A 56407-nucleotide genomic window follows, 5' to 3' on the forward strand; every position below is an offset into this window, starting at 1 on the left:
GTAGGGCTGGCTGATGGCTTCCTTGCCGTCGAAGGCGAGGACCTGGAAGTCGTGCTCCAGGCCGTCGATGTGCAGGCTGAAATGGGTCTGGTTTGCGGCGGCAAACATCCTTGTCCCTCATGTACGAAAGCGGTGGCAAAACGACCGTGACCTACGACGAACGCGGTAGCTCACGGCATGAGTCATCTCAGGTTGCGGACGCCGGCTTTCGCCGGCGCCAGCTTGACCAGAACCCCTGCACGGCGAAGGCATCACGCAGTTGCGCGGCGCCAATGCTGCGTTGCTCGGGGTTGAAGGCCAGCGCCGCGCGCAGGGCTGTCCAGGCCTTGCCCGGCATGCCGGGCGGCGCTTTGGCCGGCAACTGCATGCCTTGGTTGCGCGCCTTCAGCGACGGCAGCCGTTCGAACGGGTGGCGCCCGGTGACCAGCTCATACAGCACGCAAGCCACCGCATAGAGGTCGCTTGCACTGCTGGGCGTGCCACCCTCGAACAGCTCGGGCGCAGCGTAGGCCGGGGTCCAGGCCTCGAACCGCCCATGGCTCAGGTGCGGCAGCCCCGCCAGTGGTCCGTCCAGGGCCATGCCCAGACCGAAATCGAACAGGCGCAGGCCATCGTCGCTGAGCATTACGTTGCTGGGCTTGAGGTCACCGTGCACCACCCCCTGGCCATGCACGCAGGCCAGGGCGTCGAGCAGCGGCACGGCAATCTCGCGCACCTGCGCCCAGCCCAGCCCCAGTGGCTGGTCGCACAGCAGACGGTCCAACGACGCGCCCTGCATCAGTTCCATGGTGATGAAACCGCGCTCGCTCTGCGGGTCGACGGCGAAGCCTTGCAGCCGCACCAGGTTAGGGTGGCGCAGGCTGCTGGTCAGGGCGTACTCGTTGAACAACAGGGCATTGGCATCGGGTGCCGTGGCCAGCTGGTCGCTCATCAGCTTCACCGCCAGTAGCGGCTGAGGATCACCGAAACGCTCCTGCAGCAGGTCACGGGCCCGGTACACCAGGCCCATGCCGCCAGCGCCGAGCAGCCGCTCGAGGCGATAGCGCCCGGCCAGCACGCCGGGAATCGGCGGTAACGGCGTAGCCGTTGTCGGCGGCTGCGTGGCAGCTTGCGCGCGCCCTTTGCCACGCCGTTTGCGCCGCGCCTTGCCACTGCGCTCGGGCTCGGGCTCGGGCTCGCTGGCCTGGGTGAAAGCGAAATAGGTCGGCTCGCTGCCCCGCTCAAGGGCATCGAGCACATCGAGTGCGTCGCCGCTGCCAAGGTTCATCGGTGGATCACCACTGCAGTCAGGTTGTCTTTGGCTGCACCGCGCAAGGCGGTGTCGAACAGGCGTTGCAGGGCCTCGCCGGGCGAGGCGAGGTCCAGGGCGTGGCCCAGGCCGCCACTTTCCAGGCCGTCGTAGAGGCCATCGCTGCACAACAGGAATACATCGCGCGGCTGAGCTTCGAACTCCAGTACCTCCAGGGTCAGGCTGGCGCTGGCGCCGACGGCACGGGTCAGGGCCCGGGCCGAAGGGTGCACGCGGGCCTGCTCGGCACTCATCCGCTGCTGGTCGATCAATTGCTGCTGCAGCGAGTGATCGCGGGTCAGCTGGTACAGGCGCTGGCCGCGCCAGAGGTAGCAGCGGCTGTCGCCGGCCCACACGCAGGCGCCGCGGCGGCCTTCGAGCAGCAGGGTGACCACGGTGCTGCCGACAATACGGGCCTTGCCCTCGACACTCACCGTCAGTTCCTGGCCTAGCCGCCGGTTGATCCAATGCAAGCACTGGCGCACGGCGACCACGCGTTCGTCGAAGCTGCTGCCGGCCGGCAGTTCGGCCAGGCTCTCGACGATCATCTGGCTGGCGAGATCGCCGGCCTGATGCCCGCCCATGCCGTCGGCGACCGCCCACAGGCCGTGCTGCGGGCAGTCGAGAAAGGCGTCCTCGTTGCGCGCCCGGACCTTGCCCGGGTCGGTGCGCGCAGCGCTGCGCCAGGGGGTGGCTGGCAGCATCACAGCTCCCCTGGCAGGCGGAAGCCGCGCAGCACACTCAGGTCGAACGGGTTCGGCGCGCGCTGGCTGGTCAGCAGGTAGTTGGCACGCATGCCGCCGACATTGGCCTTGAGCACCATGGTGTCGCGGCCCTTGAGATACTCGGCTTGCATCAGGTCGAGCAGGCGGAACAGCGACCATGGGCCACCATTCTTCTCCAGGGCCATCGGACGGCCGTTGAGCTGCTCCAGGGTCAGGCTGCTGTTACCGTCCTGGGCATCGGTCGGCCACTTCAGGCTGGTGGAAACGATCGGGCCATGGCGGTAGTCGATCACCGAATCGCCGAAGCGGAACTCTGCCCGGCTCACCGACGGGTCAAGGGTGTACGGCTCAAGCTTGAACTGCACCTGTGGCTCGTCGGGGTTCTGCGCGAAGAAGCTCTGGCGGATGACCTGGGCAGCGCTCATCTGGTCGAGGAATGCCTTGGTCATCGGCAGGCTCTGGCCGTCCAGGCTGCGCAGGCGGTAGCTGCCCGGTTCACCGCTGACGAAAGGACGCATGTAGGTGTCGAAGAAGCGGTCCGCCACCCCCTGGGCCTTGAAGAAGTCGCGGAAATCGCTGATCGCCACGTCGCTGGTGCCATGCGCGTTGAACGGGTAGCGCGACTCGATGGCGCGGCCGTAGAAGCTGTACAGCTCGTTCTGGTAGCGCTGGTTCAGGTAGGTGTAGGTGTCGTTGAGCACCATGCGCCAGATGTCGTCGGACAGCAGGTTGAACCAGCCGGCCACCGGACGCGGCAGGCGCACGGTGCCGTTGCGCAGGCTGCTCAAAGCATCACGTTGCCCGGCCATGCGGGCCTTGGCCATCTGGTACGAGGCTTCCTCGGCCTGGTTGGAACGGGCCAGGCTGGCCAGTTGCTGCTGCAGGTCGTTCAGCGCCTGCAGGGTCGGCGTCAGGTCGGGGCCGGGGCCATTGTTGTCGTCGAGCAGCCGGTGCAGGGGTTCGAAGCGCCGCTGCAGGGCCATGCGTGCGGTGTCCGGCAGCGGTTTCCTGGCGAGGGCGTCGCGGGCCTTGTCGGCCACGGCGCCAGCAACCGCCGCACCACCCTTGCCGAGTTTCTTGGTAGCGGCGGCCTCGACGGCCGGGTTGCCCTCGTCTGCGGCCTCGGCCAGTACCGGGAAGCGAGTGTTCTCGCGCACCTCGGTGAGCAACAGCAGCAACGGCGAGTTGGCGGCGGTAAGCGCCGATAGCTGGTCGGCGCCTTCACCGGCATCGCTGAACGGAATAAGCCCGACCTGGTTGATGGCTTCGCCCCAGTAGTTGGCATAGTCACGGAAGTACAACTGCTCCAGTTCGACCATCAGCCGGCGCATATCCATGTCGCTGATGCCGCGGCCCTCGCCCAGCACCCAGTTGTCGCGCAGGATATCGTTGACCAGGTTGGTGCCCTGCACGGAAAAGTACTGCTGGTAGCCCTGCGAGGTGTAGAAGCCGGGGATCGGGTAGTCGATGCCGACGAACTGGCTGGCCTGCGGTCCGAGCTGCTGGCTCAGGCGGTACTCCGGCAAGCTGCGGGCCTGCTCGCGCAGCACACGATAGACCACGCTGGCCAGGGACTCGGCGCGCAGCACCTGGCGCGCCTGGGCTACCAGGGTGTCGTTGAGCGGGTAGCTGAATGACTGGCTCAGCAGGCGCTCGAAGTGCGCGTTCAACCCTTCCTGCGCGGCGGTGTTGCCGTTGTAGCGCTGCGACCAGCCGGCCGCCACCCAGTCCTTGAGCCAGGCCTGGTCGCGGCGCTCGGGCAGGCCCAGCATCAGGTAGGCGCGCAGGCTGTTGAGCAGGCGCTCGCGGTTTTTCAGGTTGCTGCGGATCTGCCCTTCAACCATCTGCGCTACCCGTGGCAGCAGGACGGTTTCCAGTTCACGCTGATAGGCAGGCTGCAGTACTTCATTGGCCGGGGCGCCCTGGTACAGGCCACCGCGCTGCAACCAGGAGACATCGCCACTGGCCGGAAACACCCGCGTGGCCTGCCAGGCGCTATCCAGGGGCTTGAGCGCGGCCAGCGCATCGTCGCGGGCTTCCAGGCCGGTGTGCTGGCGCTGCCACTGGCGGCCCAGGTCGCGCACCTGCTCCAGGCGCTCGTGGTTGCCGGAGAAGCTGCCGGCCCAGAGCACGCCGAACAGCGCCAGTGCACCCAGCGCACCGAGATAGACAGCCCGTTGGCCCCAGTGGATGCGGCGGCGTTCGCGCTGGTCGAGCCCGGCCAGGTCGTACTCGGGGAAAATCACCCGGCTGAACAGCTGCAGGATGAACCGCGAGCGCCCCTGGGGCGCGGCGCGGCCGGCCGTGCCGGGGTGATAGCCGTTGTCGCTGTCGACCCTTGGCGCCTGGTGCGGCGCGCTGGTGAGGTAGAAGCCGCGCAACTGGCTGGCGCGCTGGTAGCGGTTGCCGGTGAAGGCGGCGTCGACGAACAGGCACAGCTGATCGCCGATACGCCCCAGCTGGTGCGGGAAGTCGAGGATCCGCGCGCGGCGCTGAGTGTTGCGCTCGTGGTGCATACGCTGGGTGACCTGGTCACCCAGGCGTTGCAGCAGGCCCTGGAATTCCTTGGCCAACAGCTCGGTGTCGGCGCCGTTCTGGCCCTTGCCGAAGGTAATGCCGAATACCTGCTCGTTCTCTTCACGCGACTGCTGGTCGAAGAAGGCGTCGAAGCCTTGCAGGCGGTCGGTCTTGCTCAGCACCAGGTACACCGGCACCTCGACATGCAGGCGCAGGCGCAGCTCCTGCAGGCGTGAACGGACCTTCTGCGCCAGCTCGTTCACTGCCGCTTCACCACCAAGCAGGGTGTCCAGCGGCACTGTGACCACCACACCGTTGAGCGGGCGGTTACGCCGGCGCAGGCGTAACTGGTCGAGCAGCACGCGCCAGGCATGGCCGTCGACTTCGCTGTCGGCCTGGTTGAGGAAACGCCCGGCGGTATCCACCAGCACGGCCTGTTCGGCGAAATAGAAATCGCAGAAGTCGCCGCTGGAGGGATCACGCGCAAGCTTGCGCTCCAGGGCGTTGATCGGGAATTCCAGGCCCGAGTGGTCGATCAGGCTGGTCTTGCCCGCGCCCTGCGGGCCGAGAACCAGGTACCAGGGCAAGTCGCGGCGCCAGCGCTCGCTGCGCCCGCCGTACAGGCTCGAGTGCTTGAGGGTGGACAAGGCATGCTTGAAACGGGCCTTGATCTCCTTGCCCTCCTCGTCCATGCGCTCTTCACGCTCCAGGCGTTCGCGACCGCCCTCGCTCTCGAGCTGCTCCTGCTTGCGCTGGTTGGCGCGCCAGCTGGCAAACACCATCCACAGGCCCCACACCAGGAACAGTACGCTGATGGTCAGCAGCCGCGCGGCAGCGTCTTCCCAGAACTTGTTGTCGGCCACCGCCAGCAACGGCCCGGCGAACCACACCAGCAGGGCCAGGGCGAGCACCAGCAACAGGCTCCAGACCCAGGTCCGGGCGAGGAAGGCGCCCACTTTCTTGAAAAAAATCTTCATCACAAGTCCTTGTGTCACGACCGCGGCTGGGGCGCTGTCTGCTCGAGCGTCTGGAAGGGTTGCAGGACGGCCGTGCGCTGCTCACCCAGCACCCAGGCAAAACCGGAATACATCACCACCAGGGATACCAGGGTGAACAGCGCCACGCTCCACCACGGCACGATGCGCACCGGGCTGTTGCGCTGCCGGTCCAACCCTTCCCAGCGCGGCGACAGCTCGCGCGGCACGTCGCCACGCAGCTGGCGGATCTGCCGGTACAGCGCGTCGCGGATGCCTTCGAGTTCGGACATGCCGCGATCGATGACCCGGTACTTGCCCTCGAAGCCCAGGGACAGGCACAGGTACATCAGTTCGAGCATCGCCAGGTGCTTGATCGGGTTCTTGGACATGCGGTCGAGCAACGCGAAGAACTTCTCGCCACCGAAGGTCTCGTTGTGGAAGGCGCTGAGCAGGCTCATCTGCGACCACTGGCTCTCGTTGCCCCATGGCGTGGTGACCACCGCCTCGTCGACCACGGTGCACAGCAGGTAGCGGGCCACCGTGACCTGGCCGTTCTCCACGCCCTCGTAGTGGGTCCGTGCCTCGAACGCACGTATGCAGGCGCTCAAGCGTTCCTTGAGGCTGGCCAGGTCTTCCGCGGTGTCGCTGTGCTTGAGCCGCACTACCTCCGAGAGCAGCTCGCCGGCGGCGGCCACCAACGGGTTGAGGCCGACGTTGAAGCTGCCGCTGGCAGGCAGGCGCGCCGAATAGACCATGCGCTGTTCCAGCGGCTCGGCTCGCGCCGTGCTGCCCAGGGCGGTCAGCGCCTGCCCTTCCGGTGCCGAGCCATCCTGGTTGTACAGGACGGTCTTGTCGTCCTGCGGGTGTTCCATGTCCTTGCTCATGCTCAGTTCCTGATGGCCCAGAATTTCAGTTCGAGATCGGAGAACTCACTGGTGACGTGGAACGCGAAGCCACCAGAACCGTCCATCTTGGCGCGGTCCGCAGCGTCGAGTTCGACGATGAAGTAGGTCTTGTTGGCGTGGAACGGGATCTGCCGCGGCGCCACCGGCAGCGGTTTGACCTTGAGCCCCGGCAGGTGCAGGTTGACCAGCTGGCGGATGCGCTCCACCGGGCCGACCTTCAGGTGCGACGGCAGGCGCTGGCGCAGCGCTTCGGACTCGCAGTTGGCGCTGGCGGCCAGCACGAACGAGGCGGTGGTGAGCAGGCCCGGGTCGTGCAACGGCGACACCAGGATGCCGTACTGGCGCTGCTGCAGTTCAAGCTCGATGGCGTGCTGCTCGAGCACCATCGACAGCACCTGGCGGATCGACTCCATCAGCTTGCGGAAGCTCGCCCCCTGGTCGCTGTGCTGGTAGCGCGCATCCAGGCGCGGGCGCTTGGTGTCACTGGAAAAGGTCGCCAGGTCGCCAAGCATGACCAGGAAGGTGCGGTACAGCTCCTCGGGGTGCACCTGTTCCAGGTTCAGGTAATGGCGCAACAGCAGCTCGGTGCGGTTGATCAGTTGCAGCATCATGAAGTCCCCGACCTCGGCGCCGCCGACCTTGCCGTTGGAGCGGATACGCTCGGCCAGGGTGTCGCCGCGCAGTGCCAGCATGCTGATGACTTCCTTCAGGCACGACAGCAGGTATACCGATGAGTGGGTGCGGATGAACGTTGGCACGAATTCCGGATCGAGACTGATGACCCCGTCTGGCGAGGTATCGAGGATCTCGCAGACCTTCAGCTTGACGTAGGCCTGGTCGGTCTGTTGCTCGCCCAGCAGCAGGCGGAAGTCAGGGCGTGCGCAATTGATCTGGCTACTGTTGTCGTCACCGGCGTTGGAGTCGGATACCTCCACCTCGTAGGTGGTGTAGCGGGTCAGCACGTCGGATTGCTCGGGGCGGCGCGCCTCAATGTGGTTGCCAGTGACCAGCGGCAGGGCCATGAAGATCGGCGTCGCGCCGGTGTTGGGCGGCACGTCCAGGGCCAGTGGCTCGCTGCTGCCGTCGAGCTCGAACAGGCTGCCGTCGGGCAGGATGCCGGCGGCGCGGCTGATCACCAGCTTGCCCATGTTGAGGAACTGCAGGTCGATCTCGAGGTTGATGAAGCCCCAGGTATAGGTGCCCAGCAGCTGGGTACGGGTCTTCATCTGGCTGTCGTAGTAGCGGTCGTTGTGCTGGAAGTGCTGAGGACGCAGCAGCATCCCCTCCTGCCAGACTACCTTGTGCACGTTCATGGGCGCTCACCCGCTTGTGCCACGGATGGCACGCCATTATGGATACCCGCCTGGTCCAGGTAGAGGTTGACAACCACGCGCTCACCGGCGCGGATCGCCTGCACCCGGCGCCAGTGCGCCTGGTCGAGGTCGCGGTAGGCGGCCAGGATGCCGACGAAGCGGCTGTCAGGGTCGATGCTCAACTTGAGGGCCAGGGTCTCGCCCGGACGCAGCTCATGCTCCTCGCTGGCCACCATGTCCTGGGACAGGGTTTCCTTGGGGCGCTGGTACAGGCTGAAGAAGTCGCTGCTCTCGAAAGCCACCGGATGCTTGAGTTCGAACAGGCGCACCACCACCGGTGACGGCCGGCCGTTGATGTCGAGGTTGAGCTGGTCGGTGGCAGTGAGCGTCAGATCCAGCTTGGTCAGGTGCGAGTACGGTGACAGGGCACTGCAGCCGGCCAGCCAGGACAGGGCGGCCAGGGCCCAGGTCGCCCTGAACACCATGCGGGTGATGCGAATCATGGAAGTCATCCTTGCGGGTCGTGATGAAGGGAAGCGATCAGGCGCACCTGCTCTTCGTAGGTTCGGGCGAAATCCTTGACCAGCAGGCGCTCGCTCCAGTCCTCGTTGGCCATCAGGGCCTGGTGATAGCGCACGTAGGATTTCCAGCGGCTGCTGAACGGCCCCTTGCGGCCCTGGCGTTCGAACTGCAGGGTCAGTTGCTCCGGGGCAAAATGCTCCAAGGTGCTGCGCAGGGCCTGGCGGCTGGCGCCGAGCATGGCCACCTGGTGCGCCTGCAGGTCACGGAAGGCCTGGGCCACGGCGTGTTCACCGGCCAACTGGCCGCCGCGCCGTGGCTTGAGCAGCTCGTCCAGCGCCTGGTCGGCATCCGGCGAAGCCTTGATCGGGTTGCGGCTGGCGCCCTGCGGCGTAGTCAGCGCCAGGCGCAACTCGTTCTTCAGCTCGCTGCGGGTGCGCAGGCTCTGCTGCAGCCCCGCGACGCTCTGGCGCAGCAGCGCGGCAGCCTGCACCGCCAAGTCCTCGCGGGCCTGCTCGTCGAGCTCGTCGAGGGCCACGCCCAGGGCCGCGCCGAAGCGCCTCCAGAAGGCGTCGCCACGTGCCTCGCGCGGCGCCGGCACGGCCACCGGCTCTGGCGCCGGGGCGGGCACCAGGGTCGGTACGATCAGGTTCTCCTGGTCGATTGGCGCATAGTCGGCGCGCTGACGGGCCGGCGCCTCCGGCATGGCCATGGCCACCAGCTCGTCGATGGGCTGCAGGCGGGTTTCTTCCTTGTCCAGTGCGCTGATCGGGTCGAGTTCGAGGAACGCATCGTCGGGGATGATGTTGGCCCCCGGCATACCCAGGCCGACGTCCAGGCCGGGCTCGGGATCGATCAGGCGCGCGCGCACCTCGACATCGCCCATGCGGTACACCGCGCCCTGCTCGATCCGGTAGGCCTCGCCCTTGCGCAACTGCGCACCGCTGCTGGCCAGGCGAATACCGTTGCTGCTGATATCTGTGAGGAAGAATGTGCCGTTATCGAAGGACACCTGGGCATGGTGGCTGGACAGGTGGCGCTTGTCGTCCTCGATGCACCAGTGGCAATCCCTGGCCCGGCCGATATCGCCACCGGCGCGGCCAAAGGTTTTGCTTGGCGCGTCGGTGCGGCCGTGCTGGCGTTTGTCGAGCAGTTCGAAAACCAGTTCCATGGTCAGGGCTCCTTGTGCTCAGTTGTCACGGTTGAGGGCCTGGGGATCTCCCAGGGGGCGGTAGCTGTCGTCGTCGAACTTGTAGTTGCCAGCACACCCTGCCAGGGTGAAAGCGGTAACCAGGGCCAGCAACGTGGCCCGCCAGTGACGGTGAGGCATTGAAACGACTCCATGTTCGAATGAGGCATGCGCCGCCAGGGGCGAGCCTGGGTTGGAATGGGTAAGTGTCGGGGTCATGCCGGTCAGCCCTCGCATTCGCCGATCTGGATGTTCAGGCGCCCCAGCCGGTACAGCAGGGTTCGCCGTGGCAGGCCGAGTTCGCGGGCCGCCAGGGTCTGGTTGCCGTCGTGCTTGCGCAGGCAGTCGAGCAGCAGGCTGCGCTCGACCTTCTCCAGGCGCTCGCGCAGGTTCAGCTCGCAGTCCTGCGGCGCTGGCTCGGCCAGGCTCAAGGCGAAGTGCCCCACCTCCAGTTGGTCGCCCTCGCACAGCAGCACTGCGCGCTCCACCAAACCCTTGAGCTCACGCACATTGCCTGGGAAGGCATAGTTTTCCAGGTGCTCAAGGGCGGCCTGGGACCAGCCCACCGGGCTGCGCTGGAGGAAGGCACAGGCCTTGTCGCAGAAATGCCGGGCCAATGTGATGACGTCACCACTGCGCTGGCGCAGCGGCGGCAGCTCGATGGGGAACTGCGCCAGGCGGTAGTAGAGGTCTTCGCGGAACAGGCCGTCGCTGACCATCTGCACCAGGTCACGGTGGGTGGCGGCGATGATGCGCACGTCGATCTTGTGGGTGACGTTGGAACCCAGCGGGCGGATCTCGCCCTCCTGCAACACGCGCAGCAGCTTGGCCTGCAGGGCCAGGGGCATGTCGCCGATCTCGTCGAGCAGCAAGGTGCCGCCATCGGCGGCGTCGAACAGCCCGGAGCGGTCGCGGTCGGCACCGGTGAAGGCCCCCTTGCGATAGCCGAACAGTTCGCTTTCCAGCAGGGTTTCTGGGAAGGCCGCGCAGTTCTGCACCACGAACGCGCCGGAGCGGCGCGGGCCGTAATCGTGGATAGCGCGGGCCACGAGCTCCTTGCCGGTGCCTGTCTCGCCGCGCAGCAGCACGGTAAACGGGCTGTGCAGGACCTTGCTGATCATCTGGCAGGTCTGGGCCATGGCCGCGCTCTGACCGATCAGGCCGTAGCGGTTGGCGGCAACCGGTGCACGGCTGGCCGCAGGCGGTGGTGCCAGTGGCTGGCGCAGGCGGCGCAGCAGTTGCAGGTGGCCGATGGCAAAGCCGCCCAACTGGCCGAGGGAGTCGGCGAAGGCTTGCAAACCGCCGCGTTCGCGGTTGACGCACAGCAACACGCCGACCACCTGCTGCTGCGCAGTCAGCAACGGCACCGCCAGCAGTGCCTGCCAGGGGGTCGGCTGGTTCGGCAGGAAACAGGTGTCGAACAGGCTGGCAGAGAGGTCGGCGATGTTCACCACGCGGTTTTGGCACAGGGCGAACTGCAACAGCTGCTCGCCGTTGTAGTCGGCCGGCAGGCTGGCGCAATCAGGTGCCAGCAACTGCCCGTCGAGCCAGGCGGCCTCCAGCCCGAGCCGGGTATGGGTCGAGTCGAGCAGGTACAGCTGCACCAGCGCGCAGCCGCTGAGCCCGGCCACAGCCTGCACCAGTGCCTGCAGCAGACACCGGTCGTCCGCCGCGCGGGCCAGCTCGGTGAAGGTGCCCAGCAGCGATTCGGCGTAGGCCAGCGGGTGGGGCACGTGCGTGAACATCACCCCCACCTCAGGCAAACTCGCAGATCACGCCGGCATCCCCATCGAGGGTGGCGTGCACGCGGCTGATCGCCTCGCCAGTGGCCATGGCGTCGAGCAGGTGGTCGGCCACTTTGGGTAGCACATGAGTGTCGATCAGGTGGTCGATCAGGCGCGCGCCACTTTCGCTCTGGCGGCAACGCTCGGCGAGGTGGTCCACCAGCGCCTGGCAGTGGCTGAACGCCAGTTGCCGACGCTGCAGGCGCTCGCCCAGGCGCCCCAGCTTGATCTCGATCAGCTCGCGCAGCACCGGGCCACCCACCGGGTAGTAGGGCACCACGCGCATGCGCGCCAGCAGCGCCGGCTTGAAGTGACGGCTAAGCACCGGCCGGATGTGCTGTTCGAGCAAATCGGCATCAGGCCGCTCGCCGTTTTCACACAGCGCGCTGATCTGCTCGCTGGCCAGGTTCGAGGTCATCAGGATCAGGGTATTGCGAAAATCGATCTGGCGCCCTTCGCCATCATTGGCCACGCCCTTGTCGAAGATCTGGTAGAACAGGTTGAGCACGTCCGGATCGGCCTTCTCCACCTCGTCCAGCAATACCACCGAGTAGGGCTTCTGGCGCACCGCCTCGGTGAGCATGCCGCCCTCGCCATAACCGACGTAGCCGGGCGGCGCGCCGATCAGGCGCGAGACAGTGTGCTTCTCCTGGAACTCGGACATGTTGATGGTGGTAATGAAGCGGTCGCCGCCGTACAGGAGGTCGGCCAGCGCCAGCGCGGTTTCGGTCTTGCCGACGCCACTGGGGCCGACCAACAGGAATACGCCGACCGGCGCATCGGGCTTGTTCAGGCCGGCTGCCGTGGCGCGCATGGCGCGGTTCAGCGCGTGCACGGCCTGTTCCTGGCCGCGGATGCGGGCGCGCAGGTCGTCGGCGAAGCTGATCACCTTGGCATTGTGTTCACGTGCCAGCTGGCTCAGGGGGACACCCGTCCAGGCGCTGATTACCTCAGCCACCAGGCGCGGGCACACTTCGGCACTGACCAGGCGCTCTGCGGCTTGCGCATCGAGCAAGGCTTGATGGGTTTCGGCCAGGCGCTGCTGGAGCTGCTCGCGGCTCTCGCCGACCACGGCTTCCTCGACCTCCTCCGCATCGCCTTGCGCTGGCGCCTCGATGGGAGCATTGGCGACCTGCTGGCGCAGCTCCAGCACCTGTTCGGCCAGCTCGCGCTGACGGGCCCAGCGCGCGGCCAGTTGGGCCTCCTGTTGCCGGGCTTCGGCCAGGCGTTGCTCCAGGCGCTCGAAGGCTTCCTGATCGATTGGCAGCCCCGCCACAGCATCGCGCTGCAGGGCATTGCGCTGGCGTTCCCCCTCGGCCAGTTCGGCACGCAAGCGCTCGAGGGCATCCGGCGCTGCAGCCAGGCTGATGCGCACGCGGGCGCAGGCAGTGTCGAGCACGTCGACGGCCTTGTCGGGCAATTGCCGGCCGGTCAGATAGCGCGCCGACAGCTCGGCCGCGGCGACCACCGCGTCGTCGCGCAGGTAGATGCCGTGGCTCTTCTCATAGAGCTGGGCTAGGCCACGCAGGATGGTCACTGCCTCCGCTACGGTCGGTTCATGCAGTTGCACCGGCTGGAAGCGACGGGCAAGGGCCGGGTCCTTCTCGAAGTATTTCTTGTATTCGGCCCACGTGGTTGCGGCAATGGTGCGCAGTTCGCCTCGCGCCAGCGCCGGCTTGAGCAGGTTGGCAGCATCCGAGCCGCCGGCGGTGCCGCCCGCGCCGATGAGCGTATGGGCTTCGTCGATGAACAGGATGACCGGGCGCGGTGCGGCCTTGACCTCATCGATGACGCCCTTGAGGCGCCGTTCGAACTCGCCCTTGACGCTGGCCCCGGCCTGCAGCAGGCCCATGTCCAGAGCCAGCAGGTCGATGCCTTGCAGGGCCGGCGGCACTTCGCCGGCGACAATGCGTGCAGCCAGGCCTTCGACCACGGCGGTCTTGCCCACGCCCGCCTCGCCGACCACGATCGGGTTGTTCTTGCGGCGCCGGGCCAGGATATCGATCATCTGCCGGATCGACGCATCGCGGCACAGTACCGGGTCGAGTTTGCCGTCGCGGGCCTGCTGCGTGAGGTTGTGGGTGAAGCGCTGCAGCATCGACTCGCCCTGGGGCGCGCCGGCAGCCTTCGGCGCAGCTGGCGATTGCGACAGCGCGTAGCCTTTTAGGCGTTCGATATCCAGGCCGGCCAGCAGCTTGTGGTAGCGGCTGCCAGCATAGCGCAGTGGGTTGCGCAGCAGGCCAAGGATCAATGCGGCCTGGTCGACCTGGCTCTGGCCCAGTTCGAGGTTGGAGACCAGCAACGCATCCTGCAGCCATTGCACCAGCTCTGTCGCAAACACCGGGTTGCGAGTTGCGCTGTGCTCGACATTTGGCTGCAGCGCAGAGCGAAACTCGCCGGCGTCGACCGCGGCATCCTGCAGGGCACGCTGCAACAGGCTGTCGCTGCGTTCGAGCAACCCCAGCAGCAGGTCCTCCACCAGCACCTTGCTGCCACCACGGGCCACGCAGCGCTCGGCGGAGCGCTCCAGGTCACGGCGGCTGTCGGCGTCCAGGGCCTGGACGAGTTGTTGCAGGTCTACGTTGATCATGGCCATTGGTCCTTAATGAATTTTGCTTCCCAGGGTCACCACGCCATCGGCGCGTTCGCGACCCAGCCAACTGGTCCAGCCCAGGTGGCAAACATTCTGTTCACCGATACGCAGCTCGCGGATTTCTTCGCGGCGCAGCTCCAGGCGGATGTCGTAGTCGAGTGGGTCGCGTAGGGTGAAGCGCGTCAGCGCGCACAGCGGTTGGTAGCCGAAGCCGATCGGCAGGAATTCGTGAAAGCGCTGCCAGTCCAGTTCGGTGATGTGGATGCGGAACTTGCCGCTGCGGTCGCGCACGCGCTCGCCGAGCACGGCGTCCTCGCCCAGCAGGCTATTGGCCAGGCCCAGGCGGTTGCACTGTTCCTCGAGGATGTCCACGCGCCGCTCCAGGCATTGCTCGATGACCAGGTCGGCGTGCTTGAAGTAGTAGCGCAGCACGGCCTCGATCAGCGCTGCCGAGTGGGCACGCAGGCTGAGCACACCCAGGTACGGCAGCAGTCGCTTCCAGTTCAGTTCCTTGGCATGGCGTATCTGGTCGCCGCCCAGACCGATCAGGGCGAACAGGTGCGAGGAGAATCCATCCAGGGCGCCGCTCTCGAAACTGGCGCGGTAGCGGTACTTGCGCCAGATCGGTAGCAACAGGCGTTGCAGGCGGTGGTGGAACAGGTCGAGGAACATCCGCGTGGGGTTGCCATCCTCGTTGTCGCCCAGCGCCTGCTCGCCATAGAACGCCGGCAGCGGCGAGCTGGAGCCGACCAGGCCGATCAGGTTGAAGCGCATGCGCGCGCGCAGCCGACCATGCTCGTGGAAGAACTCGATGCGGTCGACGTCGCTGCCGGGAAAACCCAGGCTGGGGTTGGCCTGGAACTCCACCAAGTCATAGAGTTCCTCGTCCTCCAGGTATGGATAGGCCTCGCGCAGCTGCTCCAGCACCAGCAGCACGGCCTGGAACAGCGAGTACTCGCGGATGCTCCGGCTCAGCCGGCTTACAGCAGCGGTTGCAGGCCCATGCGTGGTGTCCATTGGTACACCTCCCCCTGTGTGCTTTTCACCCGCAACTCGTGGTACGAGTTGAGGCTGGCGTAGAGCGCGAAGAACTCATTGAGCACCGAGGCGAAGACGAACAGGTCGCCCTCGCCAATGTAGCCCTCCGGATCAATGGTCAGCTCGGTGCGCAGACCGCGCAGCGGCAAGCCGCGGTGCAGGCGGTCGACATGCTGGTGGCGGATCGACTTGAGCCCGCCAAGCAGGCGTCGGCTGACCTTTTCCGCGTGCTGGTCGTAGTAGCGCGGCAGGTCGTAGGTTTCGAGAATCACCTTGAGCGCGTCGACGTCGGCCAGCGACAGGTAGTTCAGCGACATGTTGCTGATCAGCTTCCACAGGAAGTCGCGGTTCAGCGGCGGCGCGTAGCTGGCGGTGACCGGCGTGATGTTGCGGAAGGAGAGAAACTCGGGCGTCTCCTCGCTGAGCATGCAGATGTCGCCGAGCTTGAGCCGGCGCGGCAGGTTCTGGTTGGTGCAGGTCAGCTCGATCGACAGCGTCTCGTGCGACTCGGCCTGGTGCACGCCAAAGCTCAGGTAGGTGTCCAGGCCGTCGTGCAACAGCGAGGAACGCTGGCGGATGCTGTAGTGCGGGCGATTCTCCGGCACGTCGAAGCTGGCGTCGTGTTCGAACGACTCGAACGGCACGTAATTCTGGTAACCCAGCCCGCCCGGGCTCCAACCGGTCACGCCATCGACCGAGAACACCCCGCAGTGCTCGGGGTCGAGTTCTGCCGGAAGCAGCAGGTACTCGTCCTGCTTACCGTCCAGGCGAATCGGCAGCGCATCATGCTTGAACAGGTTGGTGATCGGCGTGCAGTACAGCTTGACGTTGTCCAGGGTCGGGCGCAGCCGCTGGGCCTCGCCACGGCGGATGTCGAAACGCAGCTCGACGCCGTGCACTTGCTTGAGGGTTTCCTCCGGCAGGCTCTGCAACACCTCCAGGCCACTGACGTCGACAAACAGGAACTTGTCCTGGAAGGCGAAATACTCCTGCAGGAAGCGATAGCCACGGAACGTGTTCAGCGGATAAGGAACCAGCGCCTCTTCCTCGGCGAAACCCACTGGGTGCACCTTGGCCGCCGGCGCACGCAGCAGCAGCGGCTCGCCCTTGACGTTGAGCATCGGCTTGCCGTGGCTGTCCAGCGGCATCAGCTCGACCCCGGCCAGGCTGCGCAGCAGGCTCAGGTAGAGCATCTGGCTGATGTAGCGCTCGCCGGCCAGGTGCAGGCGCAGCCTGGCGAGCTTCACGTCGCCGAGGTTGCCGTCGCAGTTCATCTCAAGGCGCAAGCTCAGCAGCGCGCCCTGGCCATTGAGCGAGTAGTTCAGCGCGCTAAGGCGCAGGGGCAGCACATCGGTCGGATAGCAGGTGCGAAAGCGGCAGCGGACGCCATCGATCGGCTTGCCTTCCACCGGTGTGTCACGCGCCACCCGCAGGGCCGGCCCGGCCTGGCGCAGCGGGTCGAACTGGAGGATGCTGAAGGCCGGTAGCGGGCGCATGTAGTTAGGCCACAGCAGGTGCATCAGCGAGTGGGTGAGCTCGGGCAGCTCGTCATCAAGTTTCTGCCGAAGGCGGCCGGTGAGGAAGGCGAAGCCCTCGAGCAGGCGCTCGACGTCCGGGTCGCGCCCAGCCTGGCCGAGGAATGGCGCCAGCGCCGGGCTGCGCTCGGCAAAGCGCCGCCCTAGCTGGCGCAGCGCTGTCAGCTCGCTTTGGTAGTAGTAGTTGAAGGACATCCGTCGTTCCGCCTGAATTCAGATCTCGAGTACCGCCAGTGACGCAGGGTTCGGGTAATCCAGGGCTATGGGAGGCGCGACATCGTTAGTCTCCTTGACTGACACTGACTTGCCCGCTGCCATCCAGGCGCGCGGCAAAACTGACAGAGCGCCTGATGCCGTCCACCTCAAGCTGGCCTTCGATACTGAAAGCCAGCTTGAGCTGATCGTGACCACGCGGCCTGGAAATCACCCGGACATCGGACAGGCGCGGCTCGTAGGCCTCGATGAAGTGCTCGATGGCCCGACGGGCCTGGCTGAGCGCATCATGAAGACTCAGGCGCATGTCGTTGAGGTCCGGCAACCCGTAGTCGGCAAGCGTTTGCACGCTGCCGGCCCGGGTGCTGAGCATCTTCGCCAGATGAGCAGCCACGGAAGCCATCGCGGCGTCTTCACGCCGCCAGTTGGCACGCTGGTCGGACTCGCCGCTCAAGCGTTCGAACAGGCTTCCGTAGCCACCCATCATCGACGCTTACTCCTTGTCCAGCTTGCCGACCAGCGACAGGGTGAAATCGGCGCCCATGTACTTGAAGTGCGGACGCACGTTCAGGCTGACGCGGTACCAGCCCGGCTCACCTTCCACATCGCTGACGATCACCTGGGCGGCGCGCAGGGGGCGACGGCCACGCACTTCGGCGCTCGGGTTCTCCTGGTCGGCCACGTACTGGCGGATCCACTTGTTCAGTTCCAGCTCCAGGTCGGTGCGTTCCTTCCAGGAACCCAGCTGCTCGCGTTGCAGGACCTTGATGTAGTGGGCCAGGCGGTTGACGATCATCATGTACGGCAGCTGGGTGCCCAGCTTGTAGTTCAGCTCGGCGGTCTTGCCTTCGGCACTGATGCCGAAGAACTTCGGCTTCTGTGCCGAGTTGGCCGAGAAGAACGCCGCGTTGTCGCTGCCCTTGCGCATGGTCAGGGCGATGAAGCCCTCTTCGGCCAGCTCGTATTCGCGACGGTCAGACACCAGCACTTCGGTCGGGATCTTGGTCTCGATCTCGCCCATGCTCTCGAAGTGGTGCAGCGGCAGGTCTTCCACTGCGCCGCCGCTCTGTGGGCCGATGATGTTCGGGCACCAGCGGAACTTGGCGAAGCTGTCGGTCAGTTTGGTACCGAAGGCGTATGCGGTGTTGCCCCACAGGTAGTGCTCGTGACTGTTGGCCACGGTTTCCTTGTAGACGAACGACTTGACCGGGTTTTCTTCCGGATCGTACGGGTTGCGCAGCAGGAAGCGCGGTACGGTCAGGCCGATATAGCGGGCATCTTCGGACTCACGGAAGCTCTGCCACTTGGTGAACTGTGGCCCTTCGAAGTGATCCTTCAGGTCCTTGAGGTCCGGCAGGCCAGTGAAGCTTTCCAGGCCGAAGAATTTCGGGCCGGCGGCCGCAATGAACGGTGCGTGGGCCATGCAGGCGACGCTGGAGACGTACTGCATCAGCTTGACGTCCGGCGAGCTCGGCGACAGGTAGTAGTTGGCAATGACTGCGCCGACCGGCTGGCCACCGAACTGGCCGTACTCGGCGGTGTAGATGTGCTTGTACAGGCCGGCCTGCATCACTTCCGGCGAGTCTTCGAAGTCGTCCAGCAGGTCCTGCTTGGAGACGTTGAGAATCTCGATCTTGATGTTCTCGCGGAAGTTGGTGCGATCGACCAGCAGCTGCAGGCCTCGCCAGGCCGATTCCATGGCTTGGAAGTCCGGGTGGTGGAGGATCTCGTCCATCTGGCGGCTGAGCTTGGCGTCGATCTCGGCGATCATGCGATCGACCAGCGCCTTCTTGACCGGCTCCCCGTCGTTCTGCGGCTTGAGCAACTCTTCGATGAAGGCCGACACGCCGCGCTTGGCAATGTCGTAGGCTTCGTCGTCCGGCGTCAGGCGGGTTTCGGCAATGATACTGTCGAGAATGCTGAATTCGCTGTTCTCGGCGCTCTGTTGTTGTGCGGCGGTGCTCATGGCAATTAGCTTCCTTGACTAGGGGATTCAGGCGTCTGGCTGGGCGTTCAGGCCAAGCTCACCGAGCACACGCTCGCGCGACTCACTGTCAGCCAGCACGCCCTCGATGGCCTTGCGGAACGCCGGGGCGTTGCCCAGCGGGCCCTTGAGGGCGACCAGCGCTTCACGCAGCTCCATCAGCTTCTTGAGCTCCGGCACCTGCTCGACCAGGCTGGCCGGGTTGAAGTCCTTCATGGTGTTGACGCGCAGGCTGACCGCCAGCTCTTCACCTTCAGTGCCTTCCTGCAGGCGGTTGGGCACGGCCAGGGTCATGCTCAGTTCCTGTTTGGCCAGTACCTCGTCGAAGTTCATTTTGTCGATGCTGATCGGCTTGCGGTCTTCGATCTTGCGATCGTCGGCGCGCAGCGTGTAGTCACCGATCGCCAGTAGTTTCAACGGCAGTTCAATCTCTTCCTGAGCCCCACCGGTGGCGGGTTTGAAGGTGACGTTGATGCGTTCCTTGGGTGCTACCGAGCCTTCTTTGGCCATTGGTTTTCTCCTTGAGGGTTATGGCCCTTGGGCCTATTCGAGTACGACTTCGAGATCGAGATGGCACAGTCGGCGGTAGATCTCGTCCTTGCGTTCGCGCACCACATGGTTCTGCGGCAGCAGCTCGCAACAGGTGTGCAGCAGGTGCAGCACCTGCAGCGACAGCTCGGGCTCCCAGGCATCCAGGCCGGACTGGCTCAGTTGCTGGTCGAGGGCTTCGAGCTGGGTCTTGGCCAGCTCGTACTTCTTGGCCGTGTAGCAGAGACGCGCCTGGCTCAATTGCCAGAAAAAACGCTCACGCCCGCCATGCGCGCCCTGCATCTGCTGCTTGAGATTCTGAACCGCACTCTTGAGGCCATCCTTGCGCAGGATTGGCAGCACTGCGTCCAAAGCCTCTTCCCAGGGCGCCTGGCGCATGCCTGGCTCGGCCACGGGCTGGGCCACAGCGGTTTGCAGATGGGGCATGACCTGGGCGGCGATCCAGGCGCGAGTCTCGGGGTCGGCGAAGGGCGTACCGTCGTGGAACTTCAGCTCGATGACGCCGGGCAAGCGTTGCAACAATGAGGCGAAGTTCATCTCCACCTCGCGCATGCCAGCCTCGACGTTCAGGGCCTGGCAGCACTCCCAGACCATACGCTGGCCATCGAACCAGAACGGGGCCTTGGCCACGCTGTTCTCCAGTTCCACCAACAGGTCTGCGTAGTGCCCCTGTTCGAACCGCTCGTTGTAGCTCTTGAGCTTGTCGGCAGGCAGGCCGCGCAACGCGGTGACGTTTTCGGCGTTGCGCTCGGGCATCGCCTCGATGGGTAGCCACAGCAGCGTGCGGTTCAGGCGCAATGCACGCAGGTCGGTGGCTTTCTGCCGCTGCCACCAGATGCACAGCTGGCGGCCTTGCTCCTGTTGGGCGCGCAAGGCCTTGCTAGCGTCCTTTTCGTTCTCCACCGGTTCGCCCGGGGTGAACAGCTGAGTCGCCGCCTGCTTGACCTGGGCAACAATGGCACCCACCGCGCCGGGCTGTGGTTCGTTGCTGGCCGAGCGCTGGACCTGGCCTTTCAATGATCGGCAGATCGGCAACAGCAGCGGCGCATCATCGCCCAGCCTGGCCGACAGCGATGTTTCAAGCTCGCCGAGTTGCTCGACCATCTGCTGGAACAGCGGCAGCTGCTCCTTGATAGCAATGTCGGTGCCCAGCGCTTGTTCGAGGCGCGGCACCAACCACCCAATGGCGGCGGCGCGGGTACGGGGCTTGGCGGGATGGATATCGTCCCAATGGTGCTCGCACAGCTCGCGAAGCAGGCTGATACCTGCCAGGAGGCCGGCATAGGACTCACGCTGAAACAGCGCCCAGGTGAGCCAGGAAGCCACGCGCAGGTCCTTGGACTGGTCGCGCAGCAGCGCTTCACTGTTCTCGAGGATCTTCAGCCAGTCCAACTGGCCGCTGGCATGGATCGACTGGGCGCGGCTGAGCTCGCCTTCGAGGGCTTCGAACTCTGTGGAAAAACGCACGTCCTGGCCGCCGAATGAACCAGGCGAGACGGCACTCTTGCCCAGGTCAAGATAGCGCGCAATCAGTTTCGCAGCGTAAGACATCCATTTCTCTCAGTTTAAACTTGCAGGAAACTGGCAACTCAGATGCCTGAACCTGAAAGTTCTTTCTACTCAGCTCACAATCCGGTGAGCGGCTAATAAAACACATTAATAGCCTAATGCCACCAATAGCCATTTGCAATCAGCCATACAGGTGAAAACCAAGAGATTAATGGATACCTAAGGGTTTCCCCGATGCCGCTAATGTTTACCCTGAGTAATTGAAACAGCACCTTGGACTTTCAATATCTGCTTTAAATTTGGATAGTTCAAAAGTTGAGCGTCCTTAAATGTCGAGCAACTTCAGCTCGACATTTAAGTTGCCTGGGTGCTATCAACAGCGCGGCAGGTTGCGCACCACATTCAGCGCGGCGCTGCTCTGGGCCACGGGCATGATCTCGACGGTATTGATGTTCACATGCCCCGGCTGCTCGGCAATCCAGGCCACCGTGGCGGCAATGTCCTCGGGCAGAATGGCCTGTACATCACGGTACAGGGCCTGCACGGCCTCCAGGTCGCCATTGAGGCGCACCACCGAGAAATCAGTGCCCGAGCACAGCCCCGGCTCGATGTTGCTCACCCGCACCCGGGTACCGGCCAGGTCGGCACGCAGGTTGAGGCTGAACTGGCGGACGAAGGCCTTGCTGGCGCCATAGACGTTACCGCCTGGGTAGGGATAGGTGCCGGCGATGGAACCCATGTTGATGATCATGCCACTGTCGGCCTCGACCATCTGCGGCAGGATCTTGTGCGTGACCATGGCCAGGCCGGTGATGTTGGTGTCGATCATGCGCTGCCAGTTTTCCGCACTGCTGGCCTGGGCACGGTCTACGCCCAGCGCCAGCCCGGCGTTGTTGACCAGTAGGTCGATGTGCAGCGATGCGTCCTGAATCTGCGCCATCGCGGCCGCGATCGAGGCAGGTTCGGTGACGTCAAGCGCCAGCGGGATGAAGTTGACCCCCAGTTCGGCTTCCAGCGACTGCAATTTATCCATGCGCCGGGCACCGCCGATCACGCGATAGCCCTTGCCGACCAGCGTGCGGCAGATGGCACGGCCAAAGCCTGCGGAAGCGCCGGTTACGAATGCGGTTTTCATCAGTTGTCTCCTAATGGGATGGGTCAGGCCAAGTACTTCACGCCGAGGCTGGTGAACAGGCAGAGCATCGAGAACACCAGCGCCTTGCGCACCACTTCGTTCCCCTTGCGCAGGGCCAGTGCGCTGCCCAGGTGATTACCCAGGATGTTGCAGGCCACCAGTGGCAGCGCCAGCAAATAGACGACCTTGCCGGCCATGACAAAGGCCACCAGCGCACCGATGTTGGACGCGAAGTTGAAGGTCTTGGAGTTGGCCGAGCTGGAAACCAGGTCCATGCGCAGCAGGTAATGGAAGGCGATGATGAACATGCTGCCGGTACCAGGGCCGAAGAAGCCGTCATAGAAACCGATGGCCAGGCAGGTCAGCGGGACCACGGTGAACAGCATGCGCGACGACAGCTCGCGCTCCTCGACTGGGCGATCCTTCGGTGTGAGGAAGATGAGGATGCCGAACGGAATCAGCGCCAGGATGATCTTGCCTACGGTCTCCTGGGAGATCGACACGATCAGGTGCGCCCCCAGGTAGGCTCCGAGCAGCGAGAACGGCACGCCGACCAGCGCTACCTGCCAGACCATCCTGCTGTTGGCCAGGAAGTTGCGGATAGCAGCCAATGTGCCGAGGGTACTCACCAGTTTTTCCTGGCCGAGGGCCACTTGCGGTGGCATGCCGACCAGCAGGAAGCCCGGCACCAGGAACAACCCGCCGCCCCCGGCGATGCTGTCGACGAAGCCCGCGACAAAGGCGATTGCGCCGAGCATGAGGATGGCGAGTAACCAGTGTTCCGCCCAGAAAGCGCCTAACAGTTCCATAGCAATACTTCCATCGAGTCAGTAAAAGGGATCAGGAGAGAACTTCGTAGAGATGGTCGGCCCGGGCGAAATGCACGCGGCTCAGGTCGTTGACCGCGAACACGCGCAACAACCAGCGGTCGGCACCGTCGTTCTGCGGCTCGAAGCCATCGCGGGCGTGCAGCACGCGCTGGTTCTTGAACACCATGAAATCGCCTGGCAGCAGCAGGTGCGGCTCATCGAAGCGGCGGCTTTCCAGCACGCTGCGCAGGTTGCCCAAGGCCTGCTCGGCGCGCAGGTTGAGGCCGTGGGTGTTCTCGCTGTCGAAGCGGCACAACCACTCCCCTGTGTGGCCACGCGCCAGCACCGGCAGTTCGGCCGTACGACGACGGTTGCTGGCAAATGAGTCCGGGCGGCGGATTTCGAACTGCGGCAGGCAAAGCTCACGCACCGTCGATGGCGACAGCGCGGCGATCACCGCATCGAGGTTGACCAGGGTGGTGCTGATGCGCGGGTCGCAGCGCATGCCGAAGAAGGACAGGTACTCCGGGCAGCAGGACGCGGTACCGAGAGGTTCGCTGGAGAGCGGCAGGTCCGGGTTGTCCACATGGTAGGAAAAGCGCAGGCGCGAGCCATGTGAACTCTTGTGGCTGGACGAGCTGCGCGATGGAATGACATGGCGAAACAGACGGCCGTCATTCTCTCCCTCGTAGACGACCGGGTGGATCCCCATCAGGCTCTGCATGGTCAGGCTGACCAGGCAGGCGATAGGTGTGCTGCGCGGACTGAGCACCCCCGAATAGGGCGTGGGCGGAATATCACGGTCCCGTGGGCAGTTGCGCACGATCATGCTGGTGAGGTGCGGTGTTTCGACAAAACTGCGGATCTGTTGGCAAAGCGCGCTGCCCAGCACGTCCTCGGCCTGGTCCTTGAGTTGCGGATAGAGTTCCTTGCTCGCCTCGAAATCGAGCGGGGTATTGTTCAGCAGGGTTTGCCAGGCACTGGAGATGACCCAGGGCAGGCGGATCTCGAGGGAGGTCTGAGGCTCGGCCCCTTGTTGCAGGTGTGCGCTTTCCATTTCGAACTGGTATTCCATTGAGCAGGCGCGAAGCCGTTCGGTGTCGTTCCAAGCCGGGCAGAAGCGGCTTCAGACGTGGTTTTGTTAAGCCGTTCACAGCTGTGCGATGGCCAAGCAGGCGAGCCATCATGGTGCCTGCACATTGCATCGACTCAATCATTGTAATTTCAAAAATATCGTCGATTCAATTTATTTCTTTCAGAACCAAATGATCGATTGAATCGATTCAATCAAGCTATTGATTTCAAAAGATTTCTGTTTTGTCCTGTGATGGACCGGCAACGCCTTTGCCTGGGGCGCGCCCTCCCCCTGCAACGTAATCGGTGCAATTTACCTACACAAAAACAGAATTACTCCCATTGAGGCTTTCGTGCTAGGCTTCCGCGCTATCGCATTTTCTGGGTGCCATTTCTATGTGGGTTCCTCACTACAGCGACCTGGCACAGCCGGTCTACCTGATGATCGCCGACGCCTTGGAGCAAGACATCGGCAGCGGCAGGCTTATGCCCGGCGAGCGCCTGCCGACACTCAAGGACTTGGCCGAAACCCTGAATGTCACCCCAGGCACCATCGGCCGAGCCTACGACGAAGCCGCCAAGCGTGGCCTGGTGGTAGGCGAAGTGGGGCGCGGCACCTTCGTGCTGCCGCAGCGGCCGGTGCAAAGCGCTGCCCCGGCACCAAGCGTCGCACCGCCGCCAGCACCCGCGGAGCGTCAAAGTGGCCAGATCGACCTTTCGATCATCAAGCCCAACGATGCCCACATGACCGACTGGCTGCGCGGCGCCATCAACGAACTGGCCGCGTCGCCCGGCCTGGCACAGGTGCTCGACTACGTCACCGAGGGCGGCCACGCCACCCACAAGCAAGCCGGCGCAAGCTGGATCCAGCGCTGGCTGCCAGAGGCACGCTGGCAACAGGTGGTGCTGACTTCAGGAGCCCAGCATGGCCTGCTGGTGGCCATCAGCAGCCTGTCGAAAAGCGACGATGTGGTGCTGTGCGAGTCGTTCTGCTACCCGGGCATTATCTCCCTGGCCCACAGCATGGGCCGTCGCCTGCGCGGCGTGGCCATGGACGAGCACGGCCTGATTCCCGAGGCATTGCGCGCAGCCTGCCTGGAGCACCGCCCGTCGCTGCTGGTGTGCGTGACCACCCACCAGAACCCGACCAACTCGATCATGCCCCATGCCCGGCGCCAGGCCATCGCCGAGATTGCCCGTGAGTTCGACCTTTTCATCGTCGATGACGATATCTATGGTTTCCTCGAGCCTGCTGCGGACTACCAGCCATTGGCTGCGTATGCACCCGAGCGCTCGGTGTATCTCACGAGCCTGTCCAAGAGTGTGCTGCCGGCACTGCGCATCGGTTACCTGTACGCCCCGCCGCAAACCCTTTCGCGGTTATCGTCGATGGTCCGCAGCAGCGTCTGGATGCCATCGCCACTGATGGCGCAACTGGCCAGCAACCTGATCAACAGCGGCATGGCCGACCAACTGGTGCGGGTTCAGCAGGACGAGGCAGCGGCGCGCCAGCAAATGGCCCGGGAGATCCTTGGCAAATACCAGATCCGCAGCCAACCCAACAGCTTCCACATCTGGCTGGAATTGCCCGAGCCATGGACCAGCGACGAATTCGCCAACCTGGCGCGCAACAACGGCGTCACGGTAGTCAGTGGCAGCCAGTTCCTGCCAGAACGCAGCCGTGCCACCTGCGGGGTGCGTATCGCCTTGATGGCCCCCAGCCGACAGGAACTGGGCTTTGCCCTGACCAAGCTGGCAAGCCTGCTGGACTCGCCGGAGCCGCGGTTGTTTTATTGAATTGAACCGGTATGGGCTTGCCGCGTCATTTGCGGGTGCTTTGCGCCCCTTTCGCGACACGAGGCCGCCCCAACAGGCACTGACCGTTACACAACTGTATTTGTCGCCCAAACAAATGCCCAGAACGGTACCCGCCAAAAGAACGGCGGGCAGACCGTCGGGTAAGAGGCATTATTCAAATCAAGATGATTTTAACTAATAAGGTTCGGACATACTCACCGACTACGAGTTGAGAGACACATTGAAGTTGTCTCCTTCCAGGTGTCGTACGGAAACCTGGCCGCTAACATCTCGCCCCTCTTCCGTTACGAACTTGTAACGAGACAGAAGGAAATCCTCTGGATAAATAGTACCTTCATTCCGCTGCTTGCCGCCCCGTGCCATCATCAACCCGCCGGCCATTGCAACGAGACCGGAGTTCGCTTGTATGTATTGGAACAGGGTAGGGCCTGAAAACCGATCATAATAGATGACCTCAGGCCCCCATAACTTGATGCCAATGCCCAGCGCCGACACTGCGAAACCAATGACTATTAGTACCCTGCCGTAAAACACAGGGTCTCCAGCAGGTCCCTCAAGATGATCTGCATACATCTTCGAAAAACCGGAGACAGTATACTCTTGTGCATCTGACCTCAGGTCTACTTGACCTAATAAGCATTCCCCCTCACCGCTTTGCATGACCCACCTCATTACAAATGGTGGATACTAAGCGATCCAGGCAGCGAAAACTGCGCGCCACTAGAACTTCAGAAATCTCTGATACTCAAGGTTAGCTCTTCCTAAAGCCTCGGGTTCGCTCGAAAAAAAAACCCAAGGCAACTGCCTTGGGCTTTTAGTCTTTCCAGCTGTTTAGCGGCTCTGATCAGAACGGAATATCGTCATCGAAGCTGTCGAAGTCAGCTGCCGGTTGCGGCGCTGGCTGCTGCGGCGCTGGGCGCTGCGGAGCCTGTTGCGGGCGCGGGGCCTGCTGGCGTGGGGCCTGGTTGTACTGCTGCTGGCCACCGCCATAGTTGCCGCCAGCTTGATTGTACGGGTCACCGCCCTGCTGCTGGCCCTGCGGACGACCGCCGAGCAGCTGCATGGTGCCGTTGATGTCGACGATGATCTCGGTGGTGTAGCGCTTGATACCGTCTTTTTCCCATTCACGGGTCTGCAGCTTGCCTTCGATGTAGCACTGCGAACCCTTGCGCAGGTACTCGCCGGCGATTTCGGCAACCTTGCCGAACAGCGACACACGGTGCCATTCGGTACGCTCGACCTTCTGGCCCGACTGCTTGTCGGTCCACTGCTCGCTGGTAGCCAGGCTCAGGTTGGTCACGGCGTTACCGTTGGGCAGGTAGCGGACTTCGGGATCCTGGCCACAGGTGCCGACCAGAATGACTTTGTTAACCCCACGGGCCATAACGTTCTCCTAGGCTTCGCACGCCGAAGAGGCCGGGTTCACCAGGCGCTCGAGGGTCGTACGGTCCAAAATTTTCGTATCCAGTTTGATATAGATGGCGGCTTCATCTGCCACCACAACGGCGTCGGTCACACCCGGCACGGCCATCAGGCGCTCGGTCAGGCCGGCTTCCCGGACTGCCTCTGGCGTCAGCGGCATGCGCAGGCTGGTCACATAGGGCGGCTCGTTCATGCGCAAGGCGACGACCAACCAGATGGCACACAGCACCGCACAACCGAGGAACACCATGTTCAGCCCGCCGTGCTGGAACAGCCAGCCGCCGAGGATTCCTCCCAGGGCAGCGCCGAGGAACTGGCTGGTGGAGTAAACCCCCATTGCCGTTCCCTTGCCACCTGCCGGCGACACCTTGCTCACCAGCGAAGGCAGCGATGCCTCCAGCAGGTTGAATGCAGTAAAGAATACCACGGTGCCAACCACCAGTCCGCGCAAACCGTCAGCCCACTCCCAGAAGTATATCTCCGTCAGCAGCAGGACACTCACCGCGCCGGCCAACACGCGTTTCATCTTGCGCTTCTTTTCGCCGTAGATGATGAACGGGACCATTGCAAAAAATGAGATGAACAACGCGGTCAGGTACACCCACCAGTGTTGCTCCTTGGGCAGGCCGCCACGCTCGACAAAGGCCAGTGGCAGCGCGACGAAGCTGGCCATGAGAATGGCATGCAGGATGAAAATGCCCGCATCCAGGCGCAGAAGGTCCGGATGGCGCAGGGTCGGGCCGATAGCCTGGCGCGCCACGCCCGACTCGCGGTGCTGCAGGATGCTGTTGGTATTGGGCACGACAAAGGCAATCAGCAGGATACCCACCAGGGCGAGTCCCGCCGTGGCGAGGAACAATCCTGACAAACCAAAGGCACGTGTCAGTAATGGGCCGACGACCATGGCGACGGCAAACGACAGGCCGATGCTCATGCCGATCATGGCCATGGCCTTGGTCCGGTGTTGCTCGCGGGTAAGGTCGGACAGCAGCGCCATGACCGCAGCGGAAATCGCCCCCGCACCCTGCAGGATACGCCCGGCGATCACCCCCCAGATGGAGTCGGCCTGGGCCGCCAGGACACTGCCCAGGGCAAAGATTATCAAACCCAGGTAAATCACCGGCCGACGGCCGATGCGGTCGGAAATCATCCCGAACGGGATCTGCAATATGGCCTGGGTGAGGCCATAGGCACCAATGGCCAGGCCGATCAGTGCAGGGGTGGCACCGGCCAGGTCCATGCCGTAGGTGGCCAGCACCGGCAAGACCATGAACATGCCCAGCATACGAAAGGCAAAGACCAGGGCCAGGCCGCCAGCGGCGCGGGTTTCGCCGCCACTCATGCGCTCGTTGTGGGTGTCGTGCATGGATTAATCTCGTGTGAACCGGCGGCGATTCTATCAGTCCGACAGCTTGACGGCATCTACGCGACGCTTTGCCGCGTACTGGCAGCGCGCCGTATACTTCCTTGTTTATGCCCGCCGAGCGAGGCCGCAGTGGACAAGATCCTGATTCGTGGGGCACGCACCCACAACCTGAAAAACATCGACCTGACCCTGCCCCGGGACAAGCTGATCGTGATCACCGGCCTGTCCGGTTCGGGCAAGTCATCCCTGGCGTTCGACACCCTCTACGCCGAAGGCCAGCGTCGCTACGTGGAATCGCTCTCGGCCTATGCCCGGCAGTTCCTGTCGATGATGGAAAAGCCCGACGTCGACACCATCGAAGGCCTGTCGCCGGCCATCTCCATCGAGCAGAAGTCGACCTCGCACAACCCCCGCTCCACGGTCGGCACCATCACCGAAATCTACGACTACCTGCGCCTGTTGTATGCCCGCGTCGGTACCCCGCGCTGCCCGGACCACGATATTCCACTGGAGGCGCAAACGATCAGCCAGATGGTCGACCTGGTGCTGGAGCGCCCGGAAGGCAGCAAGCTGATGCTGCTGGCCCCGGTGGTTCGCGAGCGCAAGGGCGAACACCTGGCAGTATTCGACGAGCTGCGTGCGCAAGGCTTTGTCCGCGCACGCGTCAACGGCAAGCTCTACGAACTCGATGAGCTACCCAAGCTGGACAAGCAGAAAAAGCACAGCATCGATGTGGTAGTCGACCGCTTCAAGGTACGTGCCGACCTGCAACAGCGCCTGGCCGAGTCGTTCGAAACCGCGCTGAAACTGGCCGACGGCATCGCCCTGGTGGCGCCGATGGACGATGAACCGGGCGAAGAGACGATCTTCTCCGCACGCTTCGCCTGCCCGGTCTGTGGCCACGCCATCAGCGAGCTGGAGCCGAAGCTGTTCTCCTTCAACAACCCTGCCGGTGCCTGCCCGACTTGCGATGGCCTGGGGGTCAAGCAGTTCTTCGACACCAAGCGCCTGGTCAATGCCGAGCTCACCCTGGCCGAAGGTGCGATCCGCGGCTGGGACCGGCGCAACGTTTACTACTTCCAGATGCTCGGTTCGCTGGCTGCGCATTATGGCTTCAGCCTGGAAGAGCCGTTCGGCGAGCTCTCGGCAGAACACCAGAAGGTGATCCTGCAGGGCAGCGGCAAGCAGAGTGTCGACTTCAAGTACCTCAACGACCGCGGCGACATCGTCAAGCGCTCGCACCCGTTCGAAGGCATCGTGCCGAACCTGGAGCGGCGCTACCGCGAAACCGAGTCGGCCACCGTGCGTGAAGAGCTGGCCAAGTTCCTCGGCACCCAGCCCTGCCCGGATTGCCGCGGTACTCGCCTGCGCCGCGAAGCGCGCCATGTGTGGGTGGGTGAAAAGACCCTGCCGGCGGTGACCAACCTGCCGATCGGTGAAGCCAGCAACTATTTCGGCGCCCTGACCCTGACCGGTCGCCGTGGCGAAATCGCCGCGAAGATCCTCAAGGAAATCTGCGAGCGCCTGCAGTTCCTGGTCAACGTCGGCCTCGACTACCTCACCCTCGACCGCAGCGCCGATACCCTGTCCGGTGGCGAGGCACAGCGTATTCGCCTGGCCAGCCAGATCGGCGCCGGCCTGGTGGGGGTGATGTACATCCTCGACGAGCCGTCCATCGGCCTTCACCAACGCGACAACGACCGTCTGCTGGCCACCCTCAATCACCTGCGCGACCTGGGTAATACAGTGATCGTGGTGGAACACGACGAGGACGCCATCCGCCTGGCCGACTACGTCGTGGACATCGGCCCCGGTGCCGGCGTACATGGCGGCAAGATCGTCGCCGAGGGCACGCCACAGGAAGTCATGGCCCACCCCGACTCGCTGACCGGCAAGTACCTGTCCGGGCGCAAGAAGATCGTCGTGCCGGCCAAGCGCACGCCGCGCAACAAGAAGCTGCAACTCAAGCTCAAGGGCGCGCGCGGCAACAACCTGCAAAACGTCGACCTGGAAATTCCGATCGGCCTGCTGACCTGCGTGACCGGGGTGTCCGGTTCGGGCAAGTCGACGCTCATCAACAACACGCTGTTCCCGCTGGCCGCCACCGCCCTGAATGGCGCAAGCAGCCTGGAGGCTGCGCCCCACAGCAGCATGGATGGCCTGCAGCACCTGGATAAGGTGGTGGATATCGATCAGAGCCCGATCGGCCGCACTCCTCGTTCGAACCCGGCAACCTATACCGGCATCTTCACGCCTATCCGCGAGCTGTTCTCCGGCGTTCCGGAATCGCGCTCGCGCGGTTATGGCCCCGGGCGGTTCTCGTTCAACGTCAAAGGCGGCCGTTGCGAGGCCTGCCAGGGCGATGGCCTGATCAAGGTGGAGATGCACTTCCTGCCGGACATCTACGTGCCGTGCGACGTGTGCAAGAGCAAGCGCTACAACCGCGAAACGCTGGAGATCAAGTATAAGGGCAAGAACATCCACGAAGTGCTGGAAATGACCATCGAGGATGCCCGCGAGTTCTTCGACGCGGTACCAGCGCTCGCGCGCAAGCTACAGACGTTGATGGACGTGGGGCTGTCCTACATCAAGCTGGGGCAATCGGCGACTACGTTGTCGGGTGGCGAGGCACAGCGGGTGAAACTGTCGCGCGAGCTGTCCAAGCGTGATACCGGCAAGACCCTCTACATTCTCGACGAGCCGACCACAGGCCTGCACTTTGCCGATATCCAGCAGTTGCTGGACGTGCTGCATCGCCTGCGCGACCACGGCAATACCGTGGTGGTGATCGAGCACAACCTGGATGTGATCAAGACTGCGGACTGGCTGGTGGACCTTGGGCCGGAGGGTGGCTCGAAAGGTGGACAGATCATTGCCTGTGGCACACCGGAAGAACTCAGCGAGATGAAGCAGTCCTATACCGGGCATTACCTGAAACCGCTTCTGGAGCGGGATCGGGCTTGAGGGAAATGGGGCGCTTTGCCCCTATCGATACAAGGCCGCGCCTAAAGACCGCCGCATTATCCTCGGATAAATGCGGCCGGCTGTAGGAGCGGCCTTGTATCGTGAAGGGCTGCAAAGCAGCCCCCAGCATCTGTTTACATCTGCGACTGCAGGTAGTTCTCGAGGCCAATGGCCTTGATCAGCCCCTGCTGCTTCTCCAGCCAATAGGTGTGGTCTTCTTCGGTATCAGCCAGCTGCGCGCGCAAGATATCTCGGCTGACGTAATCCTTGTGCAGCTCACACAGTTCGATACCTTTGCATAACGCGGCACGCACCTTGTACTCGAGCTTGAGATCAGCTTCGATCATCTCCGGCACGGTGCTGCCCACTTCCAGGTCGTCCGCGCGCATGTCAGGTGTGCCTTCGAGCATGAGGATACGACGCATCAGGGCATCGGCGTGCTGCGTCTCCTCTTCCATCTCGTGGTTGATGCGCTCGTAGAGCTTGGACAGGCCCCAATCTTCATACATACGCGAGTGAATGAAGTACTGGTCGCGCGCAGCCAGTTCGCCCTTCAACAGCGTGACGAGGTAGTTGATTACGTCCGGGTGGCCTTGCATCGCCCTGCTTCTCCATGTGAAAACGTCTATTACCCATAGTGTGAACCAGCTTTTACTTGCGGTCACTGAAAAATGCGCAATAAGAAGCAAAAAAAGCCCTGAACAGTAGTGATATTCATTGAAAAACCGCCCAAATGAGGGCGGTTCTTCTTATCACTTCGACTTAGGCGAGATCGATGCCCAAAGCCTTGGCAACCCCTTCGCCGTAGGCCGGATCGGCCTTGAAGAAGTACTGCAGCTGGCGCTGGACCACGTCTTGGCTTACACCTGCCATGGCTCCCGCGATGTTGTTGATCAACAGGGCTTTCTGCTCATCATTCATCAAGCGGAACAGCGCACCGGCATGGCTGTAGTAATCGCTGTCTTCGCGATGATTGTAACGGTCCGCCGCCCCTTCCAACGCCAGCGCGGGCTCAGCATGACGTGGTGACTGCTTCGGCGCGTCGCCATAGCTGTTGGGCTCATAGTTCGGCGCGCTACCGTACGTGCAGCTGGCCATGGAGCCATCGCGCTGGTAGCTGTTAACCGGGCAACGTGGCGCGTTAACCGGCAACTGCTGGTGGTTGGTACCCACCCGGTAGCGGTGCGCATCAGCGTAGGCGAATACCCGACCTTGCAGCATGCGGTCCGGCGACAGACCGACACCTGGCACCATGTTGCTTGGGCCAAATGCAGCTTGCTCGACCTCAGCGAAGTAGTTCAGCGGGTTGCGGTTGAGTTCAAGCACACCCACCTCGATCAGCGGGTAGTCCTTCTGCGACCAGGTCTTGGTGACGTCGAAGGGGTTCTCGTCGCGGTTGGCTGCCTCGGCTTCACTCATTACCTGAATGCATAGGGTCCAGCGTGGATAGTCGCCGCGCTCGATCGCTTCGAAGAGATCGCGCTGAGCGTAGTCCGGATCGGTACCGGCCAGGCGTGCAGCATCCGCCGGGGCGAGGTTCTTGATGCCTTGCTGAGTCTTGAAGTGCCACTTGACCCAGGTACGTTGCCCCTCGGCATTGATCAGGCTGTAGGTATGGCTGCCGAAGCCGTGCATGTGGCGGTAGCCGTCCGGAATGCCGCGGTCGGAGAACAGGATAGTGACCTGGTGCAGCGCCTCGGGGGAGTGCGACCAGAAGTCCCACATCATTTGCGCATTTTTCAGGTTGGTTTGCGGGTGGCGCTTCTGCGTGTGGATGAAGTCAGGGAACTTCAGCGGGTCGCGGATGAAAAACACCGGCGTGTTGTTGCCCACAATGTCCCAGTTGCCTTCTTCGGTGTAGAACTTCACGGCAAAGCCGCGCGGATCGCGTTCGGTGTCGGCCGAACCACGCTCGCCACCCACGGTGGAAAAGCGCAGGAACGTCTCGGTTTGCTTGCCGATCTGCTCAAACAGCTTGGCACTGGTGTAAGCCGTGATATCGCGCGTGACGGTAAAGGTACCGTAGGCACCCGAGCCCTTGGCGTGGACGCGGCGCTCAGGGATGTTCTCGCGGTTGAAATGGGCAAGCTTCTCGATCAGGTGGAAGTCGTCGAGCAGCAACGGGCCGCGTGGGCCGGCGGAACGGGAATTCTGGTTATCGGCTACAGGGGCACCGCTGGCGGTGGTGAGAATCTTGCTCATGGGCTCTCCTTATCGGTCTACAAGCGCCGGCTGATCGGCTGTGGAGAGTATTGACGAGCAAGGTTACAAGAACAAATTCATTACATGACTTGTATCAATAGAAATAAACAATACATCCAGAAACAAAAAACCGGGCACTAGGCCCGGTTCTTTGTAGCAGACAGAACGTCTTACTCAGCAGCTTCTACAGCACCGCCGACCGGACGATCAACCAGCTCGACGTACGCCATAGGCGCGTTGTCGCCAGCGCGGAAACCGCACTTCAGGATGCGCAGGTAGCCGCCCTGACGGGTGGCGTAACGCTTGCCCAGGTCGTTGAACAGCTTGCCAACAGCGGACTTCGAACGGGTACGGTCGAAGGCCAGACGGCGGTTAGCTACGCTGTCTTCCTTGGCCAGGGTGATCAGCGGCTCGGCAACGCGGCGCAGTTCCTTGGCTTTCGGCAGGGTGGTTTTGATCAGCTCGTGCTCGATCAGCGACACTGCCATGTTCTGGAACATAGCCTTGCGGTGAGAGCTGGTACGGCTCAGGTGACGTCCACTTTTACGATGACGCATGATTCATTCCTTACCAAACACTACGTTCGGTGATTACGACGATCAGGCGGTCGCCTTGTCGTCTTTCTTAAGACTTGCAGGCGGCCAGTTGTCGAGGCGCATGCCGAGAGACAGACCACGAGAGGCCAGCACGTCCTTGATTTCAGTCAGGGACTTCTTGCCCAGGTTAGGAGTCTTCAACAGCTCTACTTCGGTACGCTGAATCAGGTCGCCGATGTAGTAGATGTTCTCCGCCTTGAGGCAGTTGGCCGAACGTACAGTCAGTTCCAGGTCGTCAACCGGACGCAGCAGGATCGGATCGATCTCGTCTTCCTGCTCGACTACGACAGGCTCGCTGTCACCTTTGAGGTCGACGAACGCGGCCAGCTGCTGTTGCAGGATGGTCGCAGCGCGGCGGATAGCCTCTTCAGGGTCCAGGGTGCCGTTGGTTTCCAGATCAATGACCAGCTTGTCCAGGTTGGTACGCTGTTCAACACGGGCGTTCTCGACCACGTAGGCGATACGACGCACCGGGCTGAACGAAGCGTCCAGCTGCAGACGGCCAATGCTACGGCTTTCGTCTTCGTCGGTTTGACGGGAGTCGGCCGGCTCGTAACCACGACCACGAGCTACGGTGAGCTTCATGTTCAGGGCGCCGTTCGACGCCAGGTTCGCGATTACGTGATCGGGGTTGACGATCTCGACATCGTGATCCAGCTGAATATCGGCAGCGGTAACCACCCCCGAACCCTTTTTCGACAAGGTCAGCGTAACTTCGTCACGACCGTGCAGCTTGATAGCCAGGCCCTTCAGGTTCAACAGGATTTCAATGACGTCTTCCTGTACACCTTCGATCGCGGAGTACTCGTGGAGTACGCCATCGATCTCGGCCTCGACTACTGCACAGCCAGGCATGGAGGACAACAGGATGCGGCGCAGCGCGTTGCCCAGGGTATGGCCGAAACCACGCTCGAGAGGCTCGAGCGTGATCTTGGCGCGGGTCGGACTGACTACCTGCACATCAATGTGGCGGGGAGTCAGGAACTCATTTACCGAAATCTGCATGGATGCACCTATTTTCTAGCCCTTACTTGGAGTAGAGCTCGACAATCAGGTTCTCGTTGATGTCGGCAGACAGGTCGCTGCGAGCAGGAACGTTCTTGAAAACGCCCGACTTTTTAGCAGCATCCACATCAACCCACTCAACGCGGCCACGCTGGGCGCACAGTTCAAGGGCTTGAACAATGCGCAGCTGGTTCGACGACTTCTCGCGAACCGCGACCACGTCACCCGGACGAACTTGGTAGGATGGAATGTTCACAGTCTTACCGTTGACGCTGATCGCTTTGTGCGAAACCAGCTGACGGGATTCGGCGCGAGTCGAACCGAAGCCCATACGGTAGACGACGTTATCCAGACGGCACTCGAGCAGTTGCAGCAGGTTCTCACCGGTTGCGCCTTTTTTCGAGGCTGCAGCCTGGTAGTAACCGCGGAACTGACGCTCCAGAACACCGTAGATACGACGAACTTTTTGCTTCTCGCGCAGCTGGGTACCGTAGTCGGACTGACGGCCACGGCGCTGGCCGTGGATACCTGGGGCTGCTTCGATGTTGCACTTCGATTCCAGAGCGCGAACGCCGCTCTTCAGGAACAGGTCAGTGCCTTCACGGCGAGACAGTTTGCATTTTGGACCAATGTAACGTGCCATTTATCTGTCTCCTGATTACACGCGACGCTTCTTCGGCGGACGGCACCCGTTGTGCGGGATTGGCGTCACGTCGGTGATGCTGGCGATCTTGTAGCCGCAGCTGTTCAGTGCACGAACGGCGGACTCACGACCTGGACCTGGACCCTTGACGTTCACGTCGAGGTTCTTCAGACCGTATTCCAGCGCAGCTTGACCAGCACGCTCAGCAGCGATCTGGGCTGCGAACGGGGTGGATTTGCGCGAACCACGGAAACCCGAACCACCGGAGGTCGCCCAGGACAAAGCGTTGCCCTGACGGTCGGTGATGGTCACGATGGTGTTGTTGAAAGAGGCATGGATGTGGGCGATGCCATCAACCACTGTCTTTTTGACTTTCTTACGAGGACGAGCAGCAGGTTTTGCCATGTCTATATTCCTGGGCGATTACTTGCGGATCGGCTTACGCGGGCCCTTACGGGTGCGTGCGTTGGTCTTGGTGCGCTGACCGCGAACCGGCAGACCTTTACGATGACGCAGGCCGCGGTAGCAACCCAGGTCCATCAAGCGCTTGATCTTCATGTTGATGTCACGACGCAGGTCACCTTCGGTGGTGAACTTCGCGACTTCGCCACGCAGGGTTTCGATTTGCTCGTCGCTCAGATCCTTGATCTTAGCGGCTGGGTTTACACCAGCGTCTGCACAGATCTTCTGTGCAGTAGTGCGACCGACACCATAGATGTAGGTCAGCGAGATAACAGCATGCTTGTTATCTGGAATGTTGACGCCTGCAATACGGGCCATTCAGTGGGACTCCAATTGACAGCTACCTACGCCCCGGAAGCCAAGAAATAGGGCGCGAGATAATATCGCTGTAGAAACGAATAATCAACCCAGCAGCACACTAGCTGCTGGGTTTGAAGCGCAGATCACACTCAGCCTTGGCGCTGTTTGTGACGCGGTTCCGCGCTGCAGATCACTCGTACGACGCCTTCGCGACGGATGATCTTGCAGTTACGGCACAGCTTTTTCACCGATGCACGAACTTTCATTACCGACTCCTCGAACCTTAGGGGCGTATCAGCGCAGCAAACCGCTGCCACCGTAGCCTTTCAGGTTGGCTTTCTTCATCAGGGATTCGTACTGGTGCGAAACGAGGTGCGATTGTACTTGGGACATGAAGTCCATCACAACCACTACCACAATCAGCAACGAGGTCCCGCCAAGGTAGAACGGCACATTTGCTGCCACCACCAGGAACTGGGGCAGAAGGCAGACGGCCATCATGTAAAGAGCACCGAACATGGTCAGACGGGTCAGAACGCCATCAATGTAGCGTGCCGACTGCTCACCAGGACGGATACCCGGAATAAAGGCACCGGACTTCTTCAGGTTTTCCGCTACGTCTTTCGGGTTGAACATCAGCGCTGTGTAGAAGAAGCAGAAGAAAATGATCCCTGCACTAAACAGCAGAATGTTCAACGGCTGACCAGGAGCGATCGACTGCGAGATGTCCTGCAGCCAGCCCATACCTTCGGACTGACCGAACCAGGCACCCAGCGAAGCCGGGAACAGCAGAATGCTGCTCGCGAAAATGGCCGGGATAACCCCCGCCATGTTCACCTTCAGCGGCAGGTGGCTGGTCTGCGCAGCGAAGACCTTGCGGCCCTGCTGACGCTTGGCGTAGTGAACGGCGATACGACGCTGACCACGCTCAATGAACACCACGAAGCCGATAATCGCTACTGCCAGCAAACCGATAGCGACCAGGGCGAAAATGTTGATATCGCCTGTGCGTGCAGACTCGAAAGACTGCCCGATTGCTCTCGGAAGACCGGCAACGATACCTGCGAAGATCAACATCGAGATACCGTTGCCCACACCGCGCTCGGTGATCTGCTCGCCCAGCCACATCATGAACATCGCGCCTGCCACGAAGGTGGAGACGGCGACGACATGGAAGCCCAGACCTACAGAAAACGCCACGCCCTGGTTGGCCAGGCCAATGGACATGCCAATGGCTTGGACCAGTGCCAGGATAACGGTGCCGTAGCGGGTGTACTGGCTGATCTTGCGACGGCCAGCTTCACCTTCCTTCTTCAACTGCTCCAGTTGCGGGCTGACCGCCGTCATCAGCTGCATGATGATCGATGCCGAGATGTACGGCATGATCCCCAGTGCAAAGATGCTCATGCGCTCGAGCGCGCCACCGGAAAACATGTTGAACAAGCTAAGAATGGTCCCCTCATTCTGCCGAAACAGATCCGCCAGACGGTCTGGATTGATGCCAGGAACCGGGATATGCGCACCTATCCGATAGACGATGATCGCCATGAACAGAAAGCGCAGACGAGCCCAGAGTTCCGACATCCCGCCCTTACCGAGCGAAGAGAGAGCACCTTGCTTAGCCATTTATTCCTCGAACTTGCCGCCAGCTGCTTCGATAGCCGCACGCGCACCCTTGGTGGCTGCGATACCCTTGATGGTGACTGCGCGAGTGACTTCGCCAGACAGCATGATTTTCACGCGCTGTACGTTCTGGCCGATCACGTTGGCATCCTTCAGGGATTGCACGGAGATCACGTCGCCTTCCACCTTGGCCAGCTCGGACAGACGCACTTCGGCGCGGTCCATGGCTTTCAGGGAAACGAAGCCGAATTTCGGCAGACGACGGTGCAGCGGCTGTTGACCGCCTTCGAAGCCCGGAGCGATGGTGCCACCGGAACGGGAGGTCTGACCTTTGTGACCACGGCCACCAGTCTTGCCCAAACCGCTACCGATACCACGACCCGGACGATGCTTCTCGCGACGGGAACCCGGCGCTGGACTCAGATCATTGAGTTTCATCGATTAACCCTCGACCTTCAGCATGTAGTAAGCCTTGTTGATCATCCCGCGGTTTTCGGGAGTATCCTGGACTTCTACAGTGTGACCGATGCGACGCAGACCCAGGCCTTTAACGCACAGTTTGTGGTTAGGCAGACGGCCGGCAGTGCTCTTGATCAGCGTTACTTTTACGGTTGCCATGATCAGAAGATCTCCTCAACGCTCTTGCCGCGCTTGGCAGCAATGGATTCAGGAGATTGCATGGCTTTCAGGCCCTTGAAGGTGGCGTAAACCACGTTCACAGGGTTGGTCGAACCGTAGCACTTGGCCAGAACGTTCTGAACACCAGCAACTTCCAGGACAGCACGCATTGCGCCACCGGCGATGATACCGGTACCTTCCGAGGCAGGCTGCATGTAAACCTTCGAGGCGCCGTGGGCAGCCTTGGTGGCGTACTGCAGGGTGGTGCCCTTCAGGTCAACCTGGATCATGTTGCGGCGAGCAGCTTCCATAGCCTTCTGGATCGCAGCAGGTACTTCGCGCGACTTGCCACGGCCGAAGCCAACACGACCTTTGCCATCACCTACCACGGTCAGCGCGGTGAAGGTGAAGATACGGCCGCCTTTTACGGTTTTGGCAACGCGGTTAACTTGAACCAGCTTCTCGATGTAGCCTTCGTCGCGCTTTTGATCGTTATTTGCCATAACTTAGAACTCCAGCCCGCCTTCACGAGCAGCATCAGCCAGCGCCTTGACGCGGCCGTGGTACTTGAAGCCGGAACGGTCAAAGGCAACTTGAGATACACCGGCGGCTTTCGCACGCTCAGCTACCAGCTTGCCAACCTTAGTGGCCGCGTCGATGTTGCCAGTGGCGCCATCACGCAGTTCTTTGTCCAAGGTCGAGGCGCTTGCCAGAACCTTGCTGCCGTCGGCCGAAATGACCTGGGCGTAGATGTGCTGCGAGGAGCGGAACACGCACAGGCGCACGACTTCGAGTTCGTGCATCTTGAGGCGTGCTTTGCGAGCGCGACGCAGTCGAGTAACTTTTTTGTCGGTCATTTGCTAGGCCCTACTTCTTCTTGGCTTCTTTACGACGGACTACTTCGTCCGCGTAACGCACACCCTTGCCTTTGTAAGGCTCTGGCGGACGGAAGTCGCGGATTTCAGCGGCCACCTGACCCACCAGCTGCTTGTCGATACCCTTGATCAGGATGTCGGTCTGGCTTGGGGTTTCAGCGGTGATACCGGCTGGCAGTTCGTAGTCCACTGGGTGCGAGAAGCCCAGAGCCAGGTTCAGGACGGTGCCCTTGGCCTGTGCCTTGTAACCAACACCGATCAGCTGGAGCTTGCGCTCGAAGCCTTGGCTTACGCCCTGGACCATGTTGTTCACCAGAGCGCGGGTGGTACCGGCCATGGCGCGAGCTTGCTGGTCACCGTTGCGAGCAGCGAAACGCAGCTCACCAGCTTCTTCGGTAACTTCAACAGACGAGTGAACGTTCAGTTCGAGAGTGCCTTTGGCACCCTTCACCGAAAGCTGCTGGCCGGCGAATTTGACTTCGACGCCTGCTGGCAGCTTAACGGGGTTCTTAGCGACGCGAGACATGCCTATCTCCCCTTAGAACACTGTGCACAGAACTTCGCCGCCGACACCGGCAGCGCGCGCAGCGCGATCAGTCATCACACCTTTGTTGGTGGAGACGATAGACACGCCCAGGCCGCCACGTACTTTCGGCAGCTCTGCGACGGACTTGTACTGGCGCAGGCCTGGACGGCTGGAGCGCTTCAGTTCCTCGATGACCGGACGGCCTTCGAAGTACTTCAGTTCGATCGACAGGGAAGGCTTGGCCTCACCAGTTACCTGGTAGCCAGCGATGTAACCTTCGTCCTTCAGAACTTTGGCAACCGCGACCTTCAGGGTGGAGGAAGGCATGCTTACGACGGACTTTTCAGCCATCTGGGCATTACGGATGCGAGTTAGCATGTCCGCTAACGGGTCCTGCATACTCATGGGCTAGATGCTCCTGATACAAGAATTATTAGCCTTGCGGCTATCACAACCACCCGAGCAGGCAGGGCAAAAAACCCAGGCTCAGGTGAGCCGGTCATTCTAGACACAAGGCAGAAACGAAACAAGCCCCATATAGGGGCTTGTTTGTTGGCGAGGTCACCGGCGGTCGGAAGATTACTCCCCTTCCACCGGGATCACACCGGCAGCGATTACCAGGAGGCCTTGACCAGACCCGGTACGTCACCGCGCATTGCAGCTTGACGCAGCATGTTACGGCCCAGGCCGAACTTACGGTATACACCGTGAGGACGACCGGTCAGGCGGCAACGGTTGCGCAGGCGCGAGGCGCTAGCGTCACGTGGCTGCTTCTGCAGAGCGACAACGGCAGCGAAACGCTCTTCAGGAGAGGCGTTCAGGTTGACGATGGTCGCTTTCAGCTCAGCACGCTTCTTAGCGAACTTGGCTACCGTGAGCTGACGCTTCAGCTCGCGGTTTTTCATGCTCTTCTTGGCCATTTTCCTACTCCAATCAGTTGCGGAACGGGAACTTGAAAGCACGCAGCAGAGCGCGGCCTTCGTCGTCCGAACGAGCAGTGGTGGTCAGGGTGATGTCCAAACCGCGCAGAGCATCGATCTTGTCGTAGTCGATTTCCGGGAAGATGATCTGCTCTTTCACGCCCATGCTGTAGTTGCCACGGCCATCGAAGGACTTGGCATTCAGGCCGCGGAAGTCGCGTACCCGAGGCAGGGAGATCGCCAGCAGGCGGTCCAGGAATTCGTACATCTTGTCGCGACGCAGGGTCACCTTGACGCCGATCGGCCAGCCCTCACGGACTTTGAAGCCCGCGATGGATTTACGAGCGAAAGTCACGACCGGCTTTTGACCGGTGATCTTTTCCAGGTCGGCAACAGCGTGCTCGATGACTTTCTTGTCGCCGATCGCTTCGCCCAGACCCATGTTCAGGGTGATCTTGGTAACGCGCGGAACTTCCATCACGTTCGACAGCTTAAGTTCTTCCTTAAGCTTAGGAGCGATTTCGTTCCGGTAAATCTCTTTCAGTCGTGCCATGGTCTTCTACCTAGCAGTGTTCAAGCATCAACCGCTTTTTGGGTCGACTTGAAGACACGAATTTTTTTACCGTCTTCTACTTTGAAACCAACGCGGTCAGCCTTGTTGGTTTCACCGTTGAAGATGGCAACGTTGGAAGCGTGCAGAGGCGCTTCTTTCTCGACGATACCGCCCTGTACGCCCGCCATCGGGTTAGGCTTGGTATGACGCTTGACCAGGTTCACACCACCAACAACCAGACGGTTGTCAGCCAGAACCTTCAGCACCTTACCGCGCTTACCCTTGTCTTTGCCGGCGATCACGATGATCTCGTCGTCACGACGAATCTTTTGCATGTCGGATCTCCTTACAGCACTTCAGGGGCGAGCGAGACGATCTTCATGAACTTCTCGGAACGAAGCTCACGGGTCACTGGCCCGAAGATGCGAGTGCCGATCGGCTCTTGCTTGTTGTTCAGCAGAACAGCAGCGTTGCCGTCGAAACGAATGATGGAACCGTCGGCGCGACGAACACCGTGACGGGTGCGGACAACAACAGCGGTCATCACCTGGCCTTTCTTGACCTTGCCGCGCGGAATTGCTTCCTTGACGGTTACTTTGATGATGTCACCGATGCCGGCGTAACGGCGGTGCGAACCGCCGAGTACCTTGATGCACATGACGCGACGAGCGCCGCTGTTATCGGCCACATCGAGCATGGATTGAGTCTGAATCATAAAATTTCTCCGACCCTTAGCCCTTAGACTTCAACAGCGCGTTCGAGGACTTCAACCAGTGCCCAGGACTTGGTCTTGGCCAGCGGACGGGTTTCACGGATGGAAACCTTGTCGCCGATTTTGCACTGGTTGGATTCGTCGTGCGCGTGCAGCTTAGTCGAACGCTTAACGTATTTACCGTAGATCGGGTGCTTGACGCGACGCTCGATCAGAACGGTGATGGTCTTGTCCATTTTGTCGCTGACGACACGGCCAGTCAGCGTACGGACGGTTTTTTCAGCTTCAGCCATGATCACTTACCTGCCTGCTGGTTGAGCACAGTTTTCACGCGAGCGATGTCACGCTTAACTTGCGAGAGCAGGTGCGACTGCCCCAACTGGCCAGTTGCTTTCTGCATACGCAGATTGAACTGGTCGCGCAGCAAGCCGAGCAGTTGCTCATTCAGTTGCTGTGCCGATTTTTCACGAAATTCATTCGCTTTCATCACATCACCGTCCGCTTAACAAAGGAGGTGGCGAGAGGCAGCTTTGCAGCAGCCAGGGCGAAAGCTTCGCGCGCCAGCTCTTCAGAAACACCTTCGATTTCATACAGGACTTTGCCTGGCTGAATCTGGGCAACCCAGTATTCCACGGAGCCCTTACCTTTACCCATACGAACCTCGAGAGGCTTCTTGGAGATCGGCTTGTCCGGGAACACACGGATCCAGATCTTGCCGCCACGTTTAACGTGACGGGTCAGCGCACGACGTGCGGACTCGATCTGGCGAGCGGTGAGGCGACCGCGAGCAACAGCTTTCAGGGCGAACTCGCCGAAGCTGACTTTGCTACCGCGCAGTGCCAGACCACGGTTGTGGCCAGTCATCTGCTTGCGGAATTTTGTACGCTTTGGTTGCAACATTTGGCGTACCCCTTACTTAGCAGCTTTTTTACGAGGCGCTGGTGCTTGTGGTTTCAGTTCTTCTTGGCGACCACCAATCACTTCGCCTTTGAAGATCCAAACCTTCACACCGATCACACCGTAAGTGGTGTGAGCTTCGTAGGTGTTGTAGTCGATATCGGCACGCAGGGTGTGCAGAGGCACACGACCTTCGCGATACCACTCGGTACGAGCAATCTCAGCACCGCCGAGACGACCGCTCACCTGGATCTTGATGCCCTTGGCACCAATACGCATGGCGTTCTGTACGGCGCGCTTCATGGCGCGACGGAACATTACGCGGCGTTCCAGCTGCTGAGCTACGCTCTGCGCAACCAGCATGGCGTCGAGTTCCGGCTTGCGGATCTCTTCGATGTTGATGTGCACAGGCACACCCATCTGCTTGGTCAGGTCCTGACGCAGCTTCTCGACATCTTCACCTTTCTTACCGATAACGATACCGGGACGAGCGGTGTGGATGGTGATGCGTGCAGTTTGAGCCGGACGATGAATATCGATACGGCTTACGGACGCGCTTTTTAGTTTGTCCTGGAGGTACTCACGCGTTTTCAGATCCTTCAACAGGTAATCTGCGTAAGTAGCACCGTCTGCGTACCAGACGGAGGTGTGCTCCTTGACGATTCCCAGGCGAATGCCAGTGGGATGTACTTTCTGACCCATCTGATCGACTCCGTTACTTGTCCGCAACCTTGACAGTGATATGGCAAGACCGCTTGACGATGCGATCAGCACGGCCCTTGGCACGTGGCATGATGCGCTTCAGCGAACGCCCTTCGTTGACGAAGACGGTGGAGACCTTCAGGTCATCAACGTCTGCGCCTTCGTTGTGTTCGGCGTTGGCTACGGCCGACTCGAGGACTTTCTTCATGATTTCAGCGGCTTTTTTGCTGCTGAAGGCCAACAGGTTGAGCGCTTCGCCCACCTTCTTCCCGCGGATCTGGTCGGCGACCAAGCGGGCTTTCTGGGCGGAGATGCGAGCGCCCGACAACTTAGCGGCTACTTCCATTTCCTTACCCCTTAACGCTTGGCTTTCTTGTCAGCCACGTGCCCGCGGTAGGTGCGGGTACCGGCGAACTCGCCCAGTTTGTGGCCGACCATGTCTTCGTTCACCAGAACTGGGACATGTTGACGACCGTTGTGTACCGCGATGGTCAGACCGACCATTTGTGGCAGGATCATCGAACGGCGCGACCAGGTTTTAACTGGCTTGCGATCGTTCTTCTCCACCGCCACTTCGACCTTCTTCAGCAGGTGAAGATCGATAAAAGGACCTTTTTTCAGAGAACGTGGCACTGTCGTATCCCTCTAGTTACTTGCGACGACGGACGATCATATTGTCGGTACGCTTATTACCACGGGTCTTCGCACCCTTGGTTGGGAAGCCCCATGGCGATACCGGATGACGACCACCGGAGGTACGACCTTCACCACCACCGTGTGGGTGGTCAACCGGGTTCATGGCAACACCACGAACGGTTGGGCGAACGCCGCGCCAGCGTTTGGCACCAGCTTTACCCAGCGAACGCAGGCTGTGCTCGGAGTTCGAGACTTCGCCCAGGGTCGCACGGCACTCAGCCAGGACTTTACGCATTTCACCAGAGCGCAGACGCAGGGTCACGTAGACACCTTCGCGAGCGATCAGCTGAGCCGAAGCACCAGCGGAACGAGCGATCTGAGCACCTTTGCCCGGCTTCAGTTCGATGCCGTGAACGGTGCTACCTACTGGAATGTTGCGCAGCTGCAGGGAGTTACCGGCCTTGATTGGGGCCAGGGCACCTGCGATCAGCTGGTCGCCAGCGCTCACGCCTTTAGGGGCGATGATGTAGCGACGCTCACCGTCTGCGTAGCACAGCAGGGCGATGTGAGCAGTACGGTTCGGGTCGTATTCGATACGCTCGACAGTGGCTGGAATGCCATCTTTGTCGTTGCGACGGAAGTCGACCAGACGGTAATGCTGCTTATGACCACCACCAACGTGACGAGTGGTGATGCGGCCATTGTTGTTACGACCACCAGACTTCGATTTCTTCTCGATCAGCGGTGCGTGAGGAGCGCCTTTGTGCAGCTCCTGGTTGACCACCTTGACCACGAAACGGCGGCCAGGGGAAGTCGGTTTGCATTTAACGATTGCCATGATGCACCCCTTCCTTACTCAGCACTGCTGCTGAAATCGAGATCTTGGCCTGGCTGAAGGGAGACGATCGCCTTCTTCCAGTCATTACGCTTGCCCAGACCACGTGCGGTACGCTTGGTTTTACCCAGAACGTTAACAGTCGACACGTTTTCAACTTTTACGTTGAACAGGCCTTCGACAGCTTTCTTGATTTCCAGCTTGGTTGCATCGGTAGCAACCTTGAATACGAACTGGCCTTTTTTCTCAGCCAGAACGGTAGCCTTCTCGGAAACGTGCGGGCCAAGGAGGACTTTAAATACGCGTTCCTGGTTCATCCCAGCAGCTCCTCGAATTTCTTCACGGCCGAGACAGTGATCAACACTTTCTCGTATGCGATCAGACTGACCGGGTCGGAACCTTGTACGTCACGTACATCGACGTGCGGCAGGTTGCGAGCAGCCAGGTACAGGTTCTGATCAACAGCGTCGGAAACGATCAGTACGTCGTTCAGACCCATGCCGTTCAGCTTGTTCAGCAGATCTTTGGTTTTCGGTGCTTCGACAGCGAAGTCCTGAACCACGACCAGACGGTCGCTACGCACCAGCTCAGCGAGGATGGAGCGCAGGGCTGCGCGGTACATCTTCTTGTTGAGCTTTTGCGAGTGATCTTGAGGGCGAGCTGCGAAGGTAACACCACCGCCACGCCAGATCGGACCACGAGTGGTACCAGCACGAGCACGGCCAGTACCCTTCTGACGCCATGGGCGCTTACCGCCACCAGCCACGTCGGAACGGGTCTTTTGCTGCTTGGTGCCCTGACGGCCGCCGGCCATGTAGGCCACGACTGCTTGGTGTACCAGCGTCTCGTTGAATTCGCCACCGAAAGTCAGTTCGGAAACTTCGATCGCCTGAGCGTCATTTACATTGAGTTGCATGTCAGTTTCCCCTTAACCGCGAGCCTTGACAGCTGGACGTACAACCACGTCGCCGCCAGTAGCGCCTGGAACGGCACCCTTGACCAGCAGCAGGTTGCGTTCAGCGTCTACGCGAACTACTTCCAGGGACTGAACAGTCACGCGCTCGGCGCCCATGTGACCGGACATTTTCTTGCCCTTGAACACACGACCAGGAGTCTGGCACTGGCCGATGGAACCTGGGACACGGTGCGACACGGAGTTACCGTGGGTGTTGTCCTGGCCACGGAAGTTCCAGCGCTTGATGGTACCGGCGAAGCCTTTACCTTTGGACTGACCAGTAACGTCTACCAGCTGGCCTGCAGTGAAGAGTTCAGCTTTGATCAGATCGCCAGCCTGGAAATCGCCTTCTTCAAGACGGAACTCCCAGACACCGCGACCAGCGGCAACGTTGGCCTTGGCGAAGTGGCCTGCCTGAGCGGCAGTCACACGCGAAGCACGACGCTCGCCGACAGTGACTTGCACTGCACGGTAGCCATCGGTTTCTTCAGTTTTGAACTGGGTGACGCGATTCGGCTCGATCTCGATGACCGTGACCGGAATGGAGACACCTTCTTCGGTGAAAATGCGGGTCATACCGCACTTGCGACCGATTACACCAATAGTCATGTTGTAAACCTCATGAGTGTACGGGGCTTTCACCCGCTATGGCCGCCCATTTCAGAGCGTTACACGACCAGACCGAAGTCTTAGCCGAGGCTGATCTGTACTTCCACACCTGCCGCCAGATCAAGCTTCATCAGCGCGTCAACGGTTTTATCCGTTGGCTGGACGATGTCCAGAACACGCTTATGAGTGCGGATCTCGTACTGGTCACGCGCGTCTTTGTTGACGTGCGGGGAAACCAGAACGGTGAAACGCTCTTTGCGGGTAGGCAGTGGAATTGGACCACGCACTTGTGCACCAGTACGTTTCGCGGTTTCCACGATTTCCTGGGTGGATTGGTCGATCAGGCGATGGTCGAAAGCCTTCAACCTGATACGGATTTGCTGATTTTGCATTGGATTTCAGACTCCAGGCTGTTCCCAACGGGCGCACTACGCCCGCTAAAAGGAGGCGTGATTCTATAGACGCCCCCATTTAGTGTCAACCCAATAAAAAAAACCCCCGCTGAGCGGGGGTTTTTTCAATCGGTCGAGTGATTACTCGATGATTTTGGCTACGACGCCGGCGCCGACGGTACGACCGCCTTCACGGATAGCGAAGCGCAGACCGTCTTCCATTGCGATGGTCTTGATCAGGGTGACAGTCATCTGGATGTTGTCACCTGGCATTACCATTTCAACGCCTTCCGGCAGTTCGCAGTTACCGGTCACGTCAGTGGTACGGAAGTAGAACTGAGGACGGTAGCCTTTGAAGAACGGAGTGTGACGGCCGCCTTCTTCCTTCGACAGAACGTAGACTTCTGCGGTGAACTTGGTGTGCGGCTTGACCGAACCTGGCTTGACCAGAACCTGACCACGCTCAACTTCGTCACGCTTGGTACCACGCAGCAGAACGCCGCAGTTCTCGCCAGCGCGGCCTTCGTCCAGCAGCTTGCGGAACATTTCAACACCGGTGCAGGTGGTGTTGGTGGTCGGGCGCAGGCCAACGATTTCCAGCGGATCCTGAACGCGGACGATACCACGCTCGATACGACCGGTAACAACGGTACCACGACCCGAGATCGAGAATACGTCTTCGATCGGCATCAGGAACGGCTGGTCAACGGCACGGATTGGCTCAGGGATGTAGGCATCCAGAGTTTCTACCAGCTTCTTGACAGCGGTAGTACCCATTTCGTTGTCGTCTTTGCCTTCCAGCGCCATACGAGCCGAACCGATGATGATCGGGGTGTCGTCGCCTGGGAAGTCGTAGGTGGACAGCAGGTCGCGAACTTCCATCTCGACCAGTTCCAGCAGCTCAGCGTCGTCTACCAGGTCAGCCTTGTTCAGGAAGACCACGATGTACGGAACGCCTACCTGGCGGGACAGCAGGATGTGCTCACGGGTTTGTGGCATCGGACCATCGGCGGCCGAGCAAACCAGGATCGCGCCGTCCATCTGGGCAGCACCGGTGATCATGTTCTTCACGTAGTCAGCGTGACCTGGGCAGTCAACGTGAGCGTAGTGACGAATGTTCGAGTTGTACTCGACGTGAGCGGTGTTGATGGTGATACCGCGCGCTTTTTCTTCCGGAGCCGAGTCGATCTTGTCGAACTCAACGACTGCCGAACCGAATACTTCGGAGCAGACGCGAGTCAGAGCTGCGGTCAGAGTGGTCTTACCGTGGTCAACGTGGCCGATGGTGCCGACGTTAACGTGGGGAAGGGAACGATCAAATTTTTCTTTAGCCACGACAGTGAACCTCTTGCCTAAAGGGCTGGATTAGCCTTGTTTTTTAACGAGTGCTTCGACGATGTTCGACGGAGCTTCGGAGTACTTGGAGAATTCCATGGAGTAGCTTGCGCGACCCTGAGACATGGAACGAACGTCGGTCGCATAACCGAACATCTCTCCCAGCGGGACTTCTGCACGGATAACCTTGCCGGAAACCGAGTCATCCATACCCTGGATCAGACCACGACGACGGTTCAGGTCACCCATCACGTCACCCATGTAGTCCTCAGGGGTTACTACCTCAACCTTCATGATCGGCTCAAGCACAACACCGCCGCCCTTCTGGGCCAGCTGCTTGGTCGCCATGGAGGCCGCGATCTTGAACGCCATCTCGTTGGAGTCGACGTCGTGGTACGAACCGTCGAACACGGTAGCCTTCAGACCGATCAGAGGATAGCCGGCAACAACGCCGTTCTTCATCTGCTCTTCGATACCCTTCTGGATCGCCGGGATGTATTCCTTAGGAACCACACCGCCAACGACTTCGTTGGTGAAGACCAGGCCTTCGGTGATGTTGCCTTTTTCGTCCTGATCCGGCTCGGAGAAGCGGATCCAGCAGTGACCGAACTGACCACGACCACCGGACTGACGAACGAACTTACCTTCGATCTCGACACCAGACTTGGTGATCTTCTCGCGGTAGGAAACCTGCGGCTTGCCGATGTTGGCCTCAACGTTGAACTCGCGCTTCATGCGGTCAACGATGATGTCCAGGTGCAGCTCACCCATACCGGAGATGATGGTCTGGCCGGTTTCTTCGTCGGTCTTGACGCGGAACGACGGGTCTTCCTGGGCCAGCTTGCCCAGAGCGATACCCATCTTTTCCTGGTCTTGCTTGGTCTTCGGCTCAACCGACAGGGAAATTACCGGCTCAGGGAAGTCCATACGCTCAAGGATGATTGGCTTGTCGGCGTCGCACAGGGTTTCACCAGTGGTAACGTCCTTCATGCCGATCAGGGCCGCGATGTCGCCAGCGCGTACTTCCTTGATCTCTTCACGCTGGTTGGCGTGCATCTGCACCATACGACCAACGCGCTCTTTCTTGCCTTTTACCGAGTTGATGACCGAGTCACCGGAGCTCAGAACGCCCGAGTAGACGCGAACGAAGGTCAGGGTACCTACGAACGGGTCGGTAGCGATCTTGAACGCCAGAGCCGAGAACGGCTCGTTGTCGTCGGCGTGACGCTCGTCTTGGCGAACAGCCGGGTCGTCCTTGGCCAGGTCGGCGTCGTCCGGGTTGATACCCTTGATTGCAGGGATCTCGGTCGGAGCCGGCAGGTAGTCGATAACGGCGTCGAGAACCAGGGGCACGCCCTTGTTCTTGAACGAGGAGCCGCAGACAGCAGGAACGATCTCGCTCGCCAGAGTACGGGCGCGCAGACCAGCCTTGATGTCTTCGACGGACAGGTCACCTTCTTCAAGGTACTTGTTCATCAGCTCTTCGTTGGCTTCGGCAGCTGCCTCGACCATGTTGCTGCGCCATTCGTTGGCCAGGTCAACCAGCTCGGCAGGAATCTCTTCCTCGCGGTAGGTGGTGCCCTTGTCGTCTTCGTTCCAGTAGATGGCTTTCATCTTGATCAGGTCGACCTGACCCTGGAAGTCGTCTTCTGCACCGATAGCCAGCTGGACCGGAACCGGGGTGTGACCCAGGCGGTTCTTGATCTGGCCGACAACGCGCAGGAAGTTGGCACCGGCACGGTCCATCTTGTTCACGTAGACAACACGTGGAACGCCGTATTTGTTGGCCTGACGCCATACGGTTTCGGACTGCGGCTCAACGCCGGAGGTACCGCAGAACACAACGACCGCGCCGTCGAGTACGCGCAGCGAACGCTCTACTTCAATGGTGAAGTCAACGTGGCCGGGGGTATCGATGACGTTTACGCGGTAGTTGTCGTACTGACCACGGGAACCTTTCCAGAAGGTGGTAACGGCAGCGGAGGTAATGGTGATACCGCGCTCCTGCTCCTGCACCATCCAGTCGGTGGTCGCGGCGCCGTCGTGCACCTCGCCCATCTTGTGGCTCAGACCTGTATAGAACAGGATCCGCTCGGTAGTGGTAGTCTTGCCCGCGTCAACGTGGGCGCAAATACCGATGTTACGGTAGCGGTTAATTGCTGTAGTACGAGCCATAAAGCCCTCGCAAAATGATTGATGCTTGAATTAGAAGCGGTAGTGCGAGAACGCTTTGTTGGCTTCGGCCATACGGTGCACGTCTTCACGCTTCTTGACTGCAGCACCCTTGCCTTCAGCAGCATCCAGCAGTTCGCCGGCCAGGCGCAGGGCCATCGACTTCTCGCCGCGCTTGCGGGCGTAGTCTACGAGCCAGCGCATTGCCAGAGCGTTACGACGGGATGGACGAACTTCAACCGGAACCTGGTAAGTGGCACCGCCGACACGGCGGGACTTAACTTCGACCAGCGGAGCGATGGCGTCGAGAGCTTTCTCGAAGATTTCCAGGGGGTCGCTGTTCTTGCGTGCTTTGACGGTATCCAGGGCACCGTAAACGATGCGCTCGGCTACGGCCTTCTTGCCGCTTTCCATCACGTGGTTCATGAACTTGGCGAGAATCTGGGATCCGTACTTCGGATCGTCAAGGATCTCACGTTTTGCTGCTACACGACGTCTTGGCATGATAAGCCCTCAAACGGTCTTCAGGTTAGCCCGGGACCAGGTCTCTCGACCCCTGCCCGACCTTACTCTTATCGACTCAAATAAATGGATGTCTGCAAACGGCCGATTACTTCGGACGCTTGGTACCGTACTTCGAACGACCCTGGTTACGGCCTTTAACGCCCGAAGTATCCAGAGAGCCGCGAACGGTGTGGTAACGAACACCTGGCAAGTCTTTTACACGGCCGCCACGGATCAGGACGACGCTGTGCTCTTGCAGGTTGTGACCTTCACCACCGATGTACGAGGAAACCTCGAAACCGTTGGTCAGACGCACACGGCATACTTTACGCAGTGCCGAGTTAGGTTTTTTCGGCGTGGTGGTGTACACACGGGTGCACACGCCACGACGCTGCGGGCAGTTCTGCAGCGCAGGTACGTCGGATTTCTCGACGGTACGCTTACGCGGCTGACGTACCAGCTGGTTGATAGTTGCCATCTACTAGCTCCACTGATTGTCTTGCGACGCTATTGTCTTGCAAGAAAGCCAAAAATTGGCGAGACGGAGCCTCACCAAATTTAAGGGTACAAAAGTCTAAAGAGGATCTTGCACCCAGTCAAGACGAGGCCCCGGCCCTCCCCGCCCGGTCATCGGCAACAATTGATGTCACCGATGGCCTTGCGAGATGCGCCGGGGCCCTGCCCTGTACTTAGTTACCGCTGGAGTTCAGCGCTTCGGTCAGTGCGGCTTCCACCTCACTGGCGCTCACACGCAGCGGCTTGTCGGCGTCACGGCGGCGCTTGCGCTCGCTGTGGTAGGCCAGACCAGTACCGGCCGGGATCAGACGACCCACGACCACGTTCTCTTTCAGGCCGCGCAGGTAGTCGCGCTTGCCGGTTACCGCCGCTTCGGTCAGTACGCGGGTGGTTTCCTGGAAGGAAGCCGCGGAGATGAACGACTCGGTCGACAGCGAGGCCTTGGTGATACCCAGCAGCACGCGGGTGAACTTGGAGACGAACTTGTCCTCGGCGGCGAGACGCTCGTTCTCTACCAGCACCTGGGTCAGTTCCATCTGGTCGCCCTTGATGAAGCTGGAATCGCCCGACTCGGTGATCTCGACCTTGCGCAGCATCTGACGCAGGATGGTCTCGATGTGCTTGTCGTTGATCTTCACGCCCTGCAGACGGTAAACGTCCTGGATCTCGTTGACGATGTACTTCGCCAGCGCGCTCACACCCAGCAGGCGCAGGATGTCGTGCGGATCGCTCGGGCCATCGGAGATAACTTCGCCGCGGTTTACCTGTTCGCCTTCGAAGACGTTCAGGTGACGCCACTTCGGAATCAGCTCTTCGTACGGCTCGCTGCCATCGGTCGGGGTAATGACCAGGCGACGCTTGCCCTTGGTCTCTTTACCGAATGCGATGGTGCCGCTGACTTCAGCCAGAATCGAGGCTTCTTTCGGACGGCGCGCTTCGAACAGGTCGGCAACGCGCGGCAAACCACCGGTGATGTCACGGGTCTTCGACGTTTCTTGCGGGATACGCGCGATAACGTCACCAACACCGATCTGCGCACCGTCAGCCACACCGACAAGGGCGTTGGCCGGCAGGAAGTACTGGGCAGGTACGTCGGTACCTGGCAGGTACAGGTCCTTGCCAGAAGCGTCGACCATCTTGATTGCCGGACGGATTTCCTTACCAGCGGCAGGGCGATCCTTGACGTCCAGGACTTCAATGTTGGTCAAACCGGTCAGTTCGTCGGTCTGACGCTTGATGGTGATGCCTTCTTCCATGCCCACGAAGGTCACGGTACCTTTCAGCTCGGTAACGATCGGGTGGGTGTGCGGGTCCCACTTGGCGACGATGGCGCCAGCTTCGACCTTTTCACCTTCCTTGACCGAGATCACCGCACCGTAAGGCAGCTTGTAGCGCTCACGCTCACGGCCGAATTCGTCGGCAATGGCCAGTTCGCCCGAACGCGATACGGCAACCAGGTTGCCATCGGCACGCTCTACCTGCTTGAGGTTGTGCAGACGGACCATACCGCCGTTCTTCACCTGGACGCTGTCGGCAGCCGAGGTACGGCTTGCAGCACCACCGATGTGGAACGTACGCATGGTCAGCTGGGTACCCGGCTCACCGATCGACTGGGCAGCGATAACGCCGACAGCCTCACCGATGTTCACCTGGTGACCGCGAGCCAGGTCACGACCGTAGCACTTGGCGCAGATGCCGTAGCGGGTTTCACAGTTGATCGGCGAACGCACGACCACTTCGTCGATGCTGTTCAGCTCGATGAACTCGACCCACTTCTCGTCGACCAGGGTACCGGCCGGAACGATGACGTCCTCGGTGCCTGGCTTGAACACGTCACGGGCGATGACACGACCCAGTACACGCTCACCCAGCGGCTCTACAACGTCGCCGCCTTCGATGTGCGGGGTCATCAGCAGGCCCTGGTCGGTGCCGCAGTCGATCTCGGTAACCACCAGATCCTGGGCAACGTCTACCAGACGACGAGTCAGGTAACCGGAGTTCGCAGTCTTCAGTGCGGTATCCGCCAGACCCTTACGAGCACCGTGGGTCGAAATGAAGTACTGCAGAACGCTCAGGCCTTCACGGAAGTTCGCCGTGATCGGCGTCTCGATGATCGAGCCGTCCGGCTTGGCCATCAGGCCACGCATACCGGCCAGCTGACGGATCTGGGCCGCGGAACCCCGCGCACCGGAGTCAGCCATCATGTACATCGAGTTGAAGGACTCTTGCTCGACTTCCTTGCCTTCGCGGTCGATGACCTTCTCTTTCGAGAGGTTGGCCATCATCGCCTTGGACACTTCGTCGTTCGCCTTCGACCACAAGTCGATGACCTTGTTGTACTTCTCGCCCTGGGTTACCAGGCCGGAAGCGTACTGGCTCTCGATTTCCTTCACTTCGTCGGTAGCGGTACCGATGATGCGGGCTTTCTCGTCCGGGATAACGAAGTCGTTAACACCGATGGAAACGCCGGAAATGGTCGAGTAAGCGAAACCGGTGTACATCAGCTGGTCAGCGAAGATAACGGTCTCTTTCAGACCAACCACGCGGTAGCACTGGTTGATCAGCTTGGAGATCGCCTTCTTCTTCATCGGCTGGTTGACCACGTCGTACGGCAGGCCTGCCGGTACAACCTGGAACAGCAGCGCACGGCCGACAGTGGTGTCGACGATGCGGGTGTTCTTGACCACGGAACCGTCACGCTCTTTCACGGTTTCGTTGATACGAACCTTGATTTTCGCGTGCAGGGCAGCCTCGCCGGCGCGGAATACGCGGTCGACTTCCTGCAGGTCGGCGAACACGCGACCTTCGCCCTTGGCGTTGATGGCTTCGCGGGTCATGTAGTACAGACCCAGTACAACGTCCTGCGACGGAACGATGATTGGCTCACCGTTGGCTGGCGACAGGATGTTGTTGGTCGACATCATCAGCGCGCGCGCTTCGAGCTGGGCTTCCAGGGTCAGCGGCACGTGAACGGCCATCTGGTCACCGTCGAAGTCGGCGTTGTACGCGGCACAGACCAGCGGGTGCAGCTGGATAGCCTTGCCTTCGATCAGAACCGGCTCAAAGGCCTGGATACCCAGGCGGTGCAGGGTTGGTGCACGGTTGAGCAGTACGGGGTGTTCGCGGATCACCTCGGCGAGCACGTCCCAAACCTCTGGCAGCTCGCGCTCGACCATCTTCTTGGCAGCCTTGATGGTGGTCGCCAGACCACGCATTTCCAGCTTGCCGAAAATGAACGGCTTGAACAGCTCGAGGGCCATCTTCTTCGGCAGACCGCACTGGTGCAGACGCAGGGTCGGGCCTACGGTAATTACCGAACGGCCAGAGTAGTCCACACGCTTACCGAGCAGGTTCTGACGGAAGCGACCTTGCTTACCTTTGATCATGTCGGCCAGGGACTTCAGCGGACGCTTGTTCGAGCCAGTGATGGCGCGACCGCGACGGCCGTTGTCCAGCAGGGCGTCGACCGCTTCCTGCAGCATGCGCTTTTCGTTGCGCACGATGATGTCCGGCGCCGACAGATCGAGCAGGCGCTTCAGACGGTTGTTACGGTTGATCACCCGACGATACAGGTCGTTCAGGTCGGAAGTCGCGAAGCGGCCACCATCCAGCGGCACCAGCGGACGCAGGTCCGGCGGCAGCACTGGCAGGACGGTCAGAACCATCCACTCAGGCAGGTTGCCCGAGCCCTGGAACGCTTCCATCAGCTTCAGGCGCTTGGACAGCTTCTTGATCTTGGTTTCCGAGTTGGTCTGCGGAATCTCTTCACGCAGGCGACCGATCTCGTGCTCCAGGTCGATAGCGTGCAGCAGCTCGCGGACAGCCTCGGCACCCATGCGGGCGTCGAAGTCGTCACCGAACTCTTCCAGCGCTTCGAAATACTGCTCGTCGTTCAGCAGCTGGCCCTTTTCCAGGGTGGTCATGCCCGGGTCGATAACCACGTAGCTCTCGAAGTAGAGCACGCGCTCGATATCGCGCAGGGTCATGTCCATCAGCAGGCCGATACGGGACGGCAGCGACTTCAGGAACCAGATGTGGGCAACCGGCGAGGCCAGTTCGATGTGCGCCATGCGCTCACGACGAACCTTGGCCAGGGCAACTTCAACGCCGCACTTCTCGCAGATCACGCCGCGGTGCTTGAGGCGCTTGTACTTGCCGCACAGGCACTCGTAGTCCTTGACTGGGCCAAAGATCTTGGCGCAGAACAGGCCGTCACGCTCAGGCTTGAACGTACGGTAGTTGATGGTTTCCGGCTTCTTAACTTCACCGAACGACCACGAACGGATCATTTCAGGCGACGCCAGACCGATGCGGATGGCGTCGAACTCTTCGACTTGACCCTGGTTTTTCAGCAAATTCAGTAGGTCTTTCAAGGCCTTTCCTCCTGGCGGAGCAGGGAGCGGGCATTACCTGCCCCACTCCCCTTCGCGTCACGTGTTATTCGGTTTCCAGATCGATATCGATACCGAGCGAACGGATCTCTTTGATCAACACGTTGAAGGACTCGGGCATGCCCGGCTCCATACGGTGATCGCCATCCACGATGTTCTTGTACATCTTGGTACGGCCGTTCACGTCGTCCGACTTCACTGT

General features: G+C 61.1%; 61 protein-coding genes (1 of these 61 cut by a window edge). 2 read left to right on the plus strand and 59 right to left on the minus strand.

Annotated features, from left to right (window positions below):
- The 20 genes from JKP78_RS25095 to JKP78_RS12660 all read right to left on the minus strand — a co-directional run.
- Positions 1–108, minus strand: a 108-nt coding sequence (locus JKP78_RS25095; RefSeq protein ID WP_234454608.1) for a hypothetical protein, incomplete at its 3' end; no start/stop codon positions are given.
- Between the two features lie 79 nt (positions 109–187).
- Positions 188–1267, minus strand: a complete 1080-nt coding sequence (locus JKP78_RS12570; RefSeq protein WP_186690380.1) for a serine/threonine-protein kinase — start codon at positions 1265–1267, stop codon at positions 188–190.
- Entirely contained in the window at positions 1264–1992 is a 729-nt protein-coding gene (locus JKP78_RS12575; protein WP_170028018.1) for a PP2C family protein-serine/threonine phosphatase, read from the minus strand. Before JKP78_RS12575 ends, JKP78_RS12570 begins: the two co-directional genes overlap by 4 nt.
- A complete protein-coding gene (tssM, locus tag JKP78_RS12580) occupies positions 1992–5507 on the minus strand; it encodes a type VI secretion system membrane subunit TssM (protein ID WP_200626774.1) in 3516 nt (1171 codons plus the stop codon). The genes JKP78_RS12575 and tssM overlap by 1 nt, the downstream gene beginning before the upstream one ends.
- Positions 5508–5521: 14 nt before the next feature.
- A complete protein-coding gene (icmH, locus tag JKP78_RS12585) occupies positions 5522–6391 on the minus strand; it encodes a type IVB secretion system protein IcmH/DotU (RefSeq protein WP_186690382.1) in 870 nt (289 codons plus the stop codon).
- 2 nt (positions 6392–6393) lie between these two features.
- Complete coding sequence (gene tssK, locus JKP78_RS12590; RefSeq protein ID WP_170028015.1) at positions 6394–7725, minus strand: type VI secretion system baseplate subunit TssK; 1332 nt, start codon at positions 7723–7725, stop codon at positions 6394–6396.
- Positions 7722–8228 carry a type VI secretion system lipoprotein TssJ gene (gene tssJ, locus JKP78_RS12595; protein WP_186690384.1) on the minus strand — a complete coding sequence of 169 codons (507 nt, stop codon included), beginning with the start codon at positions 8226–8228 and terminating at the stop codon, positions 7722–7724. Before tssJ ends, tssK begins: the two co-directional genes overlap by 4 nt.
- A gap of 5 nt (positions 8229–8233) precedes the next feature.
- Positions 8234–9415 carry a type VI secretion system-associated FHA domain protein TagH gene (tagH, locus tag JKP78_RS12600; protein ID WP_186690385.1) on the minus strand — a complete coding sequence of 394 codons (1182 nt, stop codon included), beginning with the start codon at positions 9413–9415 and terminating at the stop codon, positions 8234–8236.
- An 18-nt stretch (positions 9416–9433) separates the two neighbouring features.
- Positions 9434–9574 carry a type VI secretion protein gene (locus JKP78_RS12605; protein ID WP_170028012.1) on the minus strand — a complete coding sequence of 47 codons (141 nt, stop codon included), beginning with the start codon at positions 9572–9574 and terminating at the stop codon, positions 9434–9436.
- 83 nt (positions 9575–9657) lie between these two features.
- A complete protein-coding gene (locus tag JKP78_RS12610; protein ID WP_186690387.1) occupies positions 9658–11178 on the minus strand; it encodes a sigma 54-interacting transcriptional regulator in 1521 nt (506 codons plus the stop codon).
- A gap of 10 nt (positions 11179–11188) precedes the next feature.
- Entirely contained in the window at positions 11189–13813 is a 2625-nt protein-coding gene (gene tssH / locus JKP78_RS12615) for a type VI secretion system ATPase TssH (protein ID WP_200626775.1), read from the minus strand.
- A gap of 6 nt (positions 13814–13819) precedes the next feature.
- Positions 13820–14827: a type VI secretion system baseplate subunit TssG gene (gene tssG / locus JKP78_RS12620; RefSeq protein WP_170028009.1), complete on the minus strand. Its 1008-nt coding sequence runs from the start codon at positions 14825–14827 to the stop codon at positions 13820–13822.
- Entirely contained in the window at positions 14791–16578 is a 1788-nt protein-coding gene (gene tssF / locus JKP78_RS12625) for a type VI secretion system baseplate subunit TssF (protein ID WP_186690391.1), read from the minus strand. Before tssF ends, tssG begins: the two co-directional genes overlap by 37 nt.
- A gap of 85 nt (positions 16579–16663) precedes the next feature.
- Positions 16664–17080: a type VI secretion system baseplate subunit TssE gene (gene tssE, locus JKP78_RS12630; RefSeq protein WP_170028007.1), complete on the minus strand. Its 417-nt coding sequence runs from the start codon at positions 17078–17080 to the stop codon at positions 16664–16666.
- Between the two features lie 9 nt (positions 17081–17089).
- On the minus strand, positions 17090–18562 hold the full coding sequence (tssC, locus tag JKP78_RS12635; protein ID WP_170028006.1) for a type VI secretion system contractile sheath large subunit: 1473 nt from the start codon (positions 18560–18562) through the stop codon (positions 17090–17092).
- 27 nt (positions 18563–18589) lie between these two features.
- Complete coding sequence (gene tssB / locus JKP78_RS12640) at positions 18590–19090, minus strand: type VI secretion system contractile sheath small subunit (RefSeq protein ID WP_170028005.1); 501 nt, start codon at positions 19088–19090, stop codon at positions 18590–18592.
- A gap of 33 nt (positions 19091–19123) precedes the next feature.
- Positions 19124–20680 (minus strand): type VI secretion system protein TssA, encoded by a 1557-nt coding sequence (tssA, locus tag JKP78_RS12645; protein ID WP_186690393.1) that lies wholly within the window; start codon positions 20678–20680, stop codon positions 19124–19126.
- 331 nt (positions 20681–21011) lie between these two features.
- Positions 21012–21773, minus strand: a complete 762-nt coding sequence (locus JKP78_RS12650; RefSeq protein ID WP_186690395.1) for an SDR family NAD(P)-dependent oxidoreductase — start codon at positions 21771–21773, stop codon at positions 21012–21014.
- A gap of 23 nt (positions 21774–21796) precedes the next feature.
- Complete coding sequence (locus JKP78_RS12655) at positions 21797–22582, minus strand: sulfite exporter TauE/SafE family protein (protein WP_170028002.1); 786 nt, start codon at positions 22580–22582, stop codon at positions 21797–21799.
- 31 nt (positions 22583–22613) lie between these two features.
- Complete coding sequence (locus JKP78_RS12660) at positions 22614–23639, minus strand: TauD/TfdA family dioxygenase (protein WP_170028001.1); 1026 nt, start codon at positions 23637–23639, stop codon at positions 22614–22616.
- A gap of 413 nt (positions 23640–24052) precedes the next feature.
- Here JKP78_RS12660 and JKP78_RS12665 point away from each other — a divergent pair, with 413 nt between their 5' ends.
- On the plus strand, positions 24053–25453 hold the full coding sequence (locus tag JKP78_RS12665) for an aminotransferase-like domain-containing protein (protein WP_186690396.1): 1401 nt from the start codon (positions 24053–24055) through the stop codon (positions 25451–25453).
- 222 nt (positions 25454–25675) lie between these two features.
- Here the strand turns inward: JKP78_RS12665 and JKP78_RS12670 are convergent, their stop codons facing one another.
- The 3 genes from JKP78_RS12670 to JKP78_RS12680 all read right to left on the minus strand — a co-directional run bounded on the left by JKP78_RS12670 (position 25676) and on the right by JKP78_RS12680 (position 28262).
- Positions 25676–26134 (minus strand): hypothetical protein, encoded by a 459-nt coding sequence (locus tag JKP78_RS12670; protein WP_186690397.1) that lies wholly within the window; start codon positions 26132–26134, stop codon positions 25676–25678.
- A gap of 184 nt (positions 26135–26318) precedes the next feature.
- Complete coding sequence (locus tag JKP78_RS12675) at positions 26319–26858, minus strand: single-stranded DNA-binding protein (RefSeq protein WP_170027998.1); 540 nt, start codon at positions 26856–26858, stop codon at positions 26319–26321.
- Between the two features lie 9 nt (positions 26859–26867).
- Positions 26868–28262: an MFS transporter gene (locus tag JKP78_RS12680; protein WP_186690398.1), complete on the minus strand. Its 1395-nt coding sequence runs from the start codon at positions 28260–28262 to the stop codon at positions 26868–26870.
- A 129-nt stretch (positions 28263–28391) separates the two neighbouring features.
- Between JKP78_RS12680 and uvrA the strand changes: the two genes are divergently transcribed.
- Positions 28392–31226 (plus strand): excinuclease ABC subunit UvrA, encoded by a 2835-nt coding sequence (gene uvrA / locus JKP78_RS12685; protein ID WP_170027996.1) that lies wholly within the window; start codon positions 28392–28394, stop codon positions 31224–31226.
- Positions 31227–31360: 134 nt separating this feature from the next.
- Here uvrA and bfr read toward each other — a convergent pair whose 3' ends face one another.
- The 36 genes from bfr to rpoB all read right to left on the minus strand — a co-directional run.
- Positions 31361–31825, minus strand: coding sequence for a bacterioferritin (bfr, locus tag JKP78_RS12690; protein WP_084857331.1), 465 nt, complete (start codon positions 31823–31825; stop codon positions 31361–31363).
- Positions 31826–31988: 163 nt separating this feature from the next.
- Entirely contained in the window at positions 31989–33428 is a 1440-nt protein-coding gene (locus JKP78_RS12695) for a catalase (protein WP_200626776.1), read from the minus strand.
- 170 nt (positions 33429–33598) lie between these two features.
- Complete coding sequence (gene rplQ / locus JKP78_RS12700; RefSeq protein ID WP_003255451.1) at positions 33599–33985, minus strand: 50S ribosomal protein L17; 387 nt, start codon at positions 33983–33985, stop codon at positions 33599–33601.
- 42 nt (positions 33986–34027) lie between these two features.
- The gene (locus JKP78_RS12705) at positions 34028–35029 is read right to left on the minus strand and encodes a DNA-directed RNA polymerase subunit alpha (protein ID WP_003255452.1); all 1002 of its coding nucleotides are present in this window, start codon (positions 35027–35029) and stop codon (positions 34028–34030) included.
- Between the two features lie 22 nt (positions 35030–35051).
- A complete protein-coding gene (rpsD, locus tag JKP78_RS12710) occupies positions 35052–35672 on the minus strand; it encodes a 30S ribosomal protein S4 (RefSeq protein ID WP_087503320.1) in 621 nt (206 codons plus the stop codon).
- 15 nt (positions 35673–35687) lie between these two features.
- A complete protein-coding gene (gene rpsK, locus JKP78_RS12715; protein ID WP_003255454.1) occupies positions 35688–36077 on the minus strand; it encodes a 30S ribosomal protein S11 in 390 nt (129 codons plus the stop codon).
- An 18-nt stretch (positions 36078–36095) separates the two neighbouring features.
- The gene (gene rpsM, locus JKP78_RS12720; protein ID WP_003257112.1) at positions 36096–36452 is read right to left on the minus strand and encodes a 30S ribosomal protein S13; all 357 of its coding nucleotides are present in this window, start codon (positions 36450–36452) and stop codon (positions 36096–36098) included.
- Between the two features lie 131 nt (positions 36453–36583).
- Positions 36584–36700 carry a 50S ribosomal protein L36 gene (rpmJ, locus tag JKP78_RS12725; RefSeq protein ID WP_002555468.1) on the minus strand — a complete coding sequence of 39 codons (117 nt, stop codon included), beginning with the start codon at positions 36698–36700 and terminating at the stop codon, positions 36584–36586.
- 28 nt (positions 36701–36728) lie between these two features.
- On the minus strand, positions 36729–38060 hold the full coding sequence (secY, locus tag JKP78_RS12730) for a preprotein translocase subunit SecY (RefSeq protein ID WP_003257108.1): 1332 nt from the start codon (positions 38058–38060) through the stop codon (positions 36729–36731).
- A complete protein-coding gene (gene rplO / locus JKP78_RS12735; RefSeq protein WP_170027994.1) occupies positions 38061–38495 on the minus strand; it encodes a 50S ribosomal protein L15 in 435 nt (144 codons plus the stop codon).
- A 3-nt stretch (positions 38496–38498) separates the two neighbouring features.
- Complete coding sequence (rpmD, locus tag JKP78_RS12740) at positions 38499–38675, minus strand: 50S ribosomal protein L30 (RefSeq protein WP_028690238.1); 177 nt, start codon at positions 38673–38675, stop codon at positions 38499–38501.
- A gap of 2 nt (positions 38676–38677) precedes the next feature.
- On the minus strand, positions 38678–39178 hold the full coding sequence (rpsE, locus tag JKP78_RS12745) for a 30S ribosomal protein S5 (RefSeq protein ID WP_003255465.1): 501 nt from the start codon (positions 39176–39178) through the stop codon (positions 38678–38680).
- A 3-nt stretch (positions 39179–39181) separates the two neighbouring features.
- On the minus strand, positions 39182–39532 hold the full coding sequence (gene rplR / locus JKP78_RS12750; RefSeq protein WP_009397496.1) for a 50S ribosomal protein L18: 351 nt from the start codon (positions 39530–39532) through the stop codon (positions 39182–39184).
- 10 nt (positions 39533–39542) lie between these two features.
- Positions 39543–40076, minus strand: a complete 534-nt coding sequence (gene rplF / locus JKP78_RS12755) for a 50S ribosomal protein L6 (RefSeq protein ID WP_170027993.1) — start codon at positions 40074–40076, stop codon at positions 39543–39545.
- Between the two features lie 12 nt (positions 40077–40088).
- Positions 40089–40481, minus strand: coding sequence for a 30S ribosomal protein S8 (rpsH, locus tag JKP78_RS12760; protein WP_009681971.1), 393 nt, complete (start codon positions 40479–40481; stop codon positions 40089–40091).
- A 209-nt stretch (positions 40482–40690) separates the two neighbouring features.
- Complete coding sequence (gene rpsN, locus JKP78_RS12765; RefSeq protein WP_003255472.1) at positions 40691–40996, minus strand: 30S ribosomal protein S14; 306 nt, start codon at positions 40994–40996, stop codon at positions 40691–40693.
- Positions 40997–41009: 13 nt separating this feature from the next.
- Complete coding sequence (gene rplE / locus JKP78_RS12770) at positions 41010–41549, minus strand: 50S ribosomal protein L5 (RefSeq protein ID WP_003257095.1); 540 nt, start codon at positions 41547–41549, stop codon at positions 41010–41012.
- A gap of 20 nt (positions 41550–41569) precedes the next feature.
- Entirely contained in the window at positions 41570–41884 is a 315-nt protein-coding gene (gene rplX, locus JKP78_RS12775; RefSeq protein WP_013970637.1) for a 50S ribosomal protein L24, read from the minus strand.
- Positions 41885–41895: 11 nt separating this feature from the next.
- The gene (gene rplN, locus JKP78_RS12780) at positions 41896–42264 is read right to left on the minus strand and encodes a 50S ribosomal protein L14 (RefSeq protein WP_003243907.1); all 369 of its coding nucleotides are present in this window, start codon (positions 42262–42264) and stop codon (positions 41896–41898) included.
- A gap of 23 nt (positions 42265–42287) precedes the next feature.
- Entirely contained in the window at positions 42288–42554 is a 267-nt protein-coding gene (gene rpsQ, locus JKP78_RS12785) for a 30S ribosomal protein S17 (protein ID WP_008089812.1), read from the minus strand.
- Positions 42555–42556: 2 nt separating this feature from the next.
- Positions 42557–42748, minus strand: coding sequence for a 50S ribosomal protein L29 (rpmC, locus tag JKP78_RS12790; protein ID WP_200626777.1), 192 nt, complete (start codon positions 42746–42748; stop codon positions 42557–42559).
- Positions 42748–43161: a 50S ribosomal protein L16 gene (gene rplP, locus JKP78_RS12795; RefSeq protein ID WP_003255479.1), complete on the minus strand. Its 414-nt coding sequence runs from the start codon at positions 43159–43161 to the stop codon at positions 42748–42750. Before rplP ends, rpmC begins: the two co-directional genes overlap by 1 nt.
- 12 nt (positions 43162–43173) lie before the next feature.
- Positions 43174–43860 carry a 30S ribosomal protein S3 gene (gene rpsC / locus JKP78_RS12800; RefSeq protein ID WP_003255481.1) on the minus strand — a complete coding sequence of 229 codons (687 nt, stop codon included), beginning with the start codon at positions 43858–43860 and terminating at the stop codon, positions 43174–43176.
- Between the two features lie 13 nt (positions 43861–43873).
- Complete coding sequence (gene rplV, locus JKP78_RS12805; RefSeq protein ID WP_003103908.1) at positions 43874–44206, minus strand: 50S ribosomal protein L22; 333 nt, start codon at positions 44204–44206, stop codon at positions 43874–43876.
- A gap of 11 nt (positions 44207–44217) precedes the next feature.
- On the minus strand, positions 44218–44493 hold the full coding sequence (gene rpsS / locus JKP78_RS12810) for a 30S ribosomal protein S19 (RefSeq protein WP_003255482.1): 276 nt from the start codon (positions 44491–44493) through the stop codon (positions 44218–44220).
- Positions 44494–44509: 16 nt separating this feature from the next.
- Positions 44510–45334, minus strand: a complete 825-nt coding sequence (rplB, locus tag JKP78_RS12815; RefSeq protein WP_170027992.1) for a 50S ribosomal protein L2 — start codon at positions 45332–45334, stop codon at positions 44510–44512.
- A 14-nt stretch (positions 45335–45348) separates the two neighbouring features.
- Complete coding sequence (rplW, locus tag JKP78_RS12820; protein WP_003255484.1) at positions 45349–45648, minus strand: 50S ribosomal protein L23; 300 nt, start codon at positions 45646–45648, stop codon at positions 45349–45351.
- Complete coding sequence (gene rplD / locus JKP78_RS12825; RefSeq protein ID WP_008089819.1) at positions 45645–46247, minus strand: 50S ribosomal protein L4; 603 nt, start codon at positions 46245–46247, stop codon at positions 45645–45647. The genes rplW and rplD overlap by 4 nt, the downstream gene beginning before the upstream one ends.
- A gap of 12 nt (positions 46248–46259) precedes the next feature.
- Positions 46260–46895: a 50S ribosomal protein L3 gene (gene rplC / locus JKP78_RS12830; RefSeq protein ID WP_003257089.1), complete on the minus strand. Its 636-nt coding sequence runs from the start codon at positions 46893–46895 to the stop codon at positions 46260–46262.
- A gap of 80 nt (positions 46896–46975) precedes the next feature.
- On the minus strand, positions 46976–47287 hold the full coding sequence (gene rpsJ, locus JKP78_RS12835) for a 30S ribosomal protein S10 (RefSeq protein WP_003186070.1): 312 nt from the start codon (positions 47285–47287) through the stop codon (positions 46976–46978).
- Positions 47288–47428: 141 nt separating this feature from the next.
- Positions 47429–48622: an elongation factor Tu gene (tuf, locus tag JKP78_RS12840; protein ID WP_170027986.1), complete on the minus strand. Its 1194-nt coding sequence runs from the start codon at positions 48620–48622 to the stop codon at positions 47429–47431.
- A 30-nt stretch (positions 48623–48652) separates the two neighbouring features.
- Positions 48653–50797 carry an elongation factor G gene (gene fusA / locus JKP78_RS12845; protein WP_186678990.1) on the minus strand — a complete coding sequence of 715 codons (2145 nt, stop codon included), beginning with the start codon at positions 50795–50797 and terminating at the stop codon, positions 48653–48655.
- Between the two features lie 30 nt (positions 50798–50827).
- Complete coding sequence (gene rpsG, locus JKP78_RS12850; protein ID WP_003246741.1) at positions 50828–51298, minus strand: 30S ribosomal protein S7; 471 nt, start codon at positions 51296–51298, stop codon at positions 50828–50830.
- A 106-nt stretch (positions 51299–51404) separates the two neighbouring features.
- Positions 51405–51776, minus strand: a complete 372-nt coding sequence (rpsL, locus tag JKP78_RS12855; protein WP_003257088.1) for a 30S ribosomal protein S12 — start codon at positions 51774–51776, stop codon at positions 51405–51407.
- Between the two features lie 211 nt (positions 51777–51987).
- Positions 51988–56187: a DNA-directed RNA polymerase subunit beta' gene (gene rpoC, locus JKP78_RS12860; RefSeq protein ID WP_170027990.1), complete on the minus strand. Its 4200-nt coding sequence runs from the start codon at positions 56185–56187 to the stop codon at positions 51988–51990.
- A 64-nt stretch (positions 56188–56251) separates the two neighbouring features.
- Positions 56252–56407, minus strand: the 3' end of a protein-coding gene (gene rpoB / locus JKP78_RS12865) for a DNA-directed RNA polymerase subunit beta (protein WP_170027989.1). Its footprint extends 3918 nt past the window's final position; only the last 156 of its 4074 coding nucleotides appear in the window; its start codon lies off the right edge, out of view — the gene reads right to left on this strand; it ends in the stop codon at positions 56252–56254.

The sequence above is a fragment of the Pseudomonas sp. LAM2023 genome, assembly GCF_016620375.1.
Lineage (GTDB): Bacteria > Pseudomonadota > Gammaproteobacteria > Pseudomonadales > Pseudomonadaceae > Aquipseudomonas > Aquipseudomonas anuradhapurensis.

Coding starts and splice junctions, on each gene's coding strand:
- secY (WP_003257108.1), bottom strand. CDS start 38,060: ATGGCTAAGCAAGGTGCTCTCTCTTCGCTCGGTAAGGGCGGGATGTCG.
- rplF (WP_170027993.1), bottom strand. CDS start 40,076: ATGTCTCGCGTCGCTAAGAACCCCGTTAAGCTGCCAGCAGGCGTCGAA.
- rplR (WP_009397496.1), bottom strand. CDS start 39,532: ATGACCGACAAAAAAGTTACTCGACTGCGTCGCGCTCGCAAAGCACGC.
- rpsC (WP_003255481.1), bottom strand. CDS start 43,860: ATGGGTCAGAAAGTACATCCCACTGGCATTCGCCTGGGAATCGTCAAG.
- rpsD (WP_087503320.1), bottom strand. CDS start 35,672: ATGGCACGTTACATTGGTCCAAAATGCAAACTGTCTCGCCGTGAAGGC.
- JKP78_RS12655 (WP_170028002.1), bottom strand. CDS start 22,582: ATGGAACTGTTAGGCGCTTTCTGGGCGGAACACTGGTTACTCGCCATC.
- JKP78_RS12680 (WP_186690398.1), bottom strand. CDS start 28,262: ATGCACGACACCCACAACGAGCGCATGAGTGGCGGCGAAACCCGCGCC.
- bfr (WP_084857331.1), bottom strand. CDS start 31,825: ATGCAAGGCCACCCGGACGTAATCAACTACCTCGTCACGCTGTTGAAG.
- rplQ (WP_003255451.1), bottom strand. CDS start 33,985: ATGCGTCATCGTAAAAGTGGACGTCACCTGAGCCGTACCAGCTCTCAC.
- rplW (WP_003255484.1), bottom strand. CDS start 45,648: ATGAACCAGGAACGCGTATTTAAAGTCCTCCTTGGCCCGCACGTTTCC.
- rplP (WP_003255479.1), bottom strand. CDS start 43,161: ATGTTGCAACCAAAGCGTACAAAATTCCGCAAGCAGATGACTGGCCAC.
- JKP78_RS12665 (WP_186690396.1), top strand. CDS start 24,053: ATGTGGGTTCCTCACTACAGCGACCTGGCACAGCCGGTCTACCTGATG.
- JKP78_RS12610 (WP_186690387.1), bottom strand. CDS start 11,178: ATGTTCACGCACGTGCCCCACCCGCTGGCCTACGCCGAATCGCTGCTG.
- tssK (WP_170028015.1), bottom strand. CDS start 7,725: ATGAACGTGCACAAGGTAGTCTGGCAGGAGGGGATGCTGCTGCGTCCT.
- rpsK (WP_003255454.1), bottom strand. CDS start 36,077: ATGGCAAAACCTGCTGCTCGTCCTCGTAAGAAAGTCAAAAAGACAGTG.
- rplC (WP_003257089.1), bottom strand. CDS start 46,895: ATGACTATTGGTGTAATCGGTCGCAAGTGCGGTATGACCCGCATTTTC.
- rplV (WP_003103908.1), bottom strand. CDS start 44,206: ATGGAAGTAGCCGCTAAGTTGTCGGGCGCTCGCATCTCCGCCCAGAAA.
- tssH (WP_200626775.1), bottom strand. CDS start 13,813: ATGGCCATGATCAACGTAGACCTGCAACAACTCGTCCAGGCCCTGGAC.
- rplN (WP_003243907.1), bottom strand. CDS start 42,264: ATGATTCAGACTCAATCCATGCTCGATGTGGCCGATAACAGCGGCGCT.
- rpsM (WP_003257112.1), bottom strand. CDS start 36,452: ATGGCCCGTATTGCAGGCGTCAACATTCCAGATAACAAGCATGCTGTT.
- rplX (WP_013970637.1), bottom strand. CDS start 41,884: ATGCAAAAGATTCGTCGTGACGACGAGATCATCGTGATCGCCGGCAAA.
- icmH (WP_186690382.1), bottom strand. CDS start 6,391: ATGAGCAAGGACATGGAACACCCGCAGGACGACAAGACCGTCCTGTAC.
- tagH (WP_186690385.1), bottom strand. CDS start 9,415: ATGGAACTGGTTTTCGAACTGCTCGACAAACGCCAGCACGGCCGCACC.
- rplE (WP_003257095.1), bottom strand. CDS start 41,549: ATGGCACGACTGAAAGAGATTTACCGGAACGAAATCGCTCCTAAGCTT.
- rpsJ (WP_003186070.1), bottom strand. CDS start 47,287: ATGCAAAATCAGCAAATCCGTATCAGGTTGAAGGCTTTCGACCATCGC.
- fusA (WP_186678990.1), bottom strand. CDS start 50,797: ATGGCTCGTACTACAGCAATTAACCGCTACCGTAACATCGGTATTTGC.
- tssJ (WP_186690384.1), bottom strand. CDS start 8,228: ATGATTCGCATCACCCGCATGGTGTTCAGGGCGACCTGGGCCCTGGCC.
- JKP78_RS12650 (WP_186690395.1), bottom strand. CDS start 21,773: ATGAAAACCGCATTCGTAACCGGCGCTTCCGCAGGCTTTGGCCGTGCC.
- JKP78_RS12695 (WP_200626776.1), bottom strand. CDS start 33,428: ATGAGCAAGATTCTCACCACCGCCAGCGGTGCCCCTGTAGCCGATAAC.
- JKP78_RS12605 (WP_170028012.1), bottom strand. CDS start 9,574: ATGCCTCACCGTCACTGGCGGGCCACGTTGCTGGCCCTGGTTACCGCT.
- tssG (WP_170028009.1), bottom strand. CDS start 14,827: ATGGACACCACGCATGGGCCTGCAACCGCTGCTGTAAGCCGGCTGAGC.
- rpmD (WP_028690238.1), bottom strand. CDS start 38,675: ATGGCAACCGTAAAAGTAACGCTGATCAAGAGCACTGCCGGCCGTCTG.
- rpmC (WP_200626777.1), bottom strand. CDS start 42,748: ATGAAAGCGAATGAATTTCGTGAAAAATCGGCACAGCAACTGAATGAG.
- rplD (WP_008089819.1), bottom strand. CDS start 46,247: ATGCAACTCAATGTAAATGACGCTCAGGCGATCGAAGTTTCCGAACTG.
- rplB (WP_170027992.1), bottom strand. CDS start 45,334: ATGGCAATCGTTAAATGCAAACCGACTTCCCCTGGCCGCCGTTTCGTG.
- rpsH (WP_009681971.1), bottom strand. CDS start 40,481: ATGAGTATGCAGGACCCGTTAGCGGACATGCTAACTCGCATCCGTAAT.
- tssM (WP_200626774.1), bottom strand. CDS start 5,507: ATGAAGATTTTTTTCAAGAAAGTGGGCGCCTTCCTCGCCCGGACCTGG.
- tssF (WP_186690391.1), bottom strand. CDS start 16,578: ATGTCCTTCAACTACTACTACCAAAGCGAGCTGACAGCGCTGCGCCAG.
- rpsG (WP_003246741.1), bottom strand. CDS start 51,298: ATGCCAAGACGTCGTGTAGCAGCAAAACGTGAGATCCTTGACGATCCG.
- JKP78_RS12660 (WP_170028001.1), bottom strand. CDS start 23,639: ATGGAAAGCGCACACCTGCAACAAGGGGCCGAGCCTCAGACCTCCCTC.
- rpsL (WP_003257088.1), bottom strand. CDS start 51,776: ATGGCAACTATCAACCAGCTGGTACGTCAGCCGCGTAAGCGTACCGTC.
- tssE (WP_170028007.1), bottom strand. CDS start 17,080: ATGGGTGGCTACGGAAGCCTGTTCGAACGCTTGAGCGGCGAGTCCGAC.
- rplO (WP_170027994.1), bottom strand. CDS start 38,495: ATGAAACTCAATGATCTGAGTCCAGCGCCGGGTTCCCGTCGCGAGAAG.
- tssB (WP_170028005.1), bottom strand. CDS start 19,090: ATGGCCAAAGAAGGCTCGGTAGCACCCAAGGAACGCATCAACGTCACC.
- rpsN (WP_003255472.1), bottom strand. CDS start 40,996: ATGGCCAAGAAGAGCATGAAAAACCGCGAGCTGAAGCGTCAGCTCACG.
- rpsQ (WP_008089812.1), bottom strand. CDS start 42,554: ATGGCTGAAGCTGAAAAAACCGTCCGTACGCTGACTGGCCGTGTCGTC.
- tssC (WP_170028006.1), bottom strand. CDS start 18,562: ATGAGCACCGCCGCACAACAACAGAGCGCCGAGAACAGCGAATTCAGC.
- rpmJ (WP_002555468.1), bottom strand. CDS start 36,700: ATGAAAGTTCGTGCATCGGTGAAAAAGCTGTGCCGTAACTGCAAGATC.
- tssA (WP_186690393.1), bottom strand. CDS start 20,680: ATGTCTTACGCTGCGAAACTGATTGCGCGCTATCTTGACCTGGGCAAG.
- JKP78_RS12705 (WP_003255452.1), bottom strand. CDS start 35,029: ATGCAGATTTCGGTAAATGAGTTCCTGACTCCCCGCCACATTGATGTG.
- rpsE (WP_003255465.1), bottom strand. CDS start 39,178: ATGGCAAATAACGATCAAAAGCGCGACGAAGGCTACATCGAGAAGCTG.
- JKP78_RS12670 (WP_186690397.1), bottom strand. CDS start 26,134: ATGCAAAGCGGTGAGGGGGAATGCTTATTAGGTCAAGTAGACCTGAGG.
- JKP78_RS12675 (WP_170027998.1), bottom strand. CDS start 26,858: ATGGCCCGTGGGGTTAACAAAGTCATTCTGGTCGGCACCTGTGGCCAG.
- JKP78_RS12575 (WP_170028018.1), bottom strand. CDS start 1,992: ATGCTGCCAGCCACCCCCTGGCGCAGCGCTGCGCGCACCGACCCGGGC.
- JKP78_RS12570 (WP_186690380.1), bottom strand. CDS start 1,267: ATGAACCTTGGCAGCGGCGACGCACTCGATGTGCTCGATGCCCTTGAG.